48 protein-coding genes, 2 tRNA genes and 1 pseudogene (1 of these 51 running past the window's edge) are annotated in these 57,671 nt (G+C 37.9%); 41 read left to right on the top strand and 10 right to left on the bottom strand.

Annotated elements, in window-relative coordinates:
* Positions 1–186 precede the first annotated feature (186 nt).
* On the top strand, positions 187–1,194 hold the full coding sequence (locus QA584_RS24430) for a LacI family DNA-binding transcriptional regulator (RefSeq protein WP_278271712.1): 1,008 nt from the start codon (positions 187–189) through the stop codon (positions 1,192–1,194).
* A 124-nt stretch (positions 1,195–1,318) separates the two neighbouring features.
* Positions 1,319–1,390: transfer RNA gene (locus QA584_RS24425), tRNA-Asn, on the top strand.
* Between the two features lie 267 nt (positions 1,391–1,657).
* Here the strand turns inward: QA584_RS24425 and QA584_RS24420 are convergent.
* A complete protein-coding gene (locus tag QA584_RS24420; RefSeq protein WP_278271711.1) occupies positions 1,658–2,350 on the bottom strand; it encodes a hypothetical protein in 693 nt (230 codons plus the stop codon).
* A gap of 588 nt (positions 2,351–2,938) precedes the next feature.
* Here QA584_RS24420 and QA584_RS24415 point away from each other — a divergent pair.
* The 11 genes and pseudogenes from QA584_RS24415 to QA584_RS24365 all read left to right on the top strand — a co-directional run bounded on the left by QA584_RS24415 (position 2,939) and on the right by QA584_RS24365 (position 12,609).
* Positions 2,939–3,636 (top strand): annotated as a pseudogene (locus QA584_RS24415) (response regulator transcription factor).
* The gene (locus tag QA584_RS24410; RefSeq protein WP_278271710.1) at positions 3,633–4,670 is read left to right on the top strand and encodes a sensor histidine kinase; all 1,038 of its coding nucleotides are present in this window, start codon (positions 3,633–3,635) and stop codon (positions 4,668–4,670) included. Before QA584_RS24415 ends, QA584_RS24410 begins: the two are co-directional and overlap by 4 nt.
* A 237-nt stretch (positions 4,671–4,907) precedes the next feature.
* Entirely contained in the window at positions 4,908–5,591 is a 684-nt protein-coding gene (locus tag QA584_RS24405) for an ABC transporter ATP-binding protein (RefSeq protein WP_278271709.1), read from the top strand.
* Positions 5,588–7,390: an ABC transporter permease gene (locus QA584_RS24400; protein WP_278271708.1), complete on the top strand. Its 1,803-nt coding sequence runs from the start codon at positions 5,588–5,590 to the stop codon at positions 7,388–7,390. The genes QA584_RS24405 and QA584_RS24400 overlap by 4 nt, the downstream gene beginning before the upstream one ends.
* A 357-nt stretch (positions 7,391–7,747) precedes the next feature.
* Entirely contained in the window at positions 7,748–8,098 is a 351-nt protein-coding gene (locus tag QA584_RS24395; RefSeq protein WP_278271707.1) for a helix-turn-helix domain-containing protein, read from the top strand.
* Positions 8,099–8,474: 376 nt separating this feature from the next.
* Positions 8,475–8,825 carry a helix-turn-helix domain-containing protein gene (locus tag QA584_RS24390; RefSeq protein ID WP_278271706.1) on the top strand — a complete coding sequence of 117 codons (351 nt, stop codon included), beginning with the start codon at positions 8,475–8,477 and terminating at the stop codon, positions 8,823–8,825.
* Positions 8,826–9,258: 433 nt separating this feature from the next.
* A complete protein-coding gene (locus QA584_RS24385) occupies positions 9,259–9,591 on the top strand; it encodes a GntR family transcriptional regulator (protein ID WP_331487739.1) in 333 nt (110 codons plus the stop codon).
* An 8-nt stretch (positions 9,592–9,599) separates the two neighbouring features.
* The gene (locus tag QA584_RS24380; RefSeq protein WP_331487952.1) at positions 9,600–10,472 is read left to right on the top strand and encodes an ABC transporter ATP-binding protein; all 873 of its coding nucleotides are present in this window, start codon (positions 9,600–9,602) and stop codon (positions 10,470–10,472) included.
* Positions 10,453–11,085 carry an ABC-2 transporter permease gene (locus QA584_RS24375; RefSeq protein ID WP_278271704.1) on the top strand — a complete coding sequence of 211 codons (633 nt, stop codon included), beginning with the start codon at positions 10,453–10,455 and terminating at the stop codon, positions 11,083–11,085. Before QA584_RS24380 ends, QA584_RS24375 begins: the two co-directional genes overlap by 20 nt.
* A 208-nt stretch (positions 11,086–11,293) precedes the next feature.
* Positions 11,294–12,361 carry an HRDC domain-containing protein gene (locus QA584_RS24370; RefSeq protein ID WP_278271703.1) on the top strand — a complete coding sequence of 356 codons (1,068 nt, stop codon included), beginning with the start codon at positions 11,294–11,296 and terminating at the stop codon, positions 12,359–12,361.
* Positions 12,362–12,524: 163 nt separating this feature from the next.
* A tRNA-Leu gene (locus QA584_RS24365) sits at positions 12,525–12,609 on the top strand.
* A 776-nt stretch (positions 12,610–13,385) separates the two neighbouring features.
* Here the strand turns inward: QA584_RS24365 and QA584_RS24360 are convergent.
* On the bottom strand, positions 13,386–14,153 hold the full coding sequence (locus QA584_RS24360; protein ID WP_278271702.1) for a hypothetical protein: 768 nt from the start codon (positions 14,151–14,153) through the stop codon (positions 13,386–13,388).
* A 75-nt stretch (positions 14,154–14,228) separates the two neighbouring features.
* On the opposite strand from QA584_RS24360, the gene QA584_RS24355 reads away from it, so the two are divergent.
* The 10 genes from QA584_RS24355 (at position 14,229) to QA584_RS24310 (ending at position 24,482) form a co-directional block, all read left to right on the top strand.
* Complete coding sequence (locus QA584_RS24355) at positions 14,229–14,669, top strand: hypothetical protein (protein ID WP_278271701.1); 441 nt, start codon at positions 14,229–14,231, stop codon at positions 14,667–14,669.
* A gap of 760 nt (positions 14,670–15,429) precedes the next feature.
* Positions 15,430–16,737, top strand: coding sequence for an AAA family ATPase (locus tag QA584_RS24350; RefSeq protein ID WP_278271700.1), 1,308 nt, complete (start codon positions 15,430–15,432; stop codon positions 16,735–16,737).
* 114 nt (positions 16,738–16,851) lie between these two features.
* Entirely contained in the window at positions 16,852–17,874 is a 1,023-nt protein-coding gene (locus QA584_RS24345) for a nucleotidyltransferase domain-containing protein (RefSeq protein WP_278271699.1), read from the top strand.
* Positions 17,871–18,632: a nucleotidyltransferase domain-containing protein gene (locus QA584_RS24340; protein ID WP_278271698.1), complete on the top strand. Its 762-nt coding sequence runs from the start codon at positions 17,871–17,873 to the stop codon at positions 18,630–18,632. Before QA584_RS24345 ends, QA584_RS24340 begins: the two co-directional genes overlap by 4 nt.
* Positions 18,633–18,803: 171 nt before the next feature.
* Positions 18,804–19,790, top strand: a complete 987-nt coding sequence (locus QA584_RS24335; RefSeq protein ID WP_278271697.1) for a phosphotransferase enzyme family protein — start codon at positions 18,804–18,806, stop codon at positions 19,788–19,790.
* Positions 19,791–20,169: 379 nt separating this feature from the next.
* Complete coding sequence (locus QA584_RS24330; protein WP_278271696.1) at positions 20,170–20,865, top strand: response regulator transcription factor; 696 nt, start codon at positions 20,170–20,172, stop codon at positions 20,863–20,865.
* A gap of 3 nt (positions 20,866–20,868) precedes the next feature.
* Positions 20,869–21,792 carry a sensor histidine kinase gene (locus QA584_RS24325; RefSeq protein WP_278271695.1) on the top strand — a complete coding sequence of 308 codons (924 nt, stop codon included), beginning with the start codon at positions 20,869–20,871 and terminating at the stop codon, positions 21,790–21,792.
* Positions 21,793–21,963: 171 nt separating this feature from the next.
* Positions 21,964–22,887 carry an ABC transporter ATP-binding protein gene (locus tag QA584_RS24320; protein WP_278271694.1) on the top strand — a complete coding sequence of 308 codons (924 nt, stop codon included), beginning with the start codon at positions 21,964–21,966 and terminating at the stop codon, positions 22,885–22,887.
* Complete coding sequence (locus QA584_RS24315) at positions 22,880–23,653, top strand: ABC transporter permease (RefSeq protein WP_278271693.1); 774 nt, start codon at positions 22,880–22,882, stop codon at positions 23,651–23,653. The genes QA584_RS24320 and QA584_RS24315 overlap by 8 nt, the downstream gene beginning before the upstream one ends.
* 16 nt (positions 23,654–23,669) lie before the next feature.
* Complete coding sequence (locus QA584_RS24310) at positions 23,670–24,482, top strand: ABC transporter permease (protein WP_278271692.1); 813 nt, start codon at positions 23,670–23,672, stop codon at positions 24,480–24,482.
* Positions 24,483–24,585: 103 nt separating this feature from the next.
* Here the strand turns inward: QA584_RS24310 and QA584_RS24305 are convergent, their stop codons facing one another.
* The 3 genes from QA584_RS24305 to QA584_RS24295 form a co-directional block, all read right to left on the bottom strand.
* On the bottom strand, positions 24,586–26,235 hold the full coding sequence (locus tag QA584_RS24305; protein WP_278271691.1) for an MFS transporter: 1,650 nt from the start codon (positions 26,233–26,235) through the stop codon (positions 24,586–24,588).
* A gap of 70 nt (positions 26,236–26,305) precedes the next feature.
* Positions 26,306–26,866: a TetR/AcrR family transcriptional regulator gene (locus QA584_RS24300; RefSeq protein WP_278271690.1), complete on the bottom strand. Its 561-nt coding sequence runs from the start codon at positions 26,864–26,866 to the stop codon at positions 26,306–26,308.
* A 294-nt stretch (positions 26,867–27,160) separates the two neighbouring features.
* Entirely contained in the window at positions 27,161–28,126 is a 966-nt protein-coding gene (locus tag QA584_RS24295) for an AraC family transcriptional regulator (RefSeq protein ID WP_278271689.1), read from the bottom strand.
* A 492-nt stretch (positions 28,127–28,618) separates the two neighbouring features.
* Here QA584_RS24295 and QA584_RS24290 point away from each other — a divergent pair, with 492 nt between their 5' ends.
* The 6 genes from QA584_RS24290 to QA584_RS24265 all read left to right on the top strand — a co-directional run bounded on the left by QA584_RS24290 (position 28,619) and on the right by QA584_RS24265 (position 37,163).
* Positions 28,619–30,118 (top strand): sugar ABC transporter ATP-binding protein, encoded by a 1,500-nt coding sequence (locus QA584_RS24290; RefSeq protein WP_278271688.1) that lies wholly within the window; start codon positions 28,619–28,621, stop codon positions 30,116–30,118.
* Positions 30,119–30,129: 11 nt separating this feature from the next.
* A complete protein-coding gene (locus QA584_RS24285; protein ID WP_278271687.1) occupies positions 30,130–31,083 on the top strand; it encodes an ABC transporter permease in 954 nt (317 codons plus the stop codon).
* Between the two features lie 192 nt (positions 31,084–31,275).
* Entirely contained in the window at positions 31,276–32,568 is a 1,293-nt protein-coding gene (locus tag QA584_RS24280) for a sugar ABC transporter substrate-binding protein (RefSeq protein WP_278271686.1), read from the top strand.
* A gap of 213 nt (positions 32,569–32,781) precedes the next feature.
* Complete coding sequence (locus tag QA584_RS24275) at positions 32,782–33,765, top strand: ABC transporter permease (protein WP_278271685.1); 984 nt, start codon at positions 32,782–32,784, stop codon at positions 33,763–33,765.
* A gap of 26 nt (positions 33,766–33,791) precedes the next feature.
* On the top strand, positions 33,792–34,676 hold the full coding sequence (locus QA584_RS24270; protein ID WP_278271684.1) for an alpha/beta hydrolase: 885 nt from the start codon (positions 33,792–33,794) through the stop codon (positions 34,674–34,676).
* 294 nt (positions 34,677–34,970) lie between these two features.
* Entirely contained in the window at positions 34,971–37,163 is a 2,193-nt protein-coding gene (locus QA584_RS24265; protein WP_278271683.1) for a hypothetical protein, read from the top strand.
* Between the two features lie 197 nt (positions 37,164–37,360).
* Here the strand turns inward: QA584_RS24265 and QA584_RS24260 are convergent, their stop codons facing one another.
* Positions 37,361–38,644 carry a hypothetical protein gene (locus QA584_RS24260; protein ID WP_278271682.1) on the bottom strand — a complete coding sequence of 428 codons (1,284 nt, stop codon included), beginning with the start codon at positions 38,642–38,644 and terminating at the stop codon, positions 37,361–37,363.
* 870 nt (positions 38,645–39,514) lie between these two features.
* On the opposite strand from QA584_RS24260, the gene QA584_RS24255 reads away from it, so the two are divergent.
* From QA584_RS24255 to QA584_RS24245, 3 genes are all read left to right on the top strand, one after another.
* Positions 39,515–40,246, top strand: coding sequence for a hypothetical protein (locus tag QA584_RS24255; protein ID WP_278271681.1), 732 nt, complete (start codon positions 39,515–39,517; stop codon positions 40,244–40,246).
* A gap of 76 nt (positions 40,247–40,322) precedes the next feature.
* Positions 40,323–41,945: a flotillin family protein gene (locus QA584_RS24250; RefSeq protein ID WP_278271680.1), complete on the top strand. Its 1,623-nt coding sequence runs from the start codon at positions 40,323–40,325 to the stop codon at positions 41,943–41,945.
* 633 nt (positions 41,946–42,578) lie between these two features.
* Complete coding sequence (locus QA584_RS24245) at positions 42,579–43,397, top strand: sulfite exporter TauE/SafE family protein (RefSeq protein ID WP_278271679.1); 819 nt, start codon at positions 42,579–42,581, stop codon at positions 43,395–43,397.
* A gap of 181 nt (positions 43,398–43,578) precedes the next feature.
* Here the strand turns inward: QA584_RS24245 and QA584_RS24240 are convergent, their stop codons facing one another.
* Complete coding sequence (locus QA584_RS24240; protein ID WP_278271678.1) at positions 43,579–44,118, bottom strand: winged helix DNA-binding protein; 540 nt, start codon at positions 44,116–44,118, stop codon at positions 43,579–43,581.
* 204 nt (positions 44,119–44,322) lie between these two features.
* Between QA584_RS24240 and QA584_RS24235 the strand changes: the two genes are divergently transcribed.
* From QA584_RS24235 to QA584_RS24225, 3 genes are all read left to right on the top strand, one after another.
* The gene (locus tag QA584_RS24235) at positions 44,323–44,550 is read left to right on the top strand and encodes an ATP-binding protein (protein ID WP_278271677.1); all 228 of its coding nucleotides are present in this window, start codon (positions 44,323–44,325) and stop codon (positions 44,548–44,550) included.
* A 67-nt stretch (positions 44,551–44,617) separates the two neighbouring features.
* Positions 44,618–45,049 (top strand): MarR family winged helix-turn-helix transcriptional regulator, encoded by a 432-nt coding sequence (locus tag QA584_RS24230; protein ID WP_278271676.1) that lies wholly within the window; start codon positions 44,618–44,620, stop codon positions 45,047–45,049.
* 49 nt (positions 45,050–45,098) lie between these two features.
* Positions 45,099–45,890 carry a nitroreductase family protein gene (locus tag QA584_RS24225; protein WP_278271675.1) on the top strand — a complete coding sequence of 264 codons (792 nt, stop codon included), beginning with the start codon at positions 45,099–45,101 and terminating at the stop codon, positions 45,888–45,890.
* Between the two features lie 282 nt (positions 45,891–46,172).
* On the opposite strand, the gene QA584_RS24220 is transcribed toward QA584_RS24225, so the two are convergent.
* Positions 46,173–47,651, bottom strand: coding sequence for a methyl-accepting chemotaxis protein (locus QA584_RS24220; protein WP_278271674.1), 1,479 nt, complete (start codon positions 47,649–47,651; stop codon positions 46,173–46,175).
* Between the two features lie 677 nt (positions 47,652–48,328).
* Between QA584_RS24220 and QA584_RS24215 the strand changes: the two genes are divergently transcribed.
* On the top strand, positions 48,329–48,832 hold the full coding sequence (locus QA584_RS24215) for a GreA/GreB family elongation factor (RefSeq protein WP_278271673.1): 504 nt from the start codon (positions 48,329–48,331) through the stop codon (positions 48,830–48,832).
* A 148-nt stretch (positions 48,833–48,980) separates the two neighbouring features.
* On the opposite strand, the gene QA584_RS24210 is transcribed toward QA584_RS24215, so the two are convergent.
* Both QA584_RS24210 and QA584_RS24205 read right to left on the bottom strand, forming a co-directional pair.
* The gene (locus QA584_RS24210) at positions 48,981–50,552 is read right to left on the bottom strand and encodes a response regulator transcription factor (RefSeq protein WP_278271672.1); all 1,572 of its coding nucleotides are present in this window, start codon (positions 50,550–50,552) and stop codon (positions 48,981–48,983) included.
* Positions 50,552–52,375, bottom strand: coding sequence for a sensor histidine kinase (locus QA584_RS24205; RefSeq protein WP_278271671.1), 1,824 nt, complete (start codon positions 52,373–52,375; stop codon positions 50,552–50,554). The genes QA584_RS24210 and QA584_RS24205 overlap by 1 nt, the downstream gene beginning before the upstream one ends.
* Before the next feature lie 314 nt (positions 52,376–52,689).
* On the opposite strand from QA584_RS24205, the gene QA584_RS24200 reads away from it, so the two are divergent.
* The 5 genes from QA584_RS24200 to QA584_RS24180 all read left to right on the top strand — a co-directional run.
* On the top strand, positions 52,690–53,340 hold the full coding sequence (locus QA584_RS24200) for an ABC transporter permease subunit (RefSeq protein WP_278271670.1): 651 nt from the start codon (positions 52,690–52,692) through the stop codon (positions 53,338–53,340).
* Positions 53,341–53,643, top strand: coding sequence for a hypothetical protein (locus QA584_RS24195; RefSeq protein ID WP_278271669.1), 303 nt, complete (start codon positions 53,341–53,343; stop codon positions 53,641–53,643).
* Between the two features lie 14 nt (positions 53,644–53,657).
* The gene (locus QA584_RS24190; protein WP_278271668.1) at positions 53,658–54,542 is read left to right on the top strand and encodes a carbohydrate ABC transporter permease; all 885 of its coding nucleotides are present in this window, start codon (positions 53,658–53,660) and stop codon (positions 54,540–54,542) included.
* Between the two features lie 239 nt (positions 54,543–54,781).
* Positions 54,782–56,521: a hypothetical protein gene (locus QA584_RS24185; RefSeq protein ID WP_278271667.1), complete on the top strand. Its 1,740-nt coding sequence runs from the start codon at positions 54,782–54,784 to the stop codon at positions 56,519–56,521.
* A gap of 193 nt (positions 56,522–56,714) precedes the next feature.
* Positions 56,715–57,671 carry the 5' portion of a hypothetical protein gene (locus QA584_RS24180; protein ID WP_278271666.1) on the top strand. It continues 939 nt past the right edge of the window, so only the first 957 of its 1,896 coding nucleotides appear in the window; it begins with the start codon at positions 56,715–56,717; its stop codon lies beyond the right edge, outside the window.

Below are 57,671 nucleotides of genomic sequence, written 5' to 3'. Positions count from 1 at the left end.
TCCTTCTCATATAGGAAAACGATTTCCTAACAATTATATCAGAATAGCCAATATTAGCTGCTTTCTTTAGCTATATTAACAAGTAAGAAGGGGTAAGGTCAATAAAAAATTGTAAAAATAGTTGACTTTGTTAGGAAAGCGCTATACTATAATTATAAAAATGTCAAATATTTCGGGAGAATAATTATGTCTGTAACCATTCAAGATGTCGCACGGGAAGCAGGAGTATCCATTTCAACTGTTTCGAAAGTACTAAATAATTGGACGACCATATCACCGGCAACCATAATGCGTGTGAATAAAGCAGTTCAAAAATTAAATTACACCCCAAATTCGAGAGCTGTAAGCTTTGCAAGACAGACTACGGATAATATAGTATTTTTAACTTCCTTAGGTAAGGGTGAGGCTTATCATAATCCTCATATGTTTGATATCATGTGCGGGGTTAATAAAGAATTATCCAAAGCGGGCTATATGATGACCCTGTTAGATACCTCCGAAGAATCTTATAAGGGTGAATCAGTAGAGAAAGTAATGGCGAAAAAGAGTGCGGACGGTATGATTATCCATGGTTCTGCCATCAATAAAGAAACTGCCGCGTTGATATTAAAGAGGCAATTTCCTCATATTGTCATAGGGCACCCCGGGTTTGAAACCCAGTTATGCTGGATTGATACCAATCATGCTTTGGCGGGCCAATTTGCAGCTGAGCACCTGATAGCGGGAGGTTATACGGATTTCGCCTTTATCGGCGGTAAAAAAACGGATTATATATCCATGCAGCGCCAGAAAGGCTTTATCGGGACTTTGTATAATTATGGTTATCAGCTTGCCCCGGAACGGATATATTACACCGATTCCGGCAGGGAAGAAAGTTATGAGGCAGCCATGAACCTGCTTAATTCCAACAAACCACCCAGAACCCTTACCTGTGAAAACAATACCATTGCAGTGGGTGTCATAAAAGCCATAGAAAAGTTAAACCTTAAGTTACCGGAGGATATCGCGGTGCTTACCTTTGACATCTATCCTTATTCGGAAATAATCGAACCGAAACTTACGGTAATTGACATCAATGTTTACGATATGGGGGTACAAGCCGGTATTATGATGCTTAGGAAGTTAAATAATCCGTCCCTCCAGATACAGACCTATACCACACTTCCGGTGGTGATATATGGTAAGACCACATAGTATTTTTCTGTATTGTAGAAATTTATTGAAAAAATGTATAAATAATCTAAAATTACTAATGTATAAATAATCTAAAATTACTACTTGACTTTAGCGAGGGACAGTATTAAAATTACAGATGTATTCCTCGATAGCTCAATGGTAGAGCACACGGCTGTTAACCGTGGGGTTGTTGGTTCGAGCCCAACTCGGGGAGTTTTTTTATTGTTAGGAAAGTTATTTTAAGGTGTCAAGGATGTGACATCACACCAGCGCTAGAGTCTGGAACCAGATGCTCAAATTCTTTCATACCACATTCTCTATTATTGCAAAAACTTACATGTTGTTTATCACTACGGAAAAATACTCACCATTCATTGACGTGAACCATTTTTGTTAGATAATAATCTAAGAAAAGGGATTCACTTCATTGAGCGGTGAGTATTTTTATATAATTTTTTATAGAATAGGGTTTAATTTTTCCTTATAGTTCAATATCTTCAAATTTAAAGTTTATAGTATCTGGAATAAATCCGTCCCCTTTATTGTCCATACCATAATTGATTTCAAATTCACCAATAAAAAGAGAAGGGCTAACTTGTGCTTTTAAAGTTACTTTAAAGGAATTATTCGAAACCTCATAAGTAATTATATTTTCGTAAGAAACTGTCTTAAAAAAGTTAGTGAAATTCTTTACCTCAGGATACGAGGATTTCCATATAGTATTGCCGATTCTTATATGTACACTGGGTGCTTTCACCTTTGTCTTTACTTGTTTATTAAGCACCTCTAAGGGATTTTGATAGTTCATTTCCTCAAGGGAGGCTTTATTAATGATATGCAGCTGTTGCTCATTAAAACCAGAGCCTTCTCCTAAGGTGCAGATAATTGCTATGTATTTATCCTGGATCAAACTAAGAGTTGGATAAAACCCAGGTTTGTCGATACTTTCCCAGTCAAAATACTGAATAGTATCACCCATTTTTAAATAAAAGCCTTTTAGCATAGCGGAATCTGTCTTCTGGTCATAGTATAGGGAAATGTCTTTGTCTTTTAATTCGGCTATTAAATTATTTTCATTCATTTTAGTATCTGCATTGCTTTTCATTGTTTGACCAAAAATTAATATGGACAAAATCCCTATTACTAATATGCCTGTTATTCTTATTTTTTTCATGATAACCTCCTAAAAATTTGCTTTATTATAGAATCCTATCTTCATTGATCTTGAGTAGTATTTATGTTGCAAAATGAAATGGATTCAACTCCTATTACATCTTAGCTTAGATTTAGACGCTTGTAAAGATTTGAAGAATTTTATTTTTAAATACCAATTCTCTATGATATACTGATTTAAAAGCAAACACCAGACCTATCACTGTAATCAAAAGCAGAAAAAGCGGACGGACCTGCAAGCAAATTGGTAATAAGAAAGAATACCTAGACCGCATTGCTTCTGACCTGGCAAATGCAGGAATAGGAGCGAATTTACTAGCTTTAGCATGCCAAAAAGGAACGTATCGAGCAAAAGGAACGCCCCGTTTATAAAAACAAAAACAGCAGAGCGAAAAAAGAATTTCATAAATGGTTTAAGCAGGCACAGAGAATACGAAGGCAGTACCTCTATGCCAAGCAACCCTGTGGAAGTTTAACATTCCTGTTCTACCGTGAGTTGCGGGTTCATCTCAAAACAACGATAATATAATTGCACTTAAAAATAAAATACGAGTAATATAAAAAACGACTCCAAGGAGAGTAGAAGTAAATGAAACGAATATTTTTAGTTGAAGATGATATAAGTTTAATCAATGGGTTATCCTTCTCTATAAAAAAGCAGGGATATGAGTTGGACCTTGCCCGCACCATCTGTGAAGCGAACATAAAATGGGCAGAGGATAACTATGATCTGGTGATTTTAGATGTTTCACTACCAGATGGCTCAGGCTTTGAATTATGCAAAAAGATACGACAGACATCAAAAGTACCCATTATGTTTCTAACTGCTGCCGATGAAGAAACCGACATCATCATGGGGCTTGATATCGGCGGTGACGACTACATCACAAAGCCTTTTAAACTGGCAGTGTTTCTGTCAAGGATTAATGCTCTGCTCCGAAGAAGTGAACAGTTTAATCAAGTAGATACTGAGCTGGTGTCAGGCGGAATAAAGGTTGATTTGCTGAAAAGTGAGGTAGCAAAAAACGGTGAAATTATTGAACTGACCGCCAGCGAATATAAGCTGCTGTGTTTATTTATAGAAAACCCGGACAGGGTGCTTTCGCCGGAACAGATTTTAAGCAAGCTGTGGGATTGCAAGGAAAACTATGTGGACAGCAATACGCTCACAGTGTATATCCGCAGACTGCGCACGAAAATCGAGATGACCCCGGTAATCCCAAAAGGATCATCACGGTGCGGGGCTTGGGGTATAAGTGGAATTTTGCTGATCGAGGTGCATTATGAAAATCCTGGCGAACCAAAAAATTAAACTTCTTTTCGTTGAGATAGTAGCGTGCATTGCTGTGTTTGTGGCAGCCGCATCGGTTCTGATGGGCTTATCCTTTGTTCCTGGGGCGCTATCCATATTTTTCTTCGCGCTGTGCATGGCACTGGCAATCCTACTGTTTTGCTACCAATATTTTAAGGAGCAAAACAAAACCATTGAGGCCGCGGTGACTCAAATTACAGAATATATGTCCGGAAATCAGGATGCCCGCATTATGTGCAATGATGAGGGCGAACTATATCGGCTGTTTCACGAGGTCAATACTTTGGTTTCTATCCTGAATGCCCATGCGGAACAGGAACAAAAATCCAAGGAATTCTTAAAAAATACCATGGCAGATATTTCACATCAATTAAAAACACCTCTTGCAGCCCTCAATATTTATAATGGAATTCTGCAAAGCGAAGCAGAAAATCCCCAGGCAATCGAGGAGTTTACTACTCTATCCGAACAGGAGCTGGGCAGAATCGAGACTTTGGTACAAAACCTTTTGAAAATCACCAAAATGGATGCTGGGACAGTTGTTTTTGAGAAACAGACAGAAAACGTATTTGAAATGATGGAGCGTGTTCAAAAGCACTTTGCGTTCCGAGCCGAGCGGGAGGAAAAGGAAATCCGCTTGACTGGTGACACTGCGGTTACTTTGCTTTGTGACCGGGATTGGTTAACGGAGGCAATGGACAATATCGTTAAAAATGCGCTTGACCACACGAAAAAGGGTAATCGGATTCAGATTTCGTGGAAACAAGTTTCTGCAATCCTTCAAATTCGTATCGAAGATGACGGCTGCGGCATTCATCCCGAAGACTTGTATCACATTTTCAAACGGTTTTACCGTAGTAAATTTTCAAAGGATACACAAGGAATTGGTTTGGGGCTGTCCCTTGCCAAATCCATTATTGAAGCCCACAGCGGGACAGTAAAAGCTGAAAGTGAGTTGGGGGCGGGAACTACTTTTATCATAGAATTTTTAATTCCTACAAAATTGTAGGATAGAATTCATCTTACTGTAGGAAACGTATGATACTCTTTCCTTAGAATATAGACATATAGGCAATTGTGAAACTTTACGATTGTATCGATCTACCATGGGATTAATACAATTTCAGAGCTGAATCTTGCACAAAGGGCATCTGAAGCTATGAAATTCGTATTAATTGTAGGATAGATTCAGAAAACTAAATAGTATCGCAATTACCAATATAGACAGAGAAAGAGAGGTACAATAATGAACTTATTAGAAGTAAAATCCATCTGTAAAATTTACGGCAGTGACGAAGCCGCTGTACACGCATTAAAAGATATCAGCTTTACAGTTCCCAAAGGCGAATTTGTCGCAGTGGTGGGCGAATCCGGCTCCGGCAAGAGCACCCTGCTGAATATGCTTGGGGCACTGGATACGCCAACCTCCGGCAAAGTCTTTATTGACGGCAACGATACCTTTAAAATGAAAGAACGTCAGTTGACAGTTTTTCGCCGCAGAAACATAGGTTTTATCTTTCAGGCGTTTAATTTAATTCCTGAGCTGACGGTGGAGCAGAACATAATTTTCCCGGTGCTGCTCGACTACCAGAAGCCGGATAAGAAGTATCTGGAGGAATTGCTGACGGTGCTGGGTCTAAAAGAGCGACGTAATCACCTCCCCAGCCAGTTATCCGGTGGGCAGCAGCAAAGAGTGGCCATCGGGCGTGCGCTGTATACGCGTCCATCGCTGATTTTGGCAGATGAGCCGACCGGAAACCTGGATTCTCAGAACAGCAGCGAGGTTATTGCCCTTCTTAAAGAAGCCGCCAAAAAGTATGAACAGACCATTGTAATGATTACCCACAGCCCCGGCATCGCCCAAACCGCTGACCGCGTGCTGCGGGTTTCTGACGGCATGCTTACTGATTTTGGGAGGTGTCTGGAATGAAAAGCTATCTGAGTTTGATACCAATTTCTGCAAAGGTACATAAACGGCAAAACCGTATGACGCTTTTGTGCATTGTGTTTGCAGTATTTTTGGTCACTGCCGTGTTCAGTATGGCAGAGATGGGCGTGCGGATGGAAGCAGGCAGGCTAATCGGCAAGCATGGCAGTCAGGCGCTGCAAAGCCTTTTCAGCAGCACAATGGCCCAGACCTTGTTTGGTGCGGCAGCAGTATTATTCCTCCTGATTCTGCTTGCAGGTGTTCTGATGATCTCAAGCAGTATGAACAGCACCGTTGCCCAGCGAACAAAATTCTTTGGCATGATGCGCTGCATCGGCATGAGCCGCCAGCAAATCATCCGGTTTGTCCGGCTAGAGGCGCTTAACTGGTGCAAAACGGCGGTTCCCATTGGCGTACTCCTTGGCGTTGCCGCCACATGGGGCTTGTGTGGGGCACTGCGCTTTCTTGTTGGTGAAGAATTTGCCGATATACCGCTTTTTGGCGTAAGCATCATTGGAATTATCAGCGGCATTCTAATGGGCGTTGTCACCGTGCTGCTTGCCGCAAGATCTCCGGCCAAACGCGCGGCAAAGGTATCACCGGTCATGGCGGTATCAGGCAATTCAGACACAGCAAAAGAATCAAGCCATGTGCCGAATGCCAGATTTCTTAGAATCGAAACGGCGCTGGGCATTCATCACGCCGTATCAGGCAAAAAGAACCTGTTACTCATGACAAGCTCTTTTGCCCTCAGCATCATTTTATTTTTGAGTTTCTCTGTAATGATTGACCTTGTGGGATATATCATGCCTCAGTCCTCAAGCACTGCAGACATCAACATTGCAAGCAGCGACGGTACCAATTCCATCGACCCTGGGCTGCTGGATAAAATCAGTGGCATGGCAGGGGTAAAACGCGTTTTTGGTCGAAGAAGCAGCCTTGATATTGCCGCCGGGGTGAATGCCGGGTCAAGTGCGATTGATCTAATTGCCTATGATGACTTTGATCTGGAATGCCTGGTAAAAGATCACCAGCTCCGAAAAGGGAGCGATCTTGCTAAAGTATATGGAGACAGCCAGGCTGTGCTTGCGGTTTGGGATAAGAAAACCCCTATTGCAATTGGAGATCAAATACAGGTAGCGGGCCAAACAGTAGAAATCGCAGGACTGCTGAAATACAACCCCTTTTGCGAAGATGGCAGCACCCACGGAACCGTCACGCTCATTGCCTCCGGTGAAACCTTTGCCCGTCTGACCGGCATTTCCGGGTATTCTCTTGTCATGGTGCAGACAACAAGCGGCGCATCGGATGAGGACGTGGAAGCAATCCATAACATAGCAGGCAATGAATACACCTTCCGAGATCAGCGAGATCAGCGGACCTCCAGCACCTATATGGCATTTTTGCTATTCGTGTACGGTTTTCTGGGAATCATCACAGCAGTGACGGTGCTGAATATCATGAACAGTATTTCCATGAGCGTGTCCGCAAGAATCAAGCAGTACGGGGCGATGCGTGCTGTCGGGATGGATACGCAACAGATTACAAAAATGATTGCCGCCGAAGCCGCCGCGTATGCTTTGTCAGGTTGTGTGGTCGGTTGCGTAGTTGGCTTGCTCATGAGCAAGCTATTATATGATAATCTGATTACCACACATTTTAGCTATGCCGTCTGGAGTTTTCCTGTGACTGCACTTGCTGTGATTCTTCTGTTTGTACTTGCTGCTGCCATTGCTGCGGTCTATACACCGGCGAAACGAATTCGGAATATGGCGATTACTGACACAATCAATGAATTGTAACATAGTTTGGGTGCAGAAACTGCAGTAAATACCTACATCATATTTGATTGTAATTTGCAGACGAGAAGTTACCTAATGAGGTTTCGAATATTTCGTTTTATATAAAGATTTGGTAGAAATTGAGTAGTGATATAATCCATGCTTAAACCTATACAAAGACAATTTACTCCTAGTCATGCTAATTTTAATTGCAGAGACTTATATATGAGACTCATATAAATCAGACTAATCTTTTTTAGATTCATAATTTCAAAGTAGTATAACGTATAAGTGATTTAATTAAAATACATCACTTAAAAACTCTTGTTGATGAAAGTAATTAAAAGTATATTAATACTAACAGGAGGTAGTTATTTTATGAGTGAATTGTCAAAGGTACTTGGGGATAGAATACGGATTGTAAGAAATGACAAAGGGCTTAGCATGGAGGAATTGGCACATAGAGCTAATATCAGTACAGCTCACTTAGGCTATATAGAAAGAGGAGATACTATACTTAATTTTGACAGTATTGAAAAACTTGTTAATGCTTTGGATATAACTTTTGAAGAACTATTCCGGAATATACAACCATTAAAAGAAGACATTAGTGAAAATGAAGTAGCGCTGGGGTTATTTATAAACAAGTTGAATTCTTTAAAGCCGTCAGAACAGAAAGAAGTCTTAAATCTATTTGAACTTCTATTAAATATGATTAATAATAAGTAGACAAAAAAGAAGCAAGCAATTACAATGTGAGCTTCTTTTTTATTGAAATACGCTTTTAAATAGCTTTTCATTAAACTTTTAAAGGAATATAAAAACAAATTTGGGGTTCAGAATAGTTATTTTACAACTAGCTCTATAGAATAATTAACGTTACAATGAAGAAACCTATATTATTGAAGTAAATACTTACATAATATTTGATTCTTTGTAGACGTGATGTTATATAAAGGAAGGAAGCAGAGTATAAATGAGTTATATTTTTCGATTTTTTCTTAAATAAAGCACATAAAAGCGTTTATTTGAGCTTGGTAACGCTTGCATGATATTGTGAGCAGGCAATTTAAAAGGTATCTTAGATTTATATGGGAGGAATAAAATGAGTGATATATCTAAGATAGTCGGTGATAGAATCAGAATAATCAGAAATAATAAAGAAATGAGTATTGAAGAATTAGCTGATAAAGCAAATGTAAACACTACTCATTTAGGGCGCATTGAAAGAGGAGAAACGATACCTAAAATAGACAGCATTGAAAAGCTTGTTAATGCTTTAGATATAACTTTTGAGGACCTTTTTAGGCATATTCAACCAATGAAAGAAGACAATGGTGAAAATGATACCGCGCTGGGGTTACTAATAAACAGGTTGAATGCATTAAAGCCATCTGAACAGAAAGAAGTCTTAAGTCTATTTGAAATTCTATTTAGACTGATTAGTAATAAGTAAGCAAAATAAGAAGCAAGCAAATATTGTACGCTTCTTTTTTGTTGAATTTGTTTTAAACATATAAGCGATATAAAATGAAAAATAACGCATTGAAGCGATAAAAATTATTGACATTATTGTAAAATTCTGTTATCGTGTATATAAAGAGGTTAATAGCCGATAAATCTAACATACTCCCCTCATGTATAGATTTAATCTATGATATAAAAGCTAATTAACCTCTTGCTCTTAATTCATCTCTATATTACTTTTTTCTATTTTAACTAAATCGTTATTTAAACATCTAAAATATCCACTCCCCCTACAAATATAACTATTGACTATACATAACCTCTATGATAAACTGTGCTTACAGTGCATACACAGTATACAGATAGCGAGGTGATTTAATATTAATATAATTATTATTAATTCTGCAGAGGTACCTATTTACATGCAGATTATGAACCAAATCAAAACCGCGATTATGTCTGGTGAATTGAAAGAGGGAGATGTTTTGCCATCTGTCAGGAACTTGGCAAAGGACTTGAACGTAAGCGTTATTACTACCAGGAAAGCATATGAAGGACTGGAAGCGGAAGGGTTTACGATCAATATGATGGGAAAAGGCTCGTTTGTAGCTCCACAGAATATGGAGCTTCTAAGAGAAACTCGATTGGTAGAGATTGAGAAAAAGCTTACGGATATTATCGAATATGCAAAGCCTGTTGGAATTTTAAGCGAAGATTTGAAAAAACTCATTGATGAGCTAAGTTTGGAGGAATAAGAGTGGAAATGGTTTTGGAAATACACAATCTATGTAAAAACTATAATGATTTTAGTTTGCAGAATATTAACATGTCACTTGAAAAAGGAACGCTGACCGGTTTCATAGGACCTAATGGTGCTGGAAAAACTACAACCATCAAAAGCATACTAAATATAATCAAGCCTGATAATGGGAAAATCATGGTTTTAAATATGGATAGCATTACGAATGAGCTGGAAATAAAATCAAAATTGGGTATTGTCCTTGATGATGGACATTTTTACGAAGATTTGACCTTAAAAAATATGAAAGATCTCATTGCACCCATGTATCCCACCTGGAACGATACGGTCTACCAATCCAATCTAAAAAAATTTGAGTTGCCTGAGAATAAAAAAATTAAGGATTTATCAAGAGGAATGAGAATGAAGTACGCCCTTGTACTTGCTCTTTCACATGGCGCGGAACTTTTTATTTTGGACGAGCCTACCTCTGGTCTTGACCCGCTGGTGAGAAGTGAACTTATAGAAATACTGAAAGAACTTGTATTGGATCACAATAAAACCATTCTGATGTCAACCCATATCACTTCGGACCTTGATAAAATTGCAGACTTCCTATATTTTATATACAACGGAAAAATAATCCTGCAAGGACAAAAAGATGAGATAAAGGAGCGGCATTCCATTATAAAAGGTGATAATGCAGCATTACCGTCCGATTATGATAGCTATTTTATAGGCATAAACAAATCTGCATATGGCTTTGAGGGATTGACTGATAACAAAGGGGCTCTAAAAAGAGTACTGCCGGACAAAACAGTTTATGAAGTACCTTCGATAGAGGATATAATGCTTTACTATACAAGGAGGAATAACAATGAGTTCAAACATTCTTAACTTCACAAAAATGCAGGTTTTATCACTAAGTCAAATAGTCAAACTGCAACTTCTTTGTGTTGCATTATTTCCAATGTTTTTTAATCAGATTAACAGGAACAATGACTTGGCTAATATAGTCATTTTCGCTGTCGGGCTTTTAATGTTGTCTTATCTGCTTTTAAGAAATTTTGCATTTAATGACGCTAAATACAAAACAAAACTGCTATTTAGCATTATACCGGTTACGCCATCTACAATTATATGGTCCAGGCTCCTGATTATCTATCTTTTCTGCTTAATTGCCACACCATTATTGGGTTTATTTTCTGTTATAACAAATGCGATAAAGCCAGAACTGTTTGCAATTATGCAACTACATATTCTGCCCTTTGGTTTACTATTAGCTGCAACTTTTATGCCGATAGAGTTTTTGATTTTCTATTTATTTGAAGCACAAAAGGCGGATATTATCGGTGCACTTGCACTCTTTCCATATATGGGGCTTATTGCTCTTTTGTATCATTATGTCACGAGAGGCGCTCTTTGGATTGTTGTACTTATTGCAGCAGTTATTGTCAATGTTTTTTGCTATAGGCTTTCTGTACAACTTTATAAAAAAAGGGACTTATAGGTTGATATATAAGTAAGCCTGAACAACAAAGAAGCAAACAATAAGGTTGCTTCTTTGTTTGTATGTTAATTTGTTATTGTATTTTAATGCTGGTTAAAGATAATCATTGAAGAAACCAATTGAAAATTATGTAAAAATATGTCATACTATAGAATGTGGGTAGGGTTGATGTGGATAGTATAAAGAATTATTCAGGAGGATACATAAGATGGGTTTATTTTCAAATACGAAAGAACCTGAGTTTTTGAAGGAAAGCAGCAGTACACAAGCTCAATTGGAGCTTCTTAAAAGTTTTGAAGAAAAGCTTAATGAAGAAGGAAAAATAAAACTTAAACAGGATATTAAATATCTGGAATATGGTATAGCCGGGGAAAGCAATATAGCTTTTGAATTGAAAAACAGTCATATGCCTATGTATATATTACGCGATATTTATTTAGAGGATGGTGACCTAAATGCCCAGATAGATTATCTGGTATTTACAAAAAAATTATGTTTCATCATTGAATGTAAAAATCTTGTAGGTAATATTGAAATTAACAGTGCGGGCGATTTCATAAGAACAATGGTAATAGACGGTAAGAAAAAAAGGGAAGGCATCTATTCACCAATAACACAAAATCAACGTCATTTGGAGTTGATGAAAAAATTAAATACGAATCTTAAAACCAATGTTTTCAGTAAATTTATGGCGGAACGGTATTTTGATGACTATTACAAATCAATTGTTGTCTTAGCAAATCCAAAGACTATATTAAACTACAAATATGCAAAGAAAGAAATAAAAAACCAGGTAATCAAAGCAGATCAACTAGTTAGCTATATTAATACAGCCTGTAAGGATTCTAAGGAATCAAACCAATCAGATAAAAGTATGCTTTCCTGGGCACAATCTTATTTATCTTTACATAAAGAAATTGTGAAAGATTACACTTCTAAATATAGTCAATACCTGCTAAATTCCGATACAAAAGAACAGGAGCAAATCAGTAGCAGCAGTGAAAACCCAAATAAAGAAGTGGAGAGTTATAATGTTAACAATTCTCTGAGTATTGAAGAAACAGCGATCTTTAAAGAACTAAAAGCATACCGACTAACGAAAAGCCGAGAAGAAAATATCAAGCCATACTTTATTTATAATGATAACCAATTAAAAGATCTAATTTCAAAAATGCCTATTACATTGGCTTCATTAAAAACAGTTTCCGGGTTTGGTGAGACAAAGGCGTTGAAATATGGGGAGGATATCGTTGGTATTGTTAAGCGGTATGTTTAATTTAGTGGATATAGAGGGGTTACTACCTCTATTTTGTCCTAATGTTTTGTGGTTAAATAAAATTCGTCATTTCTTAAAATTTAGTATTGCTTTTTTGTACAAAGCTTGTTATAATATAATTCGTTCGCTGAACTTGTGAGGCGAACGAATATTATAACAATGTGCAGTCGTGGCGGAATTGGCATACGCGCTAGACTAAGGATCTAGTGAGCATTGCGCTCGTACGGGTTCAAGTCCCGTCGACTGCAGTAATGGAAAAAGGAATCAAACTTTCGGGTTTGGTTCTTTTTTGTTAGGCGATAGTCGGGAGAAGCTAAGTTTTTGTTGGAGTTGAGTGTGATTGGAGGTTTAGTTGTAAAGATTTTTAAGGAGCAGTATGGGCAACTCCACACTATGATAACCTGATTTTAATTTAGGGATTCCAGAATTCAGCAAGCCAATGGAGGTATATCGTAAACAACTGCCTAAAAGTGTAAATGTTTTTACCGCATTAATGGTGGACAGAGAGTATGGTGATAAAGCCAAAAATGCCGTATTAGCTTACTGAAAATTGCTTGGAAAAGTTCTGATTCTGGTTGGAATGTCATAAATGGTACGCGTAAGGCATTGGTAGCTGGCAGAACCCAATAATTATAATCACCGAAGGGAATTTCTGTACTCTCTATGAATTTCTCTATCATCTATAATAGTTATAGGTATTATTTCAGACCAATTTATTCTTTTACCGAATTTAACCTCATTGAATACACATACTAATACGGGGTTTTTTTGTTCATAAGAATCATCAATTTTATCTAAATATAGTCTAGCAGAATACTTACCAACTTCATCCGGAAACCAGAAACCAATTATTATTATAGTACGATCTAAAAAATAATAATAATTTTACCCCTTTCCTTTTTAGAACAATGACTATATTATAGAAGAATTGTTATTAATAAAGAAAAATAAAGCTCGACAAAGTCGAGCTTTAAAGTATTAATATAATATAAATTAATTTACATTTAAATTTTATATGTATAAATTAGTATAAGTGCCAACCTGGATAATCTGGGTCAAAATTAAAACCAATTGTTTGGAACTTTGAAACATTTATGGTAGAACCTACCGAACCTTGTACAGAGAATCCAGCTCTTTCATAACCTACAGAAAGGGATACATCAATTTGACCTGTTATTGTACCACTACCATTGAAGTTTAAAAATCCATTAGACATAATTACAGCGGAGTTAGTAGTTTCATTCCAAGTGAAAAAACCGGATTCATCTATAGATACTCCACTATCATAAACTGCCAGGAACTCTCTTTCATTGGCGTATTCCCAGTAAACTCTTACTAATACATTAATTGCTGCCACGACAGTACAATTTGTTCTAAGACCACTGACTACATTGAATCTTTTTAGAACAATTCCTGTAAGATCCACATATTTACCATAACCAGTAGTACTATAAGATGCTGAGCTATATTTCTGACTTTTTAAGGCATCAGAATTTTTATCATCTATAAGTTTCTCAGCTTGATAAGAACTTATTTTTTTTGAATCTTCAATATATTTAATGTTTTGTTCTCTGGACAATGGTAGAAATACCGTATTATCATCAATTATCTGTGGTGTAGAATTGTATTTTTCTGCTAAAGTAGTTACTCTTTCGTCATTGATTAAAGACATTGCTGTGTTATTGGAATTATTGTTACTGGCTTGTACGTTGGTAGGTGCGAATGATGTGAATAATATTGCTATGGCACTCAATAAACCAATAACTCTACTAATATATTTCTTATTTCTCATTTACTTAACCCCCTTAAGTGTGTTATATTATATTAATACTATGTAAAATATTAACATAAAAGGAAGGAAAAGTAAATGAATAAAAGTAAAAATAAAACAAAAATTACCATAATTCTACTAATCGTGATTACAATATCAATAATAAGTGTCATTTTTATTAAATCACATTTAAATTTATCGACAACTATGGGAAATTACTACGGGGCTTCTGATGATAATAAATGGATAATACATTTTAAAGTATATGAAGAAAATAATGAAACATTGCTAAAAGGAGATTTAGTTTGTTTAGATGAAACAATTGCAAAAAAAATAAGTGATGATAAAATTGAAAAAAATGTAATTACTTTAATGAAAAACAATGGAAAAGGTTTTGGTGGTAAGTTTATCTATGATGGAGTTAATAAATTTACAATAATTAATTTTGTTGATAATGATAAATATGAATATAATAAAATAATTATAGACTTTGGCAATTATAATACACAATTTAAAGTCAGTAAGGAGAAGGAGTAATATGTGTGTTACGTTTATTTAATATTTAAGCATCATGGTCTATTATAATTCTGACAGTCTTTTTTTAAGTATGAATATAAACTAACCGAATATTTATTTAAGGGGTTCAAGTCCCTGTTTAATGAAAAGTAAATCAAACTTTCGGGTTTGGTTCTTTTTTTTGTTAGTCGATAGTCGTGAAGAGCTATGTGCTTTGAGATTGGACAAATGGTTGCAAGAATGCACAAGGCTGCAATTGGATTTAGTAATGAGAATATATTACAATATGATTCTAATCTATGTATGATATTAAAGACTTGTTTCTCACATGAAAAAATAGCGAGTAACATACAAGATAAACATAGATTGTTGTTAGATACTGTTTGCGAAGAATTAGCGAGAGATTAAAGGATACGCATTTCTACTATTCATTCAGGGAAAACGTTTAATATTGGAGAATTTTTATATGCTTAATGCAGACAAGTAGGTTAGTAGTGCAATCATATGGATTTATAGTACAAATTAACTTTTTAAGGAGCATTATTAGAAAAAAAATATCTACTAAGAGAGGATTACTCAAAAATGGGTAGTCCTTTTAATATTTCCAAGATTATGGAATTTACATTTTCACTTTACGGTTCTAAATAAATTTTAAATGCTAATAAAAGATTAATAAATATAAAATAAGTGATAATTTCGATAATATTACTTGTATTTATTTTGTATTACGATTATAATAAATATATATAACTTATATTGATAATTAAAAGGAGTATTTCGTATGCTGATTAATTTTCGAGTGAAAAATTATCGTTCATTTCGGGATGAAGCAATTTTGGACTTAGAAGCGGCAGGATTAAAGGAATACAATGAGAGCTTGATTCCATTCAAAAAGAATATGTATTTGCCAATAGTTGCGTTATATGGAAAGAACGGTGGAGGAAAAAGTAATCTGATTCGTGCGTTCTGGTTAGGGGTACAATTTATACGAAATGCGCAGAGGACACAGCACGAAAAAGCTGAAATACCCGTAAGAGCATTTGAACTGGATGATTACTCCAGGGAGCTGCCCACAGAGTTTGAGTTTATTTATGTTTATAAAGGTATTAAGTATGAGTATGGATTTGCATCTGTAAAGAAGCATATTGTAAAAGAATATTTATATTCTGCACCCAAAGGGAAAAAGGCATTAATTTTTTCCAGAGAGTATCAAAATTTCTCATTTCCTGAGGATAAAGAAAAATCTAAGAAGGAATTACTAAAGGAAGCGGTCGGAGTAAATCAGCTATTCTTTTCTGTTGCCTGCGTAATGAATTATCAACCATGTATAGAAGCAATGGGGTGGTTCCGGAATGACATCTATTTCTCCAGAGATTTTGTTGATATCGACAGCAATATTATTGAATATCAGGAAGACTCTCAGATGCTGCAGTCCATTGTATCTACTGCTAAGATTGCCGATGTGGGAATTGCTGATATGAAATTTGATATAAACAATATGGAAATACGAGATCTTGATAATATATCGAAAGATGTTAATGATGATATAAAGCAATCGATAAGCAGGGCATTAGTACAGATGAAGAAAGCATTAGAAAGTGATCCGAATGTAGCGGAAGGTAAGCTATCAGTCAATGAAATTAAAACCACTTCCTATCACATAGGTGTTGACCGAAATGGGAATCAAGGCTTCTTTACTTTAGGATTAGGTGATGAATCCGATGGTACAAGAAAGCTGATGGCAATTGCCCCGGCAATAGAAAAGGCGGTACAGAGTGGAGGCATTATTGTTATTGATGATATTGAAAGGGAACTTCATCCTCTTCTGGTAGAATACATTATAAACAGGTTTCAAAATCCGGAAAATAATAAAAATGCTGCGCAGTTGATTTTTACTACACATAGTACTGAGATTATGAGCCGCGAAATGTTGAGACGAGACCAGATTTATTTTGTTGATAAAGACAGGAAAACGGGAGCATCCAATTTGTATTCCTTATCTGACTTTTCGCCAAGGAAGGATGAAAATATATATAAGGCATATATCCTTGGTAAGTATGGTGCAATTCCACATATTGAGGAGGACTAGCTATGGCGAGAATCCAGAGAAAGATGAAAAAAACGCTTCCGGCTATTTTTGTTTTTTGGGAAGGTAATGCATAGCAAGAAGAAATATTAAATAGTAGACTGTGAGAATAAACCTATGAGCTTTAAAGAGTTATTAAAAAAAGAGGAATATCAGTTCATTCATACAAATCCTCGCCTGGGACAAAACATCATTTTACTTGGTCTTGGCGGCAGCTATTCTTATGGGACGAATAATGATAATAGTGATCTTGATATCAGAGGTATTACCATGAATATGAAATCAGATCTAATTGGTTTATCTGAATTTGAACAGTATGTGGATGATAAAACAGATACTGTCATTTATTCTTTTAATAAGATGGTAAAACTCCTTTTGGAATGTAATCCGAATACCTGTGAAATACTTGGGATGCGAGAGGAGCATTATTTGGTTCTTTCAGAAATCGGACAGGAATTGCTGAACAATAAAAATATATTCTTGTCAAAACGGGCAGCACGTTCTTTTGGTGGTTATGCTGATGCACAGCTTCGCAGATTGCAAAATGCCCTGGCAAGGGATAGCTTCCCTCAAAGTGAAAAAGAGCAGCACATTTTTAACTCAGTACGGAATGCCCTGGAGGATTTTGAGAGACGCTTTCGTAAGTTTGATAAGGGTTCCATCCGTCTCTATATTGATAAATCTGAAAATTCGGAGCTTGATACGGAGATATTTATTGATGCTAATTATAATCATTATCCGCTAAGGGACTATGAGAATATGTGGTCAGTTATGCATAATGTAGTACGAGACTATGAAAAAATTGGAAAAAGAAATCATAAAAAAGATGATGCCCACTTAAATAAACATGCTATGCACCTGATACGCCTTTTCATGATGGCAATTGATATTTTGGAACAAGGAGAAATCATTACTTATCGTGAGAAAGAACATGATCTCTTAATGGCTATTCGTAATGGGGAGTATCAAAAGGAAGACGGTATGTTTCGTAATGAGTTTTATGAATTATTAGCGGATTATGAAAAGAAGCTGAATTATGCCATTGCACATACCGTTTTGCCTGATAATCCGGATATGGAGCGAGTTGAGGAATTTGTGGAGAGAATAAATGAAAGGGTTATAACAGGTGATATACGATGAATCAGATTGAGAAGATTATTGATGAGAAGCTTAATGAAATAGAAGAGAAAGAACATGTGAAAATATTACATGCGGTAGAATCAGGAAGCAGGGCCTGGGGGTTTGCCTCTCCGGATAGCGATTATGATGTACGCTTTATTTATGTACGAAAAAAAGAAGCTTACCTAGCATTGAACCCCCAACGAGATGTAATTGAATGGCAATTGGATGAAGTCCTTGATATCAATGGTTGGGATTTGAAGAAAACTTTGCAGCATTTTCATAAATCCAATGCAACCTTATTTGAATGGAGCAATTCTCCAATCGTATATCGAACAACAAAAGAATGGCAGGCGATCTATACAGAAGCTAAGGATTATTTTTCAATAAAATCATCTTTGTATCATTATTATGGTACAGCAAATGGCAATTTTTTAGAGTATCTACAAGAGGATAAAGTGAAATATAAAAAATACTTTTATGTGATACGTCCACTGCTTGCTTGTAAATATATTAAGGAACATATATCACCGCCACCTGTATTATTTTCAGAATTAATGAAACAGGAATTACCCCATGAGATTGAACAGGTAATACAGGAGCTTCTTGAAGTGAAAGCCAACACTCCTGAAATCGGTAAAGGACAAAGGATTGATATTCTTAATCAGTATATAGAAAAAGAACTTTCTGAATATAAAACATATGTAACTGGGTTAGAAGATGATCGTAAAAGGGAATGGGATACCTTTGACAAGCTGTTTTTAAACTTAATTTTCTAATGATTAACCGAGAGATTATGCATTTTGATTTATACTTATATGAAGTGATGCAAGATAAAGTTATTGAGCGAATCAACGGAAAGTAAAAATTTATAAGAAAGAATGTTTATATTTTACTATTACAAGCTATTATTAATATCAAGGTTACTAAAATAATCTTAGGAGAAGCTTATGGAAAAGAGTAAGAATACTGAAGATTTAAAAGATAACAATTTAATTATTGAAGCGCTGAATAAGTTTGGCGTTCAAGATAAAACAGTAGAATTTATACGCCACAATGAAAATCTTACCTTAAAAATAAATGGAGAGTACTTATTAAGAATACATAAATCAGCAGATACATTTCAAGCGATTAATCAATATGTGGACATAAATATAAAGCAATTGCGCTGCGCAGAAATTGCTTTTTTAGAGCATCTTCGCAAAAATGGAAGGAATGTTCAGATGCCTGTTCGAAGTAAGGATAATACTTATGTTGTTGAAGTATCAGACGGAATATATGCCACAATGCTCCATTGGATATCGGGAGACATCATTAAGAAAGAAGAAGTAACAACTGACTTATGTTTTGAGATTGGACAAATGGTTGCAAAAATGCATAAGGCTGCAATTGGATTTTTTGATGAGAATATTTTACAATATGATTCTAATCTATTTATGAAATTAAGGACTTGTTTCTCACATGAAAAAATAGCGAGTAACATACAAGATAAACATAGATTGATATTAGATGCTGCTTGCGAAAAGATTAGTGAGAAATTAAAGGATACACATGAATTTATTACAGTTCATTCAGATTTGTCATTAAGCAATATGCTAGTAACACAGTCAGGCTTAGTCCCGATAGATTTTTCACTCTTTGGTTTTGCGCATCCGATGATGGATATAGGAGGTCTCTTTGGTTGCATTAACGGAGTGGAAAACAGGGCAGCAATTGCAGGTGGTTATCGTTCACTTGGTTACGATATTGACTTTCCTATGCTAGATACACATTTTGCATTAAGTGTTTTACTATATATAATAATTCATTTGAACTTTTGTAAGGAAGAAGCTTTTAATAAAAATCTTGATAGATGGTGCAAACAAATATTTCTACCATTCATTCAGGGAGAACGATTAATATCAGAGGATTTTTATATGCTTAATGCAGACAAGTAGATTAGTTATAAGTCAGGTCTTATGAAATTACAATATTCTATTGTGATAATCAGCTGAAACCTGACACAGCCATATATGAAACAAGAGATGGCTGTTTAGATGAGCAAAAAGCAAAGCAAAAACAGATCGAAGAGGAAATCAAAAGCTAATTAGAAAAATAATCCATATTCTATTGAGACTTAAAGAATAAAAACGTATAATAGATTTAACAAGTAAAGCCAATGATTATAAGGCCAATGATTATAAAGCCAATATTTTGTTAAGCTTGGATAGAGAAGAATGAAGAGAAAGATATAGAGAAAATGATAATTGCTTGAGAAACGAAAATAAAGCTCATCTAAAGTAAAAATTAATAATTTATAAATACAGGAGAAGGAAATTGACTTACAATATTTTAGTAATTGATGATGACAAGGAGTTATGCGCTTTAATTAAACAAAGCGTATTGAAGGAGCAAATAGAATCTGATTGTTGTTACACCGGTACAGACGGACTTGCCTTGCTTGAAAAAAACAATTACCAGTTAATACTCCTGGATGTCATGATGCCTGGAATGGATGGTTTTCAGACCCTGGGTAAAATAAGAGCAAAAAGCAGCATACCTATTTTGATGCTTACCTCTAAAAATGACAGTATATCAAAAGTCCAGGGGCTGCGAGACGGTGCAGATGACTATTTGACCAAGCCCTTTGATATGGAGGAACTGATTGCCCGGATTATCTCTTTGATTCGCAGATATACACGCTTTAATTCGGCTGGCAATTATACACAGCCACTTACTTATAAAGGATTGACTATAGATTTTGACAATCGAAGCGTGACCACGCAAAACGGTACGTTTGAACTACCGCCAAAAGAATTTGATGTTCTGCTGTTTTGCGCTAAAAATCAGGGGAGAATTGTAACCAAGCAGCAGATTTACGAAGAAGTTTGGGGTGAGCCTTATGTTTATGATGACAGCAACATTATGGCTATCATTAGCCGACTCCGAAAAAAGATTGAACCTGATTCTGTGGTGCCGTTGTATATCCAAACAGTAAAAGGCATCGGATATCGTTTTAACAAGGAGGTGTAGGGTATGCTTTGGAATGTGGTCTTAGCCCTATTGTTTGGTATTGCGCTTCTGTTTAGCATAGTGTGTTTCACCAAACTAATCAGTGTAAAACGACAGCTTAAGGATATGACCGAGACCCTTGAGGATATCCAGTCCGGAAATGGTAATCGAAAAATCCTTGTAGCAGAGAATGAATTGACGGCCGAGCTTTCATTTAAAATGAATGAAATTGTTTATTCTTATGAAGAGCAGCTTTTACAACTAAGGGCTGCGAACGAAGCCAATCGTCAGTTAATGACCAGTCTATCTCACGACGTAAGAACACCTCTTACGACTCTGCTGGGTTACTTGGATGCTGTTCATAGAGGGGTTGTCACCGGAAAGACCCGTGAAGATTATCTTGTTATTGCAAGAAAAAAAGCCCATGATTTGAAGGATTATATTGATACTTTGTTTGACTGGTTTAAGCTAAACTCCAGTGAATTTTCTTTATCTATTGCATCGGTGGAACTTTCGGAATTGACACGGAATATTTTAAAAGACTGGATTCCCATTTTTGAAGAGAAAAATCTGAATTATGAGATTGAGCTTCCCGAAAAGCCATTACCGGTAAAAGTAGATATAGACGGATATGCACGCATCATGAACAATTTTGTTCAGAATGTTATGACCCATAGTCAGGCTACCCAAATCAGGATTGATATGTCCCAAGTAAATTCTGAAATTAAAATTTCTGTAGAGGATAATGGAATTGGCATTGATAAATCAGATCTTAAATACATCTTTGACAGATTATATAAATGCGATAAAGGCCGTTCTCATAAGGGAAGTGGCTTAGGGCTTGCTATTGTACAGCAGTTGGCAAAAAAAATGAACGGTCGTATTAAGGTACAAAGTGAACCAAACCAATATACCATTTTTACTGTCTTCTTTCCTTTGGATGATTGAAAACCCCCTGTCGATAGACAGGGATTTTTTTTGATAGGTAAGTTCTCAAACGCGAAAGTGTAGTAAACTGATACTTTATCCTTCAAATGCAAGGTTAACGCAAGGTTATGGCAAGGTTAATGCAAGGCTGACATGATAATCTGATTTCAGAAAGAAAAGGAGGTTCTTCATTTGAGTGATTTTATCATTGAAACTAAAAATTTAACCAAACAATATGGCGAACAAAAAAGTGTTGCCAGCCTGAATATCCACGTAAAAAAAGGGCGTATCTACGGTTTGCTCGGCAGAAATGGTGCAGGAAAAACCACGACCATGAAAATGCTCTTAAATCTGACGAGGCCTACTTCCGGAGAAGTCCAAATCTTTGGAAAAAGTATTCAGGGAAATGAAAAGAAAGTCCTGCCCCGCATCGGTAGCTTAATCGAAGCACCCGGGTTTTATCCTAACCTGACCGGCACGGAAAATCTGAAAATTTTTGCAGGACTGCGAGGTGTTTCTAAGCGTACCGCCGTCCTGGATGCCTTGGAAGTTGTGGGGCTCCCTTACGGCGATAAAAAGCTGTTCTCTCAATACTCTCTTGGCATGAAGCAGCGTTTAGCAATTGCCCTAGCTATTATGCATGATCCGGAACTGTTAATATTGGATGAGCCAATTAATGGTCTTGACCCAATAGGCATTGCTGAGGTGCGCTCATTTATTCGGGGATTGTGCAGCACAAGAGGAAAAACAATTCTAATTTCTAGTCATATTCTTTCAGAAATAGCACTTTTGGTGGATGACATCGGTATTATTGACCATGGGGTACTACTGGAAGAAGAAAGTCTTGCAGGGCTTGAGAGAAAGAACGGAAAATACATTCATTTTCTTGTTTCTAATACAGCACAGGCTGCCAGAATCCTGGAGAGAACCTTTGGAGCAAAAAACTTTACGGTGGAAAATGATTGCAGTCTGCGTCTATATGATAACAAATTTTCTGTAGCAGCCCTTAACCGTGCTTTTGTCGAAAATGGATTGGAGGTATCCGAAGCTCACACCTGTGAAGAAACTTTGGAAGATTACTTTAAGCGTATAACCGGAGGTGAGGGCATTGCATAACCTGCTTCTAAGTGAATTTAAGAAATTCAAACGAAAGAAAATATTTTTCTTTGGAATCTCGGCAGCTATCATTTTTCCTCTTTTCAATTCCGTATTATTGGCCGACTCCAATTTTGCAAGTATACAATCTGGAGTTAGGGAGGATAACGCCTTTTTGCTTTTGATGCCTTTGCTAATTATTTTGGCAGCAAGTCTGTTTTTTCTAGAACAGGACAATGACACCTTTAAAAATCTGCTGAGTATACCGGTATCAAGAAATCAGTTGGTTCTTGTAAAGCTGCTGGTTTTGCTGATTTTTTCGATTGTATTTCAAGTAATGGGCTTTGCAGTCAGTACAGTAATTGCTGTTGCTCAAAATATTCCGTTGAAAAATTTTGCTGTTCAGCTTTTACTTACTGCATCTACTGGAGTACTTATGTGGGCCGCAGCACTTCCCTGTGTGGTATTGGTCGTATGGTTTAATAAAAGTTATATTCTCTCTGTGATTATTGTATTCTTTTACACCTTGCTAAATTATGTGATGCATTTCAGTGATGCGATTATGATGCAGCCTCTTGGGATGAATGCCGGAACCCTTATGCCTGTTCCTATGATTTTTCGGTGGCTGTACCAGTTTTACATACCTGAAGGTGAAATACAAATGGAGTTTTATAGCCGTTTCAGCCATTATTTTGTGTCAGCGCCGGTATGTTTCGGGGTGCTTTTAATGGAGGCAGCAGTTTGTATTTTCCTGATGACCCGCATCTACCAGCGCAGAGAAATTTGAGGAAGGGGGTATTTTTATGTTTCGTATTATACAAACCGAGTTCTTGAAATTAAAGAGATTTCATATTCTTCTCATAGGTCTGATCGGTATGACACTTCCTGCCATTTTGTCTGTATTTACCCAGGCAGTTGCGACTCCAGAGACTGTAACAGGAAATTTTGTATTTTCCTCTCTCTTTAGCAGTGCTATATGGAATGGTACAACGATTTTTATGCCGGTTGTTTTCACGCTGATTGGAGGATATCTTATTAACCGGGAATACACCGATAACACACTGAAAAGCATTTTACCTATACCAATTAGCATGAAACACCTGCTTTGCGGAAAACTTCTGACAATGGGGATTTTAAGTGTTCTGTTTGGGATTTATAGTTATGCGGTGACACTGGTTGTCGGGTTGATATGCGGTATTGCCGGGCTTAATGCGACTGTTTTGTTTACCGGGTTCTTTCAGATGATAGGAGCAGCAGTGTTTACATACATTGCTATTTTGCCCATTATTGCTTTTACAAGCAGGAAACCGGGAAGGTATCTGGGCGGTGTTATCGCAGCTTTCTTATTTGGGTATAGTGCCATGTTTATGAAACAGGTTACCCTGCGCAGTCTTTATCCTATCCTTGCAGGGCTGACAGTTATGGGGTTTGATACGAGAACTTTCATGAACACTTCCGAGTCAGGGAATCTTTTTTTATCCATACTAGCATTAGCTTTCATGCTTTTACTGGCAGCCATAATCGTGCTGCTGGCAAAATTACCCGAGGAAGCTTCCGGACGGAAAAAGCGAAAACCAACCGGTATATTCCTAAGAGCAGGTCAAAAAGACCGATAATTCAATAGCTGCAAAAAGGTTATTTGACCCAAAAAAGTAACTGAAAAAGCTCAGGCAGCCCATAAAAGAAGGACTGCCTGAGTTCATATAGAATATTAAAAGCCTATTCAACCCTCACCCGTTTCCCCCTCAAAGTAAAAGAAACAACAATCCCAATCCCGGCAATAATAGCCGAAGCCATAAACATATGCGTATACCCCAGATTCAAAGCATGCTGAAAGGTTTTCTCAATCTCAGCGGACATATTAGTAAGTGCAGGTAATACATAAGGCTGTACCTTTGCCGGAAGGATCTGTTTAAAGATATCGGTTAATTGGCTGACAATAGTAGTTACATCAGCATTCTGCAAAGTTGCGAATAGATTCTTACTGCCCGTAGAGCCATTAGAACCCATAGCTGCCACCATATTCCCACCGCCGGCTTTTGTAAAACCGGTCTGTAAGGTCTCCATTAAATCCGTCTGAATATTCTTACCTGCTTCTACGATAAAGCCAATCATAAAGCTAGGAGAGATTGTTACCCCAATAGAGCGTACCAAAGACATGGTGGCCAGTGCGGTAGCGCCTTCTTCTTCCCTGACTGCTCCAAGAATCAGGTAATTAAGGGGAGGTCCCATGGTAAATCCCACACCAAAGCCCATTAGCATAAGTCCAAGTAAGACAGAGAGCAGAGTAAGGGCCTTTGCAGCTATTAATCCTAATACCAGAGTACCGGAAGCCGTGAAGAGAAATCCTACAATCAGTACAAGCTTAGCTCCTTTCTTATCAAGAAGTTTGCCGCTAAGGGGAGAGGCTACCCCTGAAAATACTGCCAGCAGGGTAATCAGATAACCGCCGGAACCCGTCTTTAATTTCAGAGTATTTTCAGCAAACTGAGGCATGAACACCATTCCCATCATACCGATTCCTACGATAAAGGCAATAATAAAAATAGTCAGGATTTGCCGGTTCTTAAAGTAACGGATGGACAGAACCGGATCGGCAGCTCTTTTTTCCACTAGAATAAATAAAGGTATTAATATCAGGAAAACGAGCAGGAAGGGATAAACTTTAAGACTCCCAATACTGTTTACGAAATCAAAGAAATCCATATTCGTTAGAGCATACAATAAACTTGCGATCATAGTACCCAGGATGGCAGCACCCAAGACATCCAGCTTATTTTTAACTTTCATTTTGGATTCTTCCATTACCCGTGAGAAAAACAAGGTAATAAGGCATATAGGCACATTGATAAAGAAGATAAAACCCCAGTGAACCTTCCCTGCTATATCAATAATGGTACTTCCAAGGGTTGGGCCGACAATAGTAGCCACTCCGTACACCGCGCCTACCATACCAAGGGCAGTGCCCCGCTTTTCAGGAGGAAAAGATTGACCGATTACGGTAGTTGCGATGGGAAGGATACCGCCTGCCCCAATTGCCTGAATCACCCTGGCAGTAAGGAAAAAAGCAAAATTGCCGTAGAAGTTACTGAGACCGCAAAGGGTAGAACCAATTCCAAAAACAGCAATCCCAAAGATATACATTTTCTTTCTGCCAATCGTATCGGACAATTTAGAACTGATGGGCATAGAAACTGCATAAACTAAAGTGTAGATGGTTATCATCCAGGCACCCGTAGCTTTTGATACGGAAAAGCTATTCTGAATAATCTCTCTGGCAGGGGATACAATCCCATTATCAATTGCTCCCATGAAAATGCCAAGTAAAAATAAAATTAGAATCAACGCAGTATGTTTTTTTTGTTCCATAAAATCTCCTTTCTGAACATTGTTCATTTAAAATGCAAAAAATAATCAGGACATCTTCCGCATTTTTTTGCTACAGAAAATAACTCTTTAAAATCTTCTCAAAGGTATCATATTCAAACTGCTTCATCTGTGCAATCAGCATGAAATTCTGGACAATAAAGCTTGCCAGTTCACGGTCATTGATTTCTGGTTTTGCAGAACTAAAATTATTATCCTTATACTTTTTAATAGCTGCTTCCAGAATATCTGCGAATAAATCCACTACTTCCTGCTTTTGTTTGTGATGTTCTTTTGTCATTCCTTTTTCCGTACCGTTTAGCTTTAGCCAGGTATCCTTAAAGGTATCCAAAAAAGAATCCAAAAGTTCATAAATTCTTCGAAACGTTACAAACAATTCGTGGTTTTCCTGCTGTGCCTGTTTGATGGCATCAATGAATTCCAGCCAGTACCGGTACATTAACTCAGACATTAAGCTGTCCTTCGTCGGAAAATAATTGTAGATTGTGCCCACTGCAATACCGCAGTCTTTGGCGACTTCCCGCATATTAAGCTTACTGTAGCCCTTTGAGACAATGATTTTTTTAGCCTTTATTAAAATGGTTTCTCTTAAATCGTCATATATCTTTGGCATAGATCCATCCTTTTGTGAACTAAGTTCATAATAACTCGGAATCCGGTCATTTGCAAGAAAAATTTTAGAGAAAAATTTTAAAGATAAATTTTGCAGATAGATGTTATATAAGTTGATTTTTTGCTGTTAACTGCTGATAAACGTGACATTTTTTTGTCAGGGTATTGTCACAGAAAACCGGTGAATTGTAGCGCCAAATGATGCTTTTGCGTTTTGCGTGTATTGCATCGCGAGTTATTGTTTAGAGAACTGCTGTTTTTAGCAGGGGAGTGAGCCGTAGCAGGCGTCTAAACTTCATTGTATTTCCCTATCCAGAGACTGAATCAGATAACGCAGCTCCTCGGATATAGTGCTGTTTCCCTCTTTCCCATATATGATATGTTCTAACGGCAGTTCCTCTTCCTCAGCCGGAGACGCTATAGCAGTCTTATACATCATTTTTCGATACTCCGACGGCAGCATTCCAAAGTTTGCCTTAAAAATACCTGTAAAGGATTTGATATTGGTAAAGCCGCATTCAAAAGCAACCTGAGTAATACTTTTTGGGGTGGTAGTTAACAGCATTTCCGCCTGATTCAGCCGTAAGCCGTTTAAATATTCCTGATAACTGATGCCTGCTATATTCTTAAAAAAGTGTGAGAGATAATAATAATTGACATGCATTCTTTCCGCCAGGTCACTAAGAGACAGCTTTTCATTATAGTGATCCTTCATATAATCCAAAATCAGATTAAACCGCTCCATGTTATTCTCGCCGATATAATCATCCTTGCTTTTGGGTATCAGATAGGAATGCCTTATCATTATGGCAAAGCAGGCATTAATCAGACTTAAAATCATATTTTCATATCCGGGAAGTTTCTTTCGGTATTCCAGGTAGATTCTTAATAAAATATTCTGAAGATCGGAGAGAGGTACCAGATTCTTCTGAAAATTATCTAAATAGGTTTCGTGATTAAATTTCATATCTTTAAAGTTATAAAAGACACTCTTTTTTGAGTCTGTAATGTGAATAATTAATATCAGGTTGTCCTCATCGCCCCGGCTCGTACTATGGATTACACCGCTGTTAATAAAGCAGATGTGTCCCTTATTTAAGGTGAAATTGATGCCGTTGGTGGTCATTCGTATAGAACCATCCAGTGCGTACAGGATTTCGATATGGTTGTGCCAATGCAGTTTAAAATGGTTGATATTTTGCAAAAATATACGTACCGGGAAATCGTTTGCCATGAAGGTATTTTCAAAATTATTTTCCATAGGGTCTCCTGTAAATAAACTATCTCCTGTAAAATTAAAATAGATTAACCAATTAATTAAGGACAATATATCATAGGTAAATTAATATTACAACCAATATTACTATCCAAAACATACCGTCCATATGCGGGAAATATGCTTATAACAAGTATTTCCTGCTAAAAGTGTATATACTTGTAAAATAAAATAACCAAACTTAAATGGTCAAGCACTAAAAAAGAAAAAGCTAGATGGTCAAGCACTACCACTAAAATAAATATTCGCTCTGATATAGTTAGGTAATAAATGGAACAATTGCAAAGTATTGAATCATAATAGCAAAAAACAACCATTGATATGAACAAATACAGAGTATTTTTGCACCCTTTGTTATGTTATATTATCAGCATATAGTTGATGAGAGAGCAAAATTGACCGCTAGGTCAATCTGACAACCAATTAGAAACGGTGCTGTCCGTTTAGCTAGTGAAAGGAAAACTTTGGTGGAGGATTATGAAAAATAACACAGTACTCTTAGAGGTAAAGGATATCGTTAAGAAATTTGGTGAAGTCACTGCCTTGAATCAGGTTTCGTTAGAGATCAGGGGAGGAGAAATTCATGGCTTAATCGGTGAGAACGGGTCGGGAAAGTCCACCGTATCCTCTGTAATATGCGGAATTCATCAGGCCACCTCGGGGGAATTATATTTAAAAGGGAAACTCTACAATCCAAAATCACCCTTGGATGCCAGAGAAAATCATATCTCTATGATTGTTCAGGAAACGGACACCATTGATCTGCTGTCGATTGCTGAAAATGTGTTTCTCGGACAGGAACAGTCCTTTGGTAAGGCAGGTTTTGTAAACCTGGGTCTTATGCAAAAAGAAGCCAGAGAGGCATTAAAAAGAGTAGGTCTAGATACGGTTGATGTGACCGCCCCCATTGCTTCTCTTAATTTTGAGACCAGGAAAATTGTTGAAATTGCAAAAGCCCTGTACTATCAGCCAGAGCTGTTAATTATTGATGAAACCACCACCGCCTTATCCCAGGACGGTCGGGAAAAGATATATGAAATCATGAAAAAAATGAAGGAAGAGGGACGGGCAGTTTTATTTATATCCCATGACCTTCCCGAGTTAGTCGCAACCTGTGATTGCCTGACCGTGTTAAGAGACGGCAAATTAATTGAAACCATTAAAAAGGAACAATTTGATGAAAGCTATATCAAAAAGTCCATGGTGGGAAGAACGCTGGCAGAACAGTTATATCGTACAGATTATGAGACTACTCCCCCTAAACCGGCAGTTGTCCAGGTGAAAGAAGTATCTGCGGATATGCTAAGGGAAGTTTCCTTAGACCTTCACGAAGGTGAGATTTTAGGACTTGGCGGCTTATCCGGAAGTGGTATGCATGAGATGGGACAGGTCTTGGCAGGCCTTAAGAAAGTTAGAAAAGGTAATGTAGTTGTTTTTGGTGAACGGTTAAAAGATAACTATCATGCCGCTAAATTAAAAGTAGGCTATATATCGAAAAACCGTGATGCAGAAACCCTGATTTTAAGCGAAAGCATACAGGATAATCTTACAATTTCCGCCTGGGATATGTTACGAAGGTTTAAACTATTTATTCTGCCGGGAGAGGAAAAGAAATTTGCCTTAGAGCAGATTAAGCTGTTAAATATTAAAAGCTCTTCCCGTAAGCAGACGGTCAGAGAATTATCCGGCGGTAATAAGCAGAAGGTATCCTTTGGAAAGTTAATCGGTAATAAGAGCAAGGTATTAATTCTTGATAGCCCTACCAGAGGGGTTGATATTGGGGTTAAAACTACCATGTATCAGTTGATTTATGATTTAAAGCAGCAAGGCTTTGCCATCGTTATTATATCAGAGGAATTACCGGAGTTAATCGGTATGAGTGATCGTATACTCATTTTTAAAGATGGGCGGATTAGGGCGGAATTTATGCGTTCGGAAACCTTAAGTGACACAGATATCATAGATTTCATGATATAGGAGAAGAGAATATGCAAATCAAAATTAAGAAGTATCTCAGTACTATCGTCCAATGGCTTGGACTCCTTATGGTCCTAGCAGTGTTTGGAATCTGGTCAAAAGGAAATCTGTTCAGCGCTTATAATCTTGGCACCATGTTAGAATCAGTTACTCCCTTGGTAATTGTCTGTGTCGGCATGACCTTTATCTTTGCCCATGGAGGAATGGACATTTCCTCCGGAGCCGTGGTTGCCTTATCTTCCCTGACTGCAGTGGTGGTTATGAACAGTACCAATTCCCTGATTCTTGGAGTACTGGCATCTACGATAGTAGCAGTAATCTGCTATGAATTTAATGCGGTAGTTACGAATAAATTTGGTCTGATGGCGGTTATTACCTCTCTGGCAATTATGTTTTCTGCCAGGGGACTGGTAACTTATATCTGTCAGCAGACACCAAATGACAGTATTTCGGTGGTTTCGGTAAGCTTAAATCTGTTTAAGAAAAACCACACCTTTATGATTATACTAATGCTTGTATTTGTAGCTATCTTAACTATTTTATTTTACTTTACCAAACTAGGTAAAGGTGCGAAAGCAATTGGAGACAATGCTCTGGCGGCAAAGCAGAACGGTGTTAGGGTGAATTTAACCAAGCTGTTATGTTATGCGGTTACCGGTATCAGTGTGGGCATAGCCGCCATGTTTAAACTGGGAGCAGTAGGAAAAGTCCAGTCAGCCACCGGTAACGGTCTGGAAATGGATGTATTGGTGGTAGTAGTCCTTGGAGGTATGTCCTTATCCGGAGGAGCCAATACCAGAATCAGTTCCGCAGTAGTAGGTGCTTTTACCTATGTGCTTCTGCTTAAGGGTCTGACCATTATAGGTATGAATCCAAATCTGGTCTTATTAATCAAAGCAATTGTATTCCTGGTGGTAATCTATGTTACTTCCCAGAGAAATAATCTGAAAGTAATGCCTAAGTAGGCTTATTTTAAATAGATAATTACGAAACGATAGAGTTTTAGATATGCCATTTTATATGAATATGAATTCCAAAGTTTCCGTTATCCGCTGGGTAAACTTTAGTTTTTGAGTTATATTCATTGCAAGGTAATTAGATACAATATTAGAGTTTCGTAATTGACTATTATATAAAATTTCAAAGGAGAAATTATTATGAAAAAAACGATATCAATGTTATTAGCCTTTCTGTTAGTAATCTCTGTCGTACTGACCGGCTGTTCTTCTTCCGGTACGAAAACGGAACCAAATACGTCACAGGGAACCGGTGAATCAACGGATTCCGGTAAAGATGCCAACGTGAAGAAGGTTAAAATCGGTGTTATTTTATACAACTATACAGATATTCAGGGAAAAGAATTAAAGAATTATTGTGATAACTATCTGGCTAAGAACTTTCCGGTAACTTTTGAATACCAGACAGCAACTGCCAATGACAACGATGCTCACTTAGCAGCAGTGGATTCTCTTATTTCCACCGGCTGTAATGCAATTATGAGCGGATATGATACCGTAATCGGACAAGCGATGGAAAAATGCGACGCTGCCGGTGTATACTATGGTATTTTATTCGGCGAAGCCAAAGATGAAGCAGATAAAGACGGCAAATATAATCAATACGGTAACTGGGGAACACAGGAACAATCAAACTTATATTACAGTGATTATTTCCTTGGCGGTATTTATCAATTTGGTGCAGACCACGGACTGGAATTAGGAAAAACGTATGGAGAGGCAGTAGCAGCCTCCGGTGCAAAAAAAGTCGGAGCAATTTCCTTCCCGGTTTTTGCCTTTACCGATTCCCTTACAATCTGCCAGGGCTTTACAGAAGCATTAACAAAAGCGGGAATTGAAATCTGCCCCAATAAAGATACCAAAGCCCTTCCGGCTGAAGCAGGCTTTGCATCCGTAGGAGATGACACCAAAGCATATATTGCTAATTATACCGATATGGACTTAATCTTTGGCTTAAGCTCCGGTATGGATATGGTACTTCCGGCGATCAATGAAGCAGGCAGATTATGGAGCGGCAAGAATAATGGAGTAGGAGCAATCAAGCTGGCTGCTTTAGGCTACAATGAATCCTCAAGACAATATTTAGAGGACGGTACATTAGTAATTGGCGGAACCAACAACTATGTCCAGTCAGTGGCATATTTATTTACTTTAATGTTTGATGCGGTGAACGGAAAGAACTGGAAGACAGACAGCGCAAGCGGCTTTGAGATAAATGGTACAATTAATTACCCTACTTTTAGCAATACAGAAGAATTAAATGATTTTGAAACTTATATTTTAACCACCATCCATAACGATTTTACGAAATGCCCCGTAACTGCGGAGGAATTAAAAGGTGTTATGAAGGCATATGCCGGAACTGGTGTTTATAAGGATTTAACTGGAATCATTGCAAGAGGAACAAGTGAGATTAAGGCGGCAAGAAATTAAGAAGCAAGAAATACAAATGCAATTTTAGAAAGCAATGAAAGAAAGCAATAAAACAACCAAGAAAGTAATGTAAGAAAGCAATAAAACAATTAAGAAAGTAATGAAAGAAAGCAATTAAGAAAACAACTAAAAGAAGTAATATAAGAAAGTAATTCAAAGAAGCAAGAAATTACGAATTCGTTCTATAACTTACCTGCAAGGAAAGTGAGCATTATGAAAAATCGAATGAAAAGACAAGCTATAATTCTTATAAAAACCTTTATATTTCCAGTCAGTTTATGGGTATTGTTTGCTTTACTGATACAGGTAAAGACAGGAGGGAATAATCTGTTCTTAACCCAGGCAAGCCTGCAAGATATCTTTCAGACCTCTGTCATGACCTCGATTATTGCAATGGCAGTTGCACTGCCCTTATCCGGAGGCCGTTGGGATTTCGGAGTGGGAGCTATTATGGTATTAACTGCCATAATAGCTGGTAACCTGGCTATTAATTACCAGCTGGGGCTTGGGATGCTTTTTGTTCTGAGCATTGCAGTGGCAGTCGTTCTGTCTTTATTCGAAGGCATTATATATCTGGTATTTAAAGTACCTACCATGATTATTTCCCTGGGAATTGTTATGTTATATGAAGCTTTAAGCGGTCTGGTATTTGACGGAAGCGGTGTACGTTTATTTATGTATCCCAAGCTGTCAATCCTGGCAACCCAGCCTTATTGCTATATCGTTCTGCTGGTGGTACTGGTTTTATTCTGGGCATTAATGAAATACACCAAATACGGTTTTGATGCCAGAAGCCTTGGAAATAATGCAGAATTAGCGGTGAACAACGGCGTAAATGAGAGAAAAAATATACTGCTTACTTATCTGATTGTAGGGGTATTAATTGGTATTGCGTCCTTAATCAATGCTTCCAAAGCGGTGGTTGCACCGGTTTCCAACTTAAGTTCCACTTACCTGATGTTTAGTTCCATGGGTGCAGTGCTGGTTGGACTATATTTATCCAGATTCAGTAACATGGCTCTTGGTATATTTGCCGGAACCATAACCATGGGAATTTTTTCGAAAGGCTTGACGTTATACGGCTTGCCTTCCTCATTAAACAATATTATATTGGGGTTATTTATTGTAATATTTATGGGTTGTACTACGAACTTTAATCAAATCAGCTTACTTTTTAGAAAGAAACAGTTTCAGTAAAATAAGTAATAGCAGGAGCAGAGAATATGATACATCAAAAAATTAATTTATCAGATACAACCCAGGCATACATGACAACTTACATTTTAGACGATGGAGAATATGACAGAAGAGGCCTGAAACGCCCAGCCGTAATCATCTGTCCCGGCGGTGGTTATACCACCGTCTCTAAAAATGAAGGGGAGCCGGTGGCTTTATTCTTTAACCGCCACGGATATCATGCCTTTGTCCTTGAATATAGTGTGAAAATTGACCATCCGTTTCCCACTGCACTTTGTGAGCTTGCGAAAGCCATAAGTATTGTAAAGGAGAAAAGAAAGGAGTGGGGCATACAGGATAACATTTCGGTTGCCGGTTTTTCTGCCGGGGGAAATCTTGCCTTAAGCCTGGCCATATATGTCAATCAACCGGTTATTACCAAAGAAATAGGTCTTACCAGTGAACAGGTAAGACCGGACCGGATTATCCTTGGGTATCCTGCGGTAACCTTAAAGCCAAAACGGGAAGGCGGTACCATACCTGAGGAACTGGAAAAACTTATGGATCTTGGACTTATGCCGGATTTTAGAGGACCGGGTATCCGTGAGATTCTGTCCGGACATGAAAACATAACAGATGAAGAGGCAGAACAGTTAAATCTATTGCATTATCTTCACAAAGACTTACCACCGGTATTTGTCTGGGGCAGTTATGAGGATAGTATCATACCGGCTACGGACTTAACCTTACTGGCCACCCGCCTGTATGAACTGGGTGTACCCTGTGAGCTTCATATGTTTGGCAACGGTCCTCATGGTATGAGTTTATGTGATACTTCGGTAAAAAGTGAAGAACAGATTAACGGCTTAAGCCTTAATGAATGGACTACACTTTGCCTGAAATGGCTGGAACAAAATAAGAACATATCATAACAATCGATTCTGGAGTCTGATATGGTAAAGGTAATTAACAAACATAAAACAGAATAACAAAATAAAGTCCAACACCGAAGTACTAAGTTTTGTAGGTGTTGGACTTTTCTTTCGCCAAAATATGGCATCATTCTATATAATATGTTTGAATAATATTGACTGGTATCATATAATTAGACATATTTATATCTTTTATAGATAAAAATATGATTCATATGTCAAAAGTTCAAGATTGCGTATGGAATGAACATTAGCGTATGAATAGCATAATTACGACATCAGGGGGTAGAAATTTTGTTTAAAAGATTAGTAGTAACCGTATCATTATTTGCACTGGCGGCAGGAATCATAAGTCCAGCCACCGTATCGGCAGCCACTTCCGGTAAGAATATAACCTGGGCGAAAACCACTGGGGAATCCCAAAGCAACGATTTTTATGATGTAACCTATAATAAAGATAAAATCTATGTGGTTGTAGGACAGGAGGGAGCGGTGGTAAGGTCTGTGGATGCGAAAGAGTGGAAGACAATACCTTTGCAGACAACCGAGAATTTGAATGCCGTGGCTACCAATGGAAAACAGTTTGTTGCTGTAGGAAATAACGGAACAATAATACACTCCGCGGATGGAAAGTCCTGGACTAAATCCAGTGTAAGTTTTAGCAAAGCCTATACCTACGGGCAATTGACCGGTAAAGCAAAAAGTTATATTGAAGACAGCTATATAATAAATTGGTCGGCGAAAGCGAAGCAATCCCAGCTTCAACTTAAAAACATTCTTTGGGATGGTAAGAAATACGTGGCCTTTGCCGGATGGGAAGTGAAAACAGGTACCTTAAGGAAGGGACAGTATTCGGACTCATTACCGTATTGTCAGTTATCCAGTAATTTTATCTTAACATCAAAGGATGGAATGAAGTGGAACGCTAAGTATGCAGAGGTTCCAGCCTTTGAAAAAATTATTTATACTGGAAGTACTTATGCGGCTATATCGGAAGAAGAGATATCCTTCTCTCAAGATTTAACAAAGTGGAAGACCATAAAACCCAAAATAAGAGGTGATTTTACCGATATTATATATACAAACGGTAAATACATGACAATCGGCTGGGATGGAAATATATCTGCTAGAACCGGGACAATCTATACCTCAGTGGACGGTGTGAAGTGGAAGGCGGTAATTAATAAAAAGATGATAGGCTCAGGAGTATCGGAAGATACGAACGCCTATGGAAAACCCAACGGATTCTCAGATTTAATCATGAACAGTTTATTATGGGATGGCAAGCAGTATGTAATCGGAGGATATAACGGCATGATTCTTACTTCCAAAACCGGCGCCAGTTGGGAAATGCTGAATGAATCATGGGATGTTACATTTATTCCATTTGTATCCTCTGACTTGACAGGTGCCAAAGCTAATATTCAGAAAATAATCTTTGACGGACAGCAGTATATCGAGGTCTGCAATAATGGGACAATACTTGTATCCTCAGATTTAAAAACAGGAACAATAGCCCGTATCCGGCCATCCGTAGAGTATGAAAACATTACATATGGCGGCAGCAGGTATTTAGCCCATGGTGAAAGTGGTACCATATGGGAATCTGCTACGGGATATAACTGGAAAGCGGTGGAACTCCCAGAGGTTACTGAGCCCCTTCTATGGGAGGGAATTGCAACCCATAAAAATACTGCTATTGCAATATGTCAGACCAGAGGGTATTGGTTTTCCGTTAACGAAGCCTTTTATTACTATTCAGATAAACCAGGCAGTTGGACAAAGATGGATTTTCCAAAAAAATTTAAAGTAGTATATGGGGCTCAATATATAAAAGATAAGTTCTACGTGTTTACCGGGGATGGATATATTACTTCAAAAGATGGTAAAAACTGGAGTAATTTCTCCGCTTCAAAAGTTAACCTAAAAAATATTACTTATAATGGAAAAACATATATTGGACCAAAAAGCAGTTATGATGGAATAGTCAAGAATAATACCTTATATACCTCTAAGGATGGCAAAAAGTGGTCTAGGGCAGAGCTTAAATTGGATGGAAAGAAGTATTATCTGTCAGCTCCAAGTGTTATCTGGAATGGAAAACAATTTGTAACGATTGGCGGAGTAATTAATCCGTCAGGGAATATTTATAACGGAGAGCCAGTAGTAGGATTTTCAAGTGACGGAAAGAACTGGAAGGTAAAAAAAGCAGCGGATAACGGGTTTGAGTTCGGAACCTATGGCAATAAGACCTATCTTGCTATTGATTATAATGGAATTCTCTACGATTCTATCAATGGTATCGATTATAAAAAATCTGCAAAAGTAACCAGTCAGCCGTTAAAAACAGCGATGTGGGATGGAAAGAAATTTCTTGTCGGGGGTGAAATGGGTATAATAGTAGCGTCCACAAAGAATAAAGCATCAACTGTCCCAGCCCAGGATAAATGGATTGAAGAGTATGCAGCCTATAGTTTAGTCTATTAGCAGCACATCCCCTTTTGCTGGATACATGAAAAGAAGTGTTAGAGTCCTGCGGTTTTGCTGCAGCCTGGGAAAAGAGTAGGATAAAAAAGGGGGCAGTTGTTAAAGTGATATGCTCCCTTTTTTACTGCAGATATTTAAGAATAACATGTTTAAGTAATCCAATTATTAAGTAAACTATGCGTTTATGAAACCTGAGGTTAATCTGAAGTAAGATCAGATTTTGTTATGGTACTTGACTCCATTCCCGCATAAAAAACGATTTCTCCTGCTTTATGAGTATCAGAATCGGTTATATATTTAAAATACTGATACCAATAAACCTTATCGCTGTCGTCTGTAGTTGTAAGTATTATAATCTTATGACACTTCTCTCCAGAGGCGTCGGTTTGGTTGTTGCTATATAATTCCTTATGATACTGGAATTTGATGCCTGTATCGGCTTGGATATCGTCGAGCAGCTTTTGGACTTCTTCAGCAGTAAAGGAGCTGCCGTTCCTATCGGTCTGATTGTTGTTACTATTTGTATTAGAACCGGAATTTGCCGGTAGACTGCTACTGCTTGCCGGGGGATTATAACTAACAACAGGAGGATCAAAAGAACCACTCCCATAATTTATTTGATTCATAAAGTAACTACCAATCAGAATAACAGAAAATACACTTATAATTGTTCCATATGACTTTAGAAGTACTAGCAAGGATTTTTTCTTGTAAGACTTAGACTTCCTATGGGCAATAGTAATGACTTTTGCTTTATTGTGTTTTCCACAATTAGGGCAGTTCCCTTCTAGATGGCTGTAATTAAAGATAAAACCACAGTGACTGCATGAAATCATAGTTCTTTCATTCTCTTCCATATCCTGCTGCCTTGGCATCTTAATTTCATCTTGAGTATCCTCAGAAATCTGCAAAGTTTCATTTGTATCAATATAAAACCAGATTGTTGAGCTTAAAAATAACAAGACCCATCCAATAAACAAGGCGATTAGAATTTTACCGTAGGGAGTAATGGCAAGGGATTTAAAAACATAGTTTAAGTCCAGGGTGCCAGAACCAGTTACTATAAGCGCGGTGATACCTTCCATGAACGCAAGGATGATTCCCAGTATTAAAATTACTGGTGCATTCCACTGCCTTCTTATGGACTTTAAGGAATTAGCTTCCCTTAAAGCTGACAATCCATGCAGCTTATTACTGTTAATTAGTAAAGAAAAGATGCTTAATATAAAAATACTTTTTTTGACTTTTTCAGAAACCGCAATTGGATTCTTGGGATAAAAAATACCGGAAGCGGCAATGATTACCGAGAATATAAGATATAAAGAAGATGTCAGAATCATAAATATATCAGCGCCTGGTTTTAAATAGAAACCTTTCTGAAAGAAAAGACTGATTACAGACAGAATAAAAATCAGCACAATAAGAGCCGTATTCATATAATGTATAATGTTTTTCGTCGTAGTTCTACCAGTATCCAACATGTATGTTATCCCCTAACTTATTTATTAATGTTAAATTTATTAAACCCCAAACTATATTAAACCCCCAATTATAAGCCCCCAAATTAAAAGGCTAATTACATAACTTATGTACTAAACCAAAAGTAATAATTACACAGAAGTAGTAATTTTTACCGTAATGTATGTAAAATGATAAATAAAAATAGTACTTACATTATAAGCATTTCTTGACATAAAATCAATATTTTTTACATTTTATGGCATCTTATTTTTGGCATTCAAACGAAGTGTTCATTAAACATAATAGTAGCTGTTTGTATTCCTATTCGCTTTAGTAATATTTTTTCATAAAGTTCGAGGGATTTATAGGTTTAGAGTATTCTAAAAATACACTAGAAATAAAATAAAGACTATTTTCTACAATATTGTAGAAGAATATTACAAAATGTGGTAAAGTTAAGGGGAGTGTTAAATAAACAAAATGTAAAAAGAAAATTAATATGTAAAAAAATCAATATGCAAAAAATCAATATGTATTTTAATAAGAAAAATAAACAACAGGCAGAATAAATATGCGTTTTTATTGGTAAGGAAGAGCCAGTTAAAAGTTTTAATCAAATTTTAAAGAAAATCGAAGCGTTCTTTAAATTCAATTCATTAAAAATACAGTATAATAATCTAAAGTATAAAGTTTTCATATATAAATCCATCAGACATCACAAGAATTGATTTTGTGGTAACTGGGTTATTAATCTCTTTGAATGAATCAGAATGGATGGATGTAACCGCTTCAAGATGAATGCTTTATTAAAATTAAGTCAGCAGAAAAGCTTACTTTATACAGATTCCTTGTGCTGTTTATAAAAGATAATATAAAGGGGATGGTTTATTATGTTAACATTATATTTATGCTTTCTTGCCGGAGGAGCGGTACTCCCGTTTGTAAGTTTTATATTGGGATCCCTTAGTAACGGCGCAGATACAGATATTGATACAGGTGCCGATATCGGAACCCATACTGGATTTGATACCCATATGGATTTTGATACCCATGCTGATTTTGGAAGTCATACGGATTTTGATATCCATGCTGGTATGGGAGATCATACGGACTTAGGTGGACATATGGATTTGGGAAACCATTCAGATATAGGAACCCATATGGATACGGATCTTGGCGCAGATGCTCATACCATGTTTTCACTTGGTCTGATACCTACCTCCTTAATGTCACTATCAGCACTTGCAGTTACCTTTGGTGCTGTGGGCGGATTATTAACGTATAGCAATAAAGGAAAGGTAGTTACCTTAGTTGCCGCAATTATTGTCGGATATGTGGCCTCTGTTCTGGTACAGACACTGATTAAAACCTTAAAGAAAGCCCAGACCAACAGTTATGGAATCGACGAAAAGGAGCTGCTTTTATACGACGGCAAGATAGTGGATACCATATTGCCGGGGCAGCTTGGAACCGTAAGCTTCACTACTTTAAAAAATGTCATGGTAAGCTATCCGGCTAAGTGTGTAGATGAGAGCCTCAGACTTCAAACCGGAAAAATAGTTAAAGTGGTTGAATTACGGGATGGTATCGTTTTTGTAGAAGCACAAAACAAATATGAGTGAGTAATGCCAGGCAGTATCATAAGAAACAATCGTGATACCATGGCTTAAAGAATAATATAAAAATGGAGGAGTAACAATGAGTTTTTTAACAGAGTACTTTGGAACGATAGACATAGTTCCAATCATTATCACAGTTGTAGCAGTTGCGGCAGGTCTAACGATTCTAACGGCCATTTTCCGTATGTGGAAGAAGGTTCCTCAGGATAAGGCCATGGTAGTTACCGGTATGAAGAAGAGAGTTATAACTGGTGGCGGTGGTTTGGTTATTCCGGTATTGGAACGGACGGATACAATCTCTCTTGGGAACATCCAGTTAAACGTCAATACCTCACAGACCATGTCTTCCCAGGGTGTACCTATCGATGTTGCCGGTACTGCCGTAATTAAAGTAAGAAATACACATGAGAGCATCTATGCCGCTATTGAACAATTTACCGGGACAAATGAAAGCCAGATTCAAAATTCAATCTCGGAACAAGTCACCCTTATCTTAGAAGGTAAGCTTCGTGAAATCGTAGCTTCTATGACCGTAGAGCAGATCTATAATGACAGGGAAGCTTTTTCCGCGAAAGTACAGGAAGTTGTTGGTACTAAAATCGGTGAAATGGGACTGGAGCTTAAGGACTTTTCAATCAAGGATGTAAATGATACCAATGGATACATAAGAGCCCTTGGTGCAAAACAAATCGCAGAAAAGAAGAAGGATGCCGAAATAGCTCAGGCAATGGCACTGAAAGAAGAGTCCATTCAGAAATCAGAAGCTACAAAAGAAGGTGAAAGAGCTCGATTAGAAGCTCAAACACAAGTAAGTGCAGCATTAAAAGCAAAAGAAGTACAGGAAGCCCAGTATAGAAGTGAACAGGAATCGGCTAAAGCGAAAGCAGATGCAGCCTATGAAATTCAAAAGAGCATTACCTATAAAGAAGTTATTGCAGCTCAAATGGAAGCCGACATCTTAAAGCAGCAAAAGCAAAAAGAACTGCAGGAAGCACAGTTACAGGTTGAGATTGCCAGAGAGCAAAAACAGACCGAATTGGAACAACGCCGTGCTGAAAAGACCCGTGAGGAATTAAAGGTTAAGATTGTAGAGCCTGCAGATGCGGACAGACAGCAAAAACAAGCGGAAGCAGATGCTCAAAAATACACCAGGATTGCAGAAGCACAGGCAAGAGCCGAGGCCAGAAAGGCAGAGGCCAATGCAGAAGCAGAAGCGAAAAAAGCAGAGGCTAACGCAGAAGCAGAGGCAATTAAAGTTAAGGCAGAAGCAGAAGCAAATGCTGCTGCTGTAAGTGGTGAAGCGAGAGCAAAAGCAATTTCTGCAGTAGGTCTTGCAGAAGCCGAAGCGATTAAAGCAAAGGGTCTTGCAGAAGCCGAAGCAATGGAGAAAAAAGCAGATGCTTACAAGAAGTATACCGGTGCTGCTATGGCAGATAAATTAATTGAAAAACTTCCTGAGATTGCAAAAGCCATTGCAGAACCGCTGAGTCAGATTTCGGATATAAAAATCTATGGCGGTGGTGTTGATAATGTAGCAGATAATGTACCAACTGTACTTGCTAAAGTATTTGATACCGTGCAAAGTTCTGTAGGTATTGATATGAAGAACATTGTCATGGGTGATAGCCTTGATGCGAAAACCACCAAAAATATTAACCTCTCTGGCGTGGATGATATCCTTAAAGATGAGTTAAGTAAATAATTTTGTGAAGTTCAAGAAATTGCGTGTCCTTGTACAGATTATATTTATTGCATGATAAATATAAGAACTTATTATAAATATCTGAGGTAAATATTAAAAGTAAATATTTGAAGGGAACGAAGTAATAGCAGAGATATAGATTTATTGGATTCTTATTTATAAAATGATGAAAAGTCAATAGGTATCTAGATTAATACTATATAGACAGTAATCCAACCCCAAGTAACCGGCGTACTGGTTCAGATTTTCTGAATCATATACCGGTTACTTCTGTTATAGGTATGTATTATATGCCGAGCCTATCTATAGAATATCTTTCGTCGCAGTGTCAAGCATACTTGTGCAGGATAGTTTTATTAAAAGATTCATAATATCTAATACAAAAATAAATCTAATCAGAAATAGTTCTAATACAGAAATAGAAATAAATCTAATCAGAAAAAGTTCTAATTCAGAAATAAATCTAATACAGAAATAGATTAATACTAAAATACATAATGAATTTGTTATAGATTTAATAATAATATACTATTTTACTTATAGTCAAATGAATTATATACTGAAACCGGCACTTTTAAGGCGTCAACGCTTACAGTAATAAAAATGTCAATTCGATAAAAGGAGAATATCCATATGTCAGTATTTCTATTTATTCTACTGGGGGTTGCCATTGGAGGGTTTGGTACATTAATTGGGGCAGGGGGCGGATTTCTTTTGACACCTATTCTGCTTTTATGTTTCCCCTCCATGTCAGCCCACGCTGTTACGGCGATTTCCATGATAACGGTCTTTTTTAACTCTTCCTCCGGTTCTTCTGCATATGCTTATATGAAACGTATTGACTATAAAACGGGTATAATTTTAGCAGTAGCCACCTTTCCAGGTGCCATTGCCGGTACAATATTGACTGCACATGTCAGCAGAGATTTGTTTAATATTATTTTTGGAGCTTTTATGCTTATATTTGCAGTAGTTATTATATTAAAGAGCCGCATGGGTAACAGCAGTGCACCCACCGATGCGCCGGGGCGTTTTCGTGCTAAAAGGAATTTGATCGACAGGGAAGGCAATGTGGCAGCTTTCTCCTTTAATATGGCAGCAGGTATTATAATCAGTATGTTTGTGGGACTTATATCGGGGTTTCTCGGAATAGGCGGCGGTATCGTACATGTGCCTGCGTTGGTACTTCTTGGCTTTCCGGCTCATTTTGCCACGGCAACTTCACATTTTGTACTGGTTTTTTCTTCTTTGGTAAGTATTCTTGTCCATCTTGGTGATGGTTCGTTAACACAAAATGCTGCAATGTCACTAAGTATTGCCGCCGGTACCGTGGTGGGAGCACAGATTGGAGCACGGATATCAAAACGAATAAAAGGTTCTGTTATTATGCTATGCCTGGCGGTAGCCTTAATTTTTGCAGGCGCCCGTATTTTATATATGGGACTCGTATAGCATAATATTAGAACTTTTAATAAAGTAACATAAGAAATTCTAAATATTATCTACAAGGAGTTACTCCTGGTTTATCATGCTTAGCTGATTTAAAATGCATTGGTACGGCAGGTTCAACAACGCTCTTGCCGTCTGAGGACATTTTAGTTATCATTTGCGTTTCTTATACATTAAAAGTATTTTAAAAGGGTATCAGTTTCAAGATAGAGAGATTAGCAAAATCTTTTAACATACGAATAATAAACTGTAGTTCTGTATCATTATATTGCTTTAAAAAATTATTTAGTGTAGACTCCATTTTCTTATGCATTGTCTGATGAAGAATAAAAATTTCTTTGCCTAGGGGGGTAATGTGAAATACATACTCCTTTTTGTTATTTGGCAAAGGAACTTTGGTAATAAGTTCCTTTGAAAGTAATTTGGGTATGGATTTGGACACGGTTCCTTTTGGAATGCCAGTATCCTTAGATATCGATATACTATTTACAGGTTCTAGTCTACCGATGGCATCTAAAACATGCAACATAATGTAGGTCAGGTCACTGAGTTTTTTTAATACTGCCGGATTTTGGCAGTTATCCAGCAGCCATTGTTTTTCTTCTTCATCTTCTGATGCATGTTTGTTAAGCACTTCATTCACAAGGTTTTTTATTACTGAAATAAGTTCATCATTATCCTTTCTGGAATCAAATCTATTTTCTAAACGATTGGTCAATTTCATACCTCCACATCCTAATAACTTACAAACAGTATAACATAAAATCCGGGCAAGCACATACTATTTAAAAAAAGTTTCCAAGAAACAATATTGACAAATATATTGAATAAGAGTAATATAGTTTCCAAGAAACAAAATATATAAAAAGTAGAAGCAAAGAAACCATGAATTTCTGAAATATCAGGTACCATAAGAGGAGAAAATGGAATGAACTTACTTTATAAATTTATAAAAGATCATAGAATAGCGAAAGGTGATGTACAAAATGACCTGGCAATGTGTTTATACTGCGGCAAATGCCAGAGATGCTGCAGACCCAAAGCAATCACGGTTAACCAAAAAGAAAAGAAGTGGGAGTGGGATAGTGACAAATGTGTAAGGTGCGGACATTGCATTGCTGCATGCCCGGTTAAGAGTTTAAGATTTGTTAAATAAAGCTTGACATTAGTACGGTACCGAACTATAATGAATTTAGATTAAATAAAACGGAGCTACGTTTAGAATGAATAAATATTTAGCAATATCAACTGTTTCAAAAATTAGAAGTGAGATTTCATCATATATAGAAATCGAACTTAAAAAGCGAGGTATTGAGGGGTTAGTTGTATCTCATGGTAATATACTGGATATCCTTTATGAGAATAATGGAAAATTAACCATGAAAGAGATAAGTGAAGGAATCCACCGTTCAAAATCAACAGTGACCCAGCTGGTGGATAAGTTAATCTTACATGGGTATGTTACGAAAGAAACGTATGCTGAGGATAAGCGAATTTACTACATTGTACTAACAGATAAAGGAATGGATATTAAAAAAGATTTTAAAGAGATATCAGATAAAGTAATAGAGGTGTTTTTCAAAGGATTTGCAGATGAGGAAACAGAAACTTTGCTTTCCTTAATCAATCGGGTAATAGGAAACTTTACCCGATAATCTTTTAATTATATAGTTCGGTACCGAATTAAATAAGGAGAATGTTAAGATGAATGAAACGTTAAAAACAATTGAAAGTCTGAGAACTGTCAGAAGCTTTTCTGAAAGGGATATACCGGATGAGAAACTTTCACGTATTTTAAATTCCTGTGTCAAGGCGGCCTCAGCCTCAGCCAGACAAACCTATTCCATCATTGTTGTAGATGATAAAAGTGTTATGAAAGAGATAGGATATACCGGTAATAAAATGCTAGTGTTCTGTGTTGATTATAACAGGATAGCAGATACAGCAGAATTTCTGGGATATCAGTTCAGTTATCAGGAAGCAGTTTCTGACTTTGTGACCGGAAGTACGGATACGGTTCTTGCGGCGCAAACAGCAGCGATTGCCGCAAAATCCCTTGGTATTGATTCGCTATTCACTAACTGCCTCCATAGAGGGAATATCGACAGGATTTATAAGCTTTTAAATTTAGCGGAGAAATATTGTTTTCCTCTTATTGCACTGATACTTGGATATGCTGATGAAAGTAAATTAAAAACTACTGGTAAAGGGCGGTTAAGCGGACCAGGGGTAATTCATTATGGTAAATACCATAGATTAAAGGAGGAAGAAATAAATAATATAGTGTTGGAATATGATGCAGTAGAGAAGCATTATCTGTCATTAATTGCCGGTTGGAGAGATAAAGGTTATGGACATTATCTGGATTATTTTTATGAAGTATGGTGCGGCTTTTTAAAAAGAGATGGGGAAAACGAGACCAAAAGAAAAATTCAAGATCAGTATCCGGAAGTTGAAAAAGTTCTTGTAAAAGCTGGATTCTTGCGGGAAATGTAAAGGGGTAAAAGCTAGGAAGCAAAGGGGGTAAAAGTACGGACCAAAGGGGGTAGAAGCTACGGACCAAAGGGAGTAAAAGCTAAGGATCAAAGGGTTAAAAAGTAAGGTATCAAAGGGATAAAAATAAAAGCAAGGGATAAATAAAAGAGGGGCTGTTGCAAAATATAGGTTATAGAACCAGGGTTTAGAATATAATCCTTATTCTCTCCCAGGTAATTTAGTCTTTGGATTTGCATCAGCCTCTTCACTTAACAAAGATTCGGAATCAGCTTTAATTTGGAATTACTTCACCTCGTTCACTAATTCACTTAATCTCTGGTTAAGTTCATCAATATCTTTATAATTTTTAGCAATGTCCTGAATCCGGTTATTTTGCTCTAAGATATTAGCAGTGATTTCTTCAATGGAGGCTGCAGTTTCTTCAGACCCTGCGGATATGGTGTTCATGTCCTTAGATATCTTACTATTATCCTCAGTTAAATTTCTTATGAGTTCCTTCACCAGTTTAGCCTTATCCACTACTTCATCCGTATCCTTAATGATATGATGGAAGATATCATCAACTTTATCAGAGGATGACTTACTGGTTTTAAAACTGATATCGATGATCTTAACTTTTTCTGAGGCCTGTTCGATTTTTCCGATTACAGTATTAATAATTGCTGAGATGACTTCAGTAGATTTCTGTGAATTCTCTGCGAGACTTCTGATTTCCTCAGCTACGACAGAAAAGCCTTTTCCGCTTTCTCCGGCTCTGGCAGCTTCAATGGAAGCATTTAAGGCTAGTAAATTAGTTTGTTTGGTAATTCCATTGAGAGTATTTAAAATCATCAAGATCTGCTGTGCCTGGTCGTCTAATTCTGTCATTAAAGTCACCGTTTCCAAAATATTATCATTGACTTTGTTAATTTCTCCCTTTAAGGATTCAACCTCCTGTCCGCCTTCAGAGATACTGTCCGAGGTACGGCCAGATAAAGTCAGCATATCCACTGAGGTTTCTGCAACCAGTTTGCTGGCATTCTGATTTGCAGTTATGGTTTCATTAATATCTGTGATACTCTGATTCTGGGAATCTATCCCCGAAGCAATCTCAGAGAAAACAGAAGCAATTTCGTTTGAATTCTGTTCGATTATAGAAAAATTATCTTTTAGGCTTGTACTAAAACCGTTAAGAACCTTAACGGTTTTCTTAACCTGTAAAAGAAGCTGGTCCAATTGGCTTTTATTCGATTCAGCCATATCGTAATTTTCTTCTAATTCTTTTCTCATGCGGATGCCAATATTACTTTGGGCAATTAAAACCCCGCAGATTAGAATCAGAAACAGATTAAAGGATACCAAAGCTTTATCCTCTAGTCCTGCAAACATAGTGTCTCTAAAGTGGAAAAAGAAATAATTTGTAAAGATTACATTGAACAGACCCATTAAAGCAATCGGCTTCCAATCATGGTATAAAGAGATAATTGCCAACCCATAATAAACTAAAATGTAAGTAGTAATTGAAGTGGAACTGCTGAGTAAAAGATAAGTAAAGATTGCAACAGCTAAAACCACCAAATACTTAAATTTATCCTCCAGTATTCTCTTCATACCCAGAAAGGTAAGAATCAATCCGATAAAACTTCCGGCAATCCCTAAGACTGCAATCATCTTAAAACTCTGCTTGTTGGCGATATCTACGATAAGACCCAGTGCCAAGGAAAACCAGATTAGTTTTGTTAATAACTTATTTCTGTTAAATACTACATTGTTTGTATCCATTTTTATACCTATACTTAACTCATTCAAATAGAATGGCCGGCCACTTACAACAGATGATATAAGTTGTACCAATATCCTGCTAAAATAGTCGAAAGAGTTTGCGTGGCATCCTTTCCTTGTGTTCTTTCTTCCGACTTGAGATTGTACTGCCAGTCCTGACAGCTCAAAGACAGCTGCCTTTTCTTGAAAAAAATGACAGCTGTACATTTCTTCTATTATTTTCGACCAAATTTTACAATTTCTTTATATCAATTTCTCTTTCTATCATTTTTTTATTTCTAGCAATAAGTTTCAAATGTCATAGGCTGCTGCTGAGCAGCCTAATCGAAACGGAAAGGTCCAAGAAAAAACAGAATAAGCGGTTTCTGCTTACAAAACGGTTTATAAAGGTATCATATTGATATCCAGGATAAATAGTGGGAAAAGAATCTCGGATAAACAATGAACAAAGAATCTTGGATAAACAATGAACAAAGAATCTTGGATAAACAATGAGCAAAAGAATCTTAGATAAACAATGAACAAAGAATCTCGGATAAACAATGAACAAAGAATCTTAGATAAACAATGAGCAAAAGAATCTTGAATAAACAATAAAAATATATCAGTTTCTAACGATAGAGTGATGATTTTGTGCTATAATTAGCTCATATTGATACCAATGGGAGTGAGTGATTATGTATGATAAGATAACAGTACAGGATATAAAAAAGATGGAAGAAGAAATAGAACACCGAAAGCTTGTTGTCAGGAAAGAAGCTCTTGAAGATGTAAAAGAAGCAAGAGCACAGGGTGATTTAAGTGAGAATTTTGAGTATAAAGCTGCCAAACAGTATAAGAACCAGAACGAAAGCAGGATAAGATATCTTGAAAGAATGATAAAAACCGCAAAAATCATATCGGATGAATCCCAGTCTGATGAGGCGGGGCTTAATAACCTGGTGACGGTATATTTACCGGAAGAGAAAGAAGAAGTTACTTATAAGCTTGTAACAACAGTAAGGTCAAATACCTTAAAAGGAAAGATCAGTATCGATTCCCCCTTAGGAAAAGCCCTGCTGCATGGTAAAGCAGGTGATACGGTTAAGGTAAAAGTCAATGATACCTATTCCTATGATATCATTATCCGCAAAATCGAGAAAACCATGGACGATGGAACCGATGAATTAAGCAGATATTAATAATTTGAATCATTATGCTGTGGTTTTATAAGTATGAGGATTGATGGTTGAAACATGACTTTCACAGTAGCAAATCAAAAGGGTGGTTTTTACCACTCTTTTGATTTGCTACTGTCAAAACCTGACACCTGACACAGTATACTAATTTTTACTGCTGATGTTCACTTTCCTGTTTATATTCAGAAGGTGTCTTACCTGCCACAGCTTTAAATACCTTCATAAAATATTTTTCATTCTGGAATCCGATGCGTTCTGCAATTTCATAAACTTTTAATGTAGGGTCCTTTAGCAGTTCCTTTGCATGCTGTATACGCACCAGCTGCAAATAAGCAACAAAGGATAAACCGGTTTTCTTTTTGAACAGCGTACTGAAATAATTCGTATTCATATTAGCCAGATTTGCGGCATATACAAGCGTTATATCCTTTGCATAATGACGGTTCACATACAAAAGTACCTGTTCCACCGGGGATATGGTATCGGAAGGTCTGTGGTTTTTGGCAATGGTGGTAATACGAGAAACAACGGCGTCTACGAAATCCTTGGCCGTTTGGGAAGCACTTAATAAAAATTCTATGGTCTGGAGCTGATTCAGCTGCTTCTCGTGATAACGGTACTGTTCTGCCGTATAAGCCAGAACGGATAACTCTATTATTTTTGCCTGCCGGATCAAGGCTTCAGCCGTACAGCCGGTATCCGTCAGCAAATTACTGAAATAGTCTTTTAGAATTCGCTCAATGGATAGGTAATCATTCGTATCCATAGCATTACGGATTGGATGAGTCAGGAAGGTGGCATCCTCCATAGACTGGGTCTTAGGCTGATTTGACACGGTCAGTACACCTTCTGTTATAGGGGATACCAGCCGGGAATCCAGCAATGACCTGCAGGTGCTTAAGGCTTCCGGTATCTGGCTTTGCTCTTTAGCCATTGCCAAAGCCAGAATATGTTTGGGAAAATTCCCGTTTTTTACAGCCGACCGGTTGGAACCAAGTTCCTGCAGGAGCTTGGTAAAACCATCTTTTAAGGGTTCGCCGGAATCGAAGTAAAGCAATGCATAGTGGTAGCGATAGGCGGCAGTATTACACAAAAGCAGCTTCCAATCCGGTAAAGATAAAGTAAGAACAGAGGAAAGATCCTTTGCCTGAAATGTATCACCATATCCTGCTGCAATCAATAAAGGTTTATTAGGGACAATATTGTTAAGCATCTCAACTTTTCTGGATAGTTCTGAGGCTGTATTATGTCCAGTCATAACATCCCACATTAAGTTTTTTTCATACTGTTTAATCTGTTCGGTATATGCCTTTGTTTCACTGATACGCTTATGTTCGGTCTCTGATCTGGCATCCAGCTGTTCTATAATCCGAAGCAGGGCGGTTTTTAGTTCATCTTTTTCAATGGGCTTTAAAAGATATTCATTTACACCGAACTGAATTGCTTTTTTTGCATAGTCAAAATCGCTGTAGCCGCTGATTATTAAAAAGAAAAGTCCGGGCTGCTCCTGTTTTATGGTACCTATAAATTCCAGACCATCCATCAGGGGCATTCGGATATCCGTAATAACTATGTGTGGTAAGAAGGTTTCGCATAGAGCTAAAGCACTTTGCCCGTTCTCAGCTTCTTGTATATTCTCTACAGCCAGACCCATATCTTCTATAATTTTCACCAATCCCCGTCGGATGGTTGAATCGTCTTCTGCAATTAACAGTCTGTACATTAGTTTTCCTCCTTGGTACTTGTATTGTCTTTCGGCAAAAAGATACGGGTGATAACACCGCCCATGGGATTTTGCATTATAGTAAGGGCACTGGCTTCCCCAAAGGACAGAACCAGCCGTCTGTTTACATTCCATAAGCCGATTCCGCCCCGAGTCCGTGTGTTCTGGGGCTGCTGGTCTTTTTTTAGTTCTGCCAGCAGATTCATAAGGGACTCTTCACTGATACCGGAACCATTATCCGTCACGGTAAGAATCGTTCCGGTATCAGATTGTTCTACGGTAAGAGTTATTTCTAAAATTCCGATTCTCTTTTTAAAACCGTGTTGGATGCTGTTCTCTAATATTGGCTGCAAAGTCAGAGGGAGGATTGATATCCTTTTTTGTATGTCCTCCGGTATATCCACGTTAAAGCGGATTCTGTCATCTAAGAGCATCGTTTGAATGTTCATGTAATAGGAGAGGTTACGCAGTTCAATATCCAGAGATACCGGAGTCTTCACCGCCGACAGAGTATAGCGCATGAGACCGCCTAAGGAGGTAAGTCCTGTTTTAAGTCTCTCGGTTTCTCCAAGTTCTGCCGCCATTTTCATGGTCTCTAAAGTGTTAAACAGGAAATGGGGATTGATCTGGGACTGTAAAGCCGCCAGCTGGCTCTCTTTTTGCAAGTTTTCAGATAAATAAACCGTATTGATAAGTTCATTAATCTTGCTTGCCATAATATTAATTTCCTGTGCTAATTCATCAATTTCATCTTCCCCGTTCAGAGGAATACGAATGTCAAAATTACCTCTTTGAATTGTTTTTACAGCAGCCAGCATGCGGTGGATTCTCTGAAGCAGAAAGCTAGCTACAATATAGGAAATGAAAAGGACAGCAAGGATAATACCTATTGATACGGCTGCAAAACCATTTCTGGCAGCTCTGGCTGGAGCTTCTATTTCCTCCTGGGGTACGATACAGCCAAGGATAGTATCCAGATTTTTAATCCGCAAAGTGGACAGGTAATAGGATTTACCGTTTATGTCTATGGTATCCTTTGTCTGGGCTTTTCCATTAATAAGTTCTCTGGCTTGGTCCGATTGCAGCCAGTTTGCCAGCTCTGCCTTAAAGCCTCCGGTATAGATCAGTGTGTCATTATAAAAAGTAAATAAAAAGCCGCTTTCTGCAATCGGCGCTTTATTGATACCTTCAAAAAGATGTCCGGCATCAATGGAGACTTCCAGTAACGTAATATTACCGGGGACAGAGGATAACAGCGGATAAAACCAGGTATAAACCTGCTGGTTGTTTTTTTTAGGTGTATAGAGGTAGTCCCTGGCAGGATGCCAGGCCTCACGGAAGTAAACGCCTCCGCTGCTTTTTTTAACTGCATTCTGATACCAGGCTTCCCCTGAGTAACATGCGGCCTGTTCACAGAATTCATTTTCAGGCAGATAGGTGTTTTGTGTGATAAACCGGAACTGCTGACCAAATTTTGAATTCGCATCATACCAGGAAAGGGTTGGCAGGATTTGATAATTCATTGTTTTGATTAATTCCGCCGGATCATAATAATTGCGGATAAAGAAACGGTTTATATCTGTTTGGGTGGATAGAAGATGAGCTGACTTTTGCATATCCTCTACGGTTTTTTCCACACCGGACCGTTCCTGTTCCATACGCTGGTAGATGCTATTAAGCAAAGGCTGTCCGGCATTGGCCACCATGGTATTGTAAAGGTAAATAAGACCAATGAGGATGGGAAATAAAATAGAGCATAGGTAACATAACATTAACTTGGTCTTGTACCGCATGGACCGTGATAAGGTACGAATAATATTCATTGTTTTGATTCTCCTGATTTTACTGCAGCTGAAAAAAATATACCAAATCCAATTATTGTTTACTGATTTCGCACTGTTAAAAAGATACAATTTTTATTAGAAACACACGAACATATTATAAGTTTTGACGGAGCTTAAATTTGTTTTTCTATTCTATCATTTTTATTTCGTGAAAACAAGTAGCAATTATCTTTCCTCGTTTGATTCCGCCTTTTTGTTAGTGGCAGTGCAATGGGTATTAGGTTGAAAAAACAAGAGCAGTTTTTTCAACACCTGATTTGTATGTGTGCTAAAGCACACAGATAGGAGTTAATATGAAAAAAGTTTTAGCAAAACCACAGAGGGCGAAACAGAGAATACAGGGGTATAAAAGGCAGTGGCAGCTCCAGGCTATGATCATCCCTGCCCTAATTTTCTTCTTTGTTTTTGCTTATATACCAATTTTCGGTCTATTTAATGCTTTTTTAGATTATGATCTGACCGACGGATTTTTTGGAAAGAGCCTGGCAGGATTTAAATATTTTCAGGAATTATTTTCAGACAAAGATTTTTATCTGGCACTTCGTAATACCTTTGGGATGAGTCTGCTTAAATTTGCATTTACGTTTACATTACCAATTCTCCTTGCCCTGGTGTTAAATGAGCTGCCATTTACAAAGCTAAAAAAAGTGACCCAGACCGGTAGCTATCTGCCGCATTTTCTATCTTATGTAATTGTTGCCACGTTATGGATGGTATTCTTAGACAGAGGCGGTCCAATCAATGACTTACTGCTGCGGCTTGGCGTCATAGCAAAACCAATTGATTTTCTTACGGACTCAAAATGGTTTTGGTGGATTGGTGTTATGATTGACAGCTGGCAGGAAACCGGCTGGAATGCAATTATCTACCTGGCCGCAATATCTGGTATCAGTCCTGAGCTGTATGAGGCCGCATCGGTAGACGGTGCCGGCAGATTACGATGAATGTATAGTATCACGCTGCGGTCCATATCCGGAACCATTGGTGCGTTGTTTGTTTTGAATATGGGTAATCTGTTGAGCGGCGGTCCGGTTGGTTCCAACTTTAACCAATCCTATCTGCTTGGCAATGCGTTTAATCACCAGACCTCGTATGTTCTACAGACGTTTGTGGTAAACACCGGATTAAATCAGCTCAGGTTTTCCTTTGCCGCAGCTGCAAACCTGGTATTATCCGTACTATCCGTATTGTTGTTATTCGGTGCCAATAAAGCATCGAAAAAGGCGTTCGGATCAGGCATTATGTAAAGGAGTAAAGTGATATGATTGCAAAAAATAGAGAAGACCGTATAATTAACCTGGTAACTGTCGTAATTTCAATTCTTGTTTTAATAGTAACTTTATATCCAATTTACTATTGCCTGATTAATTCCTTCAATGAAGGAAAGGACGCTGTCAGCGGCGGCATTTACTTTTGGCCCCGGGCATTTACCCTGGATAATTATATCATGGTGTTTCGGAATAAAAACCTGCTGGGAGCTTTTAGCATGACGGTTCTCAGAACGGTTGTGGGGACTGCCGCAGCGATCATAGGTACCTCCATGGCAGCATACGCCCTGGCAAATAAAAAATTAATAGGACGTAAGTTTTACATGGTGTTTGGACTGGTTACCTTATATTTTCCAACAAGTGTTGTGTATTCCTATCTGCTGTACAGCCAGATTGGACTGTTAAATAATTTTTTAGTGTATATACTTCCGAACATATTTCAGTTTTACTATATTGTTTTATTTATATCCTTTATCAATGATCTCCCGGATGCTTTACTTGAGTCTGCTAAGATAGACGGGGCCAACGAGTTCGTAACTTTATTTAAAATCGTTATACCGCTTTCTAAACCCATAATAGCAACCTTAGCCCTGTTTGCCGGTGTATGGCATTGGAATGACTGGTTTCACCCGGCTTTTTTTATTACCAATGAAAAACTGATGACTTTGCCCGCCGTACTAATGCGGACCATGTCTTTGACTCAGGCGCAGCAGGAATTACAGAAGGTTTTATCCGTTTCAAGCTCAGCCTCAGTTACCACCCCCGAATCCATCCGATATGCAATGCTTATGATTGCGGTAGCACCCATAACTATTGTTTATCCATATATTCAAAAATATTTTGTGAAGGGAATGATGATCGGCTCTGTAAAAGGCTAAGCTTTCTTGTAGAGGGGTGAAGTTTAAGGGAGAGGTTTCATAGGTTACTTATTAAAAGGGGAATGGCAAATAATATAAGAATTCTGCTGGAGGAGCGAATCTCTTGTATTTCTCCCTATTTCTGGTAGCATAAGCCGATTAATGGCTGTGTTACGTTAGTATGATGCAAATAGAAGTAAGAAGTGCCACATATTGATACTGATTGATACGTGCGCAGGAGCGCACAGATAGGAGTTTTTATGAGAAAAAAAAGAACAAGAATTGCTGCTCTGCTTTTAACAGCAGTGCTGACAGCAAGCTGGCTGACCGGCTGTAAATCAACTTCTGAAACACCCTCCGGTACGAATACTTCGGATACATCAGTATCCAAAGACACTGCCTCGGGTGATACTTCAAATACGGAACCGGAGCAGAACAAAGTACAGCAGGATATAGACTGGGAGCGTATCGGCTGGCAGGCTGATCCGGCAGACCTTGAATGGAAAGAGGACACATCACCTGTCAAACTGTCCTATTACGTCAACTTTTCCTGGTTTGGACTGAATTGGGAAGATGATACGGCACGAAGGGTAACGGAAAAGACAGGTGTTGACTTAGAACTGACCAAACCTGTTGCTGACGACGGACAAAAACTGAACATGATGATTGCAGGGGATCAGCTCGCGGATATTATGACAATCGACCGCAATGACCCGGCCCTGCAAAAAATGATAGATGCAGGACTGGTATGGTCCCTGGACGATCTGATTGACCAGTATGCGCCTAAAATGAGAGAAATTCTGCCAAAAGAAATACTGCAAAATTATCGTTCAGCAGACGGCAAAACCTATCGTTTTACCACCTGGGTGCAGGGCGAAGCCTGGCAAAAAGCAGCAAGGGAGTACAACCAGATAGTAGGTACCAATCAACCGGTGTTGTCTGTACGGAAGGATTATTATGAAGAAATCGGATCACCGGAGATAAAAACCCAGGCTGATTTAGTAGCAGCCCTTGAAAAAATGCACGCAAACCACCCGGACAAGATTGCCTTTTATCCGGCAGATAACGCAGTATCTGCAAGTACACTGTCACTCAGTGCATCCATGGGTAATTTAGGGGTACAGTTTGGTATGAGCAACAACATGACGGATCAGGGCGGACAAATCCGCTGGCAGGCACGCAGTACGGAATTTCAGAATACAATTGCTTTTCTCCATGAGTTACAGACAAAAGGTCTGCTGAACCAGGATCCTTTCATTGATTCGAAAGATGTAAACAATGCAAAAATTACGAGAGGTGACGTAATTTCTTATACCTGGGTAATTTCTGACGGAGAAAAAGTTCCGCAAGACAATCCGAATACCCAGTATATTGTGGTAGGACCTCTTGACACCTATAAACAGAACCGTACCGGTTCCGGCTGGCTTGCTACGGTTATCAGCAAAAAGTGTTCGGATCCTGCCCGTGCCATCCGTTTCCTGGAATATATGGCCTCAGTAGAGGGACATCAGGATGTATCCTGGGGAATTCAGGGAGATACGTATAGCGGGGATGTAGTAAAAGGACCCCAATGGAATCTTGTAGACGGCAAGCCCACCATGCTTTCTGCTTATGTTGAGGATAAGAATGCAGATTGGAGCGGTGTAGCAGCTAAAAATGGCTTGGGTGAATACTGGATTGCCTGCAATGAAATGTTATGGAATCTGCCCTGGTGGGATACCAGCAATGAAAAAATGGCTAAGTACAATGAGGTTTACGGACCCAGGGTAGTATATACTCCGGAACTGGATTTCCAAGCACCGGACCCGGCCAGTGAAGAAGGTATTATTTTGCAGAAAGCCCATGAATTACTTCAGCTATATGTTGTTAGTATGGTTTTTTCCGATGACTGGAAAGCAGATTATGACAAGTTTATTGCTGCGGTGGATGCCCTTGGCATGGACAAAGTAGAAAGTTTCTATAATACACAATATCAGGAAAAGCTTAAGAGTATGAAATAATGAAACTGGCCGGGAATAAAAGGAGACTTCATGTTCCCGGCCAGTATTTCTATTTCTGTTTCCTGTTTTACGTGATAGCTCGAAAGCAGGTTAAGGACAGAAAAACAGTTGGTTTTGTAATAAAAAGTGGTAAAATAAGTATATAGATGAAAATTAATGATGCAATAAAAGAAGCGGAAAGAGGAGAAAAGAAATGGAACAAGATAAATTGAGCGTGGACGAGCTGCCTTTTGAAATTACGGGCGGACAATTGGAGTCTCAAAACGAGACGGAGTATCTGTTAAGTGTCCATCAGGAGATAACCTGCCTTAAGTTTGGATTATCAAGGGTAGCAGGAATACAGCACAAGGAAACAGGACTATATAGTCTATGTCTTTCACAGAAAACCACAAAGATTAACTGCAATGGAAACTTATGGGTTCTAACCGATGGGGCTACTCATGGAAAAGCAGTGTGTATCAGCGGAACAGGGGAAAAAGCAGCAGAAATAACAGAGAACAACATAATGGTAACACTTGCCCCGGGCAGTTATATACTAAAACTATATTCCGGCTGGCCGCCTTGTGATATCTATGGAAAGAGACTGACCCTGCAGATGAAAGACGGAGAGATACTGGAAAAGGCATATGCACACTTTTATTGGGATACCCTGCTTCCTTCCGTAATCGAACAAACCGATGCCCTTTATTATCCCAATACCTTGGGTTATGTGCTGAGTACGCTAAAACAAGGGGAGTATGCCGGTACTTATCCGGATGTGGATCATGAATTCCAATGCAAGGGCAGGATAGCAGTTCATGGTCAGTGTGAACTGTCTGTTGTGGAGAGAATGATGAATCTGCAGTTTAAGATGATGCGGGAGGACCCGGTGGGTCTGTGGCGTAATCCTTGTGCCATTCAGCCAAGTGGAGTACGGGAATACCATGTGCGAAGAGACAGCATGGACCATACTGCCAATGCGGAGATGTTTTTAATCACAGGGAATGTAGAGATTTTAGAAACTGCCTGGCTGTATTATGGGGCAGTAAAAAATATGGACTGGCTGGACGCCCATATGGAAGAGTTAGAGGGAGCTGCCTCGCTGCTTGAACATCTGACAGATCGTAATGGAAAGCTATGGTCCGACGTCTTTTATGAGGATCAGGTAATT

It is taken from the genome of Anaerocolumna sp. AGMB13025 (assembly GCF_029689925.1).
Classification (GTDB): domain Bacteria; phylum Bacillota; class Clostridia; order Lachnospirales; family Lachnospiraceae; genus Anaerocolumna.
Note: the sequence above shows the minus strand (reverse complement) of the source record. Positions and strands in the feature narration are given on the sequence as shown.

Coding starts and splice junctions, on each gene's coding strand:
- QA584_RS24275 (WP_278271685.1), top strand. CDS start 32,782: ATGAAAAATCGAATGAAAAGACAAGCTATAATTCTTATAAAAACCTTT.
- QA584_RS24200 (WP_278271670.1), top strand. CDS start 52,690: ATGAAAAAAGTTTTAGCAAAACCACAGAGGGCGAAACAGAGAATACAG.
- QA584_RS24305 (WP_278271691.1), bottom strand. CDS start 26,235: ATGGAACAAAAAAAACATACTGCGTTGATTCTAATTTTATTTTTACTT.
- QA584_RS24225 (WP_278271675.1), top strand. CDS start 45,099: ATGAATGAAACGTTAAAAACAATTGAAAGTCTGAGAACTGTCAGAAGC.
- QA584_RS24240 (WP_278271678.1), bottom strand. CDS start 44,118: ATGAAATTGACCAATCGTTTAGAAAATAGATTTGATTCCAGAAAGGAT.
- QA584_RS24385 (WP_331487739.1), top strand. CDS start 9,259: ATGCAGATTATGAACCAAATCAAAACCGCGATTATGTCTGGTGAATTG.
- QA584_RS24355 (WP_278271701.1), top strand. CDS start 14,229: ATGAATAAAAGTAAAAATAAAACAAAAATTACCATAATTCTACTAATC.
- QA584_RS24325 (WP_278271695.1), top strand. CDS start 20,869: ATGCTTTGGAATGTGGTCTTAGCCCTATTGTTTGGTATTGCGCTTCTG.
- QA584_RS24235 (WP_278271677.1), top strand. CDS start 44,323: ATGAACTTACTTTATAAATTTATAAAAGATCATAGAATAGCGAAAGGT.
- QA584_RS24335 (WP_278271697.1), top strand. CDS start 18,804: ATGGAAAAGAGTAAGAATACTGAAGATTTAAAAGATAACAATTTAATT.
- QA584_RS24295 (WP_278271689.1), bottom strand. CDS start 28,126: ATGGAAAATAATTTTGAAAATACCTTCATGGCAAACGATTTCCCGGTA.
- QA584_RS24290 (WP_278271688.1), top strand. CDS start 28,619: ATGAAAAATAACACAGTACTCTTAGAGGTAAAGGATATCGTTAAGAAA.
- QA584_RS24405 (WP_278271709.1), top strand. CDS start 4,908: ATGAACTTATTAGAAGTAAAATCCATCTGTAAAATTTACGGCAGTGAC.
- QA584_RS24395 (WP_278271707.1), top strand. CDS start 7,748: ATGAGTGAATTGTCAAAGGTACTTGGGGATAGAATACGGATTGTAAGA.
- QA584_RS24420 (WP_278271711.1), bottom strand. CDS start 2,350: ATGAAAAAAATAAGAATAACAGGCATATTAGTAATAGGGATTTTGTCC.
- QA584_RS24380 (WP_331487952.1), top strand. CDS start 9,600: ATGGTTTTGGAAATACACAATCTATGTAAAAACTATAATGATTTTAGT.
- QA584_RS24280 (WP_278271686.1), top strand. CDS start 31,276: ATGAAAAAAACGATATCAATGTTATTAGCCTTTCTGTTAGTAATCTCT.
- QA584_RS24390 (WP_278271706.1), top strand. CDS start 8,475: ATGAGTGATATATCTAAGATAGTCGGTGATAGAATCAGAATAATCAGA.
- QA584_RS24370 (WP_278271703.1), top strand. CDS start 11,294: ATGGGTTTATTTTCAAATACGAAAGAACCTGAGTTTTTGAAGGAAAGC.
- QA584_RS24410 (WP_278271710.1), top strand. CDS start 3,633: ATGAAAATCCTGGCGAACCAAAAAATTAAACTTCTTTTCGTTGAGATA.
- QA584_RS24195 (WP_278271669.1), top strand. CDS start 53,341: ATGTATAGTATCACGCTGCGGTCCATATCCGGAACCATTGGTGCGTTG.
- QA584_RS24430 (WP_278271712.1), top strand. CDS start 187: ATGTCTGTAACCATTCAAGATGTCGCACGGGAAGCAGGAGTATCCATT.
- QA584_RS24190 (WP_278271668.1), top strand. CDS start 53,658: ATGATTGCAAAAAATAGAGAAGACCGTATAATTAACCTGGTAACTGTC.
- QA584_RS24400 (WP_278271708.1), top strand. CDS start 5,588: ATGAAAAGCTATCTGAGTTTGATACCAATTTCTGCAAAGGTACATAAA.
- QA584_RS24185 (WP_278271667.1), top strand. CDS start 54,782: ATGAGAAAAAAAAGAACAAGAATTGCTGCTCTGCTTTTAACAGCAGTG.
- QA584_RS24340 (WP_278271698.1), top strand. CDS start 17,871: ATGAATCAGATTGAGAAGATTATTGATGAGAAGCTTAATGAAATAGAA.
- QA584_RS24250 (WP_278271680.1), top strand. CDS start 40,323: ATGAGTTTTTTAACAGAGTACTTTGGAACGATAGACATAGTTCCAATC.
- QA584_RS24300 (WP_278271690.1), bottom strand. CDS start 26,866: ATGCCAAAGATATATGACGATTTAAGAGAAACCATTTTAATAAAGGCT.
- QA584_RS24285 (WP_278271687.1), top strand. CDS start 30,130: ATGCAAATCAAAATTAAGAAGTATCTCAGTACTATCGTCCAATGGCTT.
- QA584_RS24215 (WP_278271673.1), top strand. CDS start 48,329: ATGTATGATAAGATAACAGTACAGGATATAAAAAAGATGGAAGAAGAA.
- QA584_RS24210 (WP_278271672.1), bottom strand. CDS start 50,552: ATGTACAGACTGTTAATTGCAGAAGACGATTCAACCATCCGACGGGGA.
- QA584_RS24230 (WP_278271676.1), top strand. CDS start 44,618: ATGAATAAATATTTAGCAATATCAACTGTTTCAAAAATTAGAAGTGAG.
- QA584_RS24350 (WP_278271700.1), top strand. CDS start 15,430: ATGCTGATTAATTTTCGAGTGAAAAATTATCGTTCATTTCGGGATGAA.
- QA584_RS24245 (WP_278271679.1), top strand. CDS start 42,579: ATGTCAGTATTTCTATTTATTCTACTGGGGGTTGCCATTGGAGGGTTT.
- QA584_RS24360 (WP_278271702.1), bottom strand. CDS start 14,153: ATGAGAAATAAGAAATATATTAGTAGAGTTATTGGTTTATTGAGTGCC.
- QA584_RS24205 (WP_278271671.1), bottom strand. CDS start 52,375: ATGAATATTATTCGTACCTTATCACGGTCCATGCGGTACAAGACCAAG.
- QA584_RS24345 (WP_278271699.1), top strand. CDS start 16,852: ATGAGCTTTAAAGAGTTATTAAAAAAAGAGGAATATCAGTTCATTCAT.
- QA584_RS24260 (WP_278271682.1), bottom strand. CDS start 38,644: ATGTTGGATACTGGTAGAACTACGACGAAAAACATTATACATTATATG.
- QA584_RS24375 (WP_278271704.1), top strand. CDS start 10,453: ATGAGTTCAAACATTCTTAACTTCACAAAAATGCAGGTTTTATCACTA.
- QA584_RS24310 (WP_278271692.1), top strand. CDS start 23,670: ATGTTTCGTATTATACAAACCGAGTTCTTGAAATTAAAGAGATTTCAT.
- QA584_RS24220 (WP_278271674.1), bottom strand. CDS start 47,651: ATGGATACAAACAATGTAGTATTTAACAGAAATAAGTTATTAACAAAA.
- QA584_RS24255 (WP_278271681.1), top strand. CDS start 39,515: ATGTTAACATTATATTTATGCTTTCTTGCCGGAGGAGCGGTACTCCCG.
- QA584_RS24270 (WP_278271684.1), top strand. CDS start 33,792: ATGATACATCAAAAAATTAATTTATCAGATACAACCCAGGCATACATG.